Below are 57,671 nucleotides of genomic sequence, written 5' to 3' on the forward strand. Positions count from 1 at the left end.
GTTGCCGTGCTTCTTCGGAGGCAGGGATTCCCGCTTGGTGCGCAGCTGACGCAGGCCCCGGACGATGTGGGCGCGGGTCTCGGACGGCATGATCACCGCGTCGATGTAGCCGCGCTCCGCCGCGACGTACGGGTTGAGCAGGGTGTCCTCGTACTCCCGGATGAGCCGGGCGCGCACGACCTCGACGTCCTCGCCGCTCGCCGCCGCCTCGGCGATCGTGCGCCGGTGCAGGATGTTCACGGCGCCCTGGGCGCCCATGACGGCGATCTGGGCGGTCGGCCAGGCCAGGTTGATGTCCGCGCCCAGGTGCTTGGAGCCCATGACGTCGTACGCCCCGCCGAACGCCTTCCGCGTGATCACGGTGATCAGCGGGACCGTGGCCTCCGCGTAGGCGAAGATCAGCTTGGCGCCGCGCCGGATGATGCCCTCGTGCTCCTGGCCGACGCCCGGCAGGAAGCCCGGTACGTCCACGAAGGTCAGCACCGGGATGTTGAACGCGTCGCAGGTGCGCACGAACCGGGCGGCCTTCTCGGACGCGTCGATGTCCAGGCAGCCCGCGAACTGCATCGGCTGGTTGGCGACGATGCCGACCGGGAAGCCCTCGACCCGGCCGTAACCGGTGACGATGTTCGGCGCGAACAGGGCCTGCGTCTCGAAGAACTCCGCGTCGTCCAGGACGTGTTCGACCACCGTGCGGATGTCGTACGGCTGGTTCGCGGAGTCCGGGACCAGGGTGTCCAGCTCCCGGTCCTCGTCGCTGACGGCGAGGTCCGCCTCCTCCGGGAAGACCGGGGGCTCGGAGAGGTTGTTGGACGGCAGGTACGACAGCAGCTGCTTGACGTACTCGATGGCGTCCTTCTCGTCGGCCGCCATGTGGTGGGCCACACCGGAGACGGCGTTGTGGGTCCGGGCGCCGCCCAGCTCCTCGAAGCCGACGTCCTCACCGGTGACCGTCTTGATGACGTCCGGGCCGGTGATGAACATGTGCGAGGTCTGGTCGACCATGACCGTGAAGTCGGTGATCGCGGGGGAGTACACCGCGCCACCGGCACACGGGCCGACGACGAGGCTGATCTGCGGGATGACACCGGAGGCGTGCGTGTTGCGGCGGAAGATCTCGCCGTACGCGCCGAGGGACGCGACGCCCTCCTGGATGCGGGCGCCGCCGGAGTCGTTGATGCCGATCACCGGGCAGCCGGTCTTCAGCGCGAAGTCCATGACCTTGACGATCTTCTGGCCGTAGACCTCGCCCAGGGCTCCGCCGAAGACGGTGAAATCCTGCGAGAACACGGCGACCGGCCGGCCGTCGACGGTTCCGTACCCGGTGACCACGCCGTCGCCGTACGGACGGTTCTTCTCCAGTCCGAAGTTGGTCGAGCGGTGCCGCGCGAACTCGTCGAGTTCGACGAAGGAGTCCTCGTCGAGCAGCAGCTCGATCCGCTCACGTGCCGTCAACTTGCCCTTGGCGTGCTGCTTTTCGACGGCACGTTCCGAACCGGCGTGCGTCGCCTCGTGGATACGGCGCTGCAGATCCGCGAGCTTGCCCGCGGTCGTGTGGATGTCGATCTCTTCCGGCTCGGACATCGGGATGCGGCTCCCTGCCTGCTCAAAAGGGGGGACGATTACTCATCCGTAGCGTAGTGGCGTGGCTACGGATCAGCAGTGCGGCGTTTCCCACACCTAGGGTGACTTGCATGACGCCGCACAATGCATCAGACGACAGCCGCTGGTCCGACCTGGACCGCCCGCCCCTGAACGTCACGGCACTGCGCCGCGGGCTGATCCGTGAGGGCGGTCTGTGGTCCGCGATCGACGTGGTCCAGAGCACCGGCTCCACCAACTCCGACCTGGTCGCCCGCGCGTCGGGCGGCACGGTGGAGGAGGGCGCGGTGCTCGTCGCCGAGCAGCAGACGGCCGGGCGGGGGCGCCTCGACCGCCAGTGGTCGGCCCCGCCCCGCTCCGGCCTCTTCTTCTCCGTCCTCCTGCGCCCCGCCGAGGTTCCCGTGGCCCGCTGGGGCTGGCTCCCGCTGCTCACCGGCGTCGCGGTGGCCGCCGGCCTGTCCCGCGCGGCCGGCGTCGACACGGCGCTGAAGTGGCCGAACGACGTCCTGGTCACCGTCGGCGGCGAAGAACGCAAAGCCGGCGGCATCCTCGCCGAACGCGCCGGCGACGACGCCGTCGTCATCGGCGTCGGCATCAACGTCACCCTGCGCGCCGACGAACTCCCCGTCCCCCAGGCCGCCTCGCTGGCCCTGGCCGGAGCGGTGTCCACCGACCGGGACCCCCTGCTGCGGGCGATGCTCCGCTCCCTGGAGGACTGGTACGACCGCTGGCGCGCGGCGGGCGGCGACCCCGCCGCGGCCGGCCTCCAGGAGGCCTACGCGGTCGGCTGCGCCACCCTCGGCCGCACCGTCCGGGCCGAGCTTCCCGGCGACCGCGCCCTCGTCGGCGAGGCCGTCGCCGTCGACGGTGACGGCCGTCTCGTCATCGCCACGAAGGAGGGCGTCCAGGAGCCGGTGGGCGCGGGCGACATCGTGCATCTGCGCCCTGCGTGAGCGGATGCCGGGTGCCGGATGCCTGCGGCGCCTGTGCGGTCGGGTGGGGGTGCGCGTAGCGCCCACCGCGGTCGTGGACACGGTGCCGCGCCGGGGGGTGTCCGTCCTCGGAACGGCGCGCAACCGTCCCCCTGAAGAGACCCCGGCACCTGACGCGCCAACCCTGCGGGCAGACACCCCCCGCCCCGTCCCCTCCCCACCGCCCGCGCCCCCGCCTCCGCGGCTCCGCCCGTGTGTGCGGCTCCGCCCGTGTGTGTGCGCGGCGGTGGCGGTGGAGGCGGCGCTGCGATTGGGTCGGGCTAAGGCGGTTGCTCGGTGCGGGGGTCTGGGGGCGGCAGCCCCCTGAGGGGGCGCGGGGAACTGCGCGATCGGCCCCTGCCGGGCCGCAGGGGGCGTGCGACGGATGTCTGGTGCGGGGGTCTGGGGGCGGCAGCCCCCTGGAGGGGCGCGGGGAACTGCGCGATCGGCCCCTGCCGGGCCGCAGGGGGCGTGCGACGGATGTCGTGGGGCGGCAGCCCCCGGCCCAGGACACCATGCCTAACCAGCGGAGAGTCACCGCCCCGTCGGCCCAACCCAACGGAGTGAGCTGGCGCACACCTGCCGTAGAGTTGAGGCCGGTCGATACGTGACCGCGGCAGATCGGAAGGGCAGCAGGCGTGACCGTCGACGACACGGGCTCCGGCGCGGGCGCGGACGACCGGGTGGAACCCGACGCCGCGGAACCCGGCGAGGACCCGCTCGCCCTGCGCCTGGAACAGCTCATCCTGGGCGCCGAGCGCCGCTACACCCCGTTCCAGGCGGCCCGCAGCGCCGGCGTCTCCATGGAACTGGCGTCCCGGTTCTGGCGTGCCATGGGTTTCGCCGACATAGGCCAGGCGAAGGCCCTCACCGAGGCCGACGTCCTCGCCCTGCGCCGCCTCGCCGGCCTCGTCGAGGCGGGACTGCTCAGCGAGGCCATGGCCGTGCAGGTGGCCCGGTCGACCGGCCAGACCACCGCCCGTCTGGCGGAGTGGCAGTTCGACTCCTTTCTGGAGGGCCTGACCGAGCCCCCCGAGCCGGGCATGACCCGGACCGAGGTGACGTATCCGATCGTCGAGCTGCTCCTGCCCGAGCTGGAGGAGTTCCTCGTCTACGTCTGGCGCCGCCAGCTCGCCGCCTCGGCCGGCCGTGTCGTCCAGGCCGGCGACGACGAGGAGATGGTCGACCGGCGCCTGGCCGTCGGCTTCGCCGACCTCGTCGGCTTCACCCGGCTGACCCGCCGGATGGAGGAGGAGGAGCTGGGCGAGCTGGTCGAGGCGTTCGAGACGACCGCCGCCGACCTGGTCGCCGCCCGTGGCGGCCGGCTCATCAAGACCCTCGGCGACGAGGTCCTGTACGCCGCCGACGACGCCGGCACGGCCGCGGACATCGCCCTGCGCCTGGTCGAGACGATGCGCAACGACGAGACGATGCCCGAGCTGCGCGTCGGCATGGCGTTCGGCACGGTGACGACCCGCATGGGCGACGTCTTCGGTACGACGGTGAACCTCGCCTCCCGGCTGACCTCGATAGCCCCGCGCGACGGCGTGCTGGTGGACAGCGCGTTCGCGGAGGAGCTGATCCGCACCGGCGAGGCTCCCGTCTCGGAGGCGGAGGCCGCCGAGGCCGCGGCCGCCGCCGAGAAGGAGGGCGAGGAGCCGCCGACGTACCGCTACGGGCTCCAGCCGATGTGGCAGCGCCCGGTCCGGGGGCTCGGCGTGATCGAGCCATGGCAGCTCGTCCGCCGCGAAGACCAGACCTGATACGCGCCTTTGCTCCTAGTTCTCCGGCGCGTCCGCGAGGCCCACGCACAGACCGATCACCGGAACGCACAGATCGCCCGGCGTCGGCTTCGGCGTCGGCTTCGGCGTTGGCGTGCTCGTGCCGTGGCTCGGTGAGGGGGCGGGGGCCGTGGGCGCGGGCGTGGTGGGCGCCGGGGGGTGCGTGGGCTTGGTGCTCGGTGGGTCGTCGGGCGCCTGTGGGGGGGCCGGCCGGGAGGGCGGTCGACGCGGGCGCTGCCGGGGGGAGCGATGTGGGGGTGACGGACGGTGTTCGTCCGGTGGTCGCCGAGCTTGTCGGCGCGGCGCTCACTCCGCCCATGGCGGAGCTGGCCGAGGGCAGGGCCGTAGGGGCGGCGGCGATCGTGGCGGACGCGCGCTGCGAGTGATCGGCGCCGCCGCCGGCGCGGGGCTCGTGTCCGGGTTCGGCCTCCGCCGCCCCCGGCCTCCCGAGCCCCGGATCCGGCGCGACCCGTACGAGGCTCAGCACCCCGGCGGCCAGCGCCAGCCCCCCGGCGGCGAGCAACACCCTGCGCGGTCGGGGCCTGCGATGCCGCCCTCGACGGATGAAGAACCTGCCGGGTGCCGGTGACACCTGCTCCCCGGCGGACCGTTCGGGCTCCTCCGGGAACGGAAGCGGCGCACGTATCGGCGCTTTCGGACTTCCCGTCGTCTTCGTCGTCTGCGCTGTCATGAGGTCCCTCCCCGCCGTGCGCCCACCGTGCGCCGGGGCGCCTCGTGGCGGTGCGCACGCTATGCGTTCGTGTGGGCGGTGTGGGGTGAGACGGCCGGGTTGTCACTCGAACGGGCGTAGGGCGGCGGGCGGGGTACCTCTTTCCTGGGGCGGGGTCCGGCTGCGATGATCGGACGGCAATGAGTTAACCCGCGTTAACCGGAGGAAGTCATGAGCGAGGAGCGGTTCGGGGAGTTCGTGCTGGTGCGACGGCACGGGCATGTGGCGGAACTGGTGCTGGACCGGCCGAAGGCCATGAACGCCGTCTCGACGGACATGGCCGGCTCCATCGTGGGGGCGTGTACGGCGCTCGCGGGCGACAGGGATGCCCGGGTGGTCGTCCTGACGTCGTCGCACGAGCGGGCGTTCTGCGTCGGTGCGGACCTGAAGGAGCGGAACTCGTTCAGTGACGCGGACCTGATGCGGCAGCGGCCGGTGACGCGCGGGGCGTACACCGGGGTGCTGGAGCTGCCGATGCCGACGATCGCGGCGGTGCACGGGTTCGCGCTGGGCGGCGGGTTCGAGCTGGCGCTGTCCTGCGACCTGATCGTCGCCGACCGTACGGCCGTGGTGGGGCTGCCCGAGGTGTCCGTGGGCGTGATCCCGGGCGGCGGCGGTACGCAGCTGCTGCCCCGGCGGGTCGGCGCGGCGCGCGCGGCCGAGCTGATCTTCTCGGCGCGGCGCGTGGAGGCCGCGGAGGCCGCCGAGCTGGGCCTGGTGGACCAGCTGGTCGACGAGGGCCGCGACCGCGGCGAGGCGCTCGCGCTGGCCGCGCGCATCGCCGGCAACTCACCGGTCGGCCTGCGCTCGGCGAAGCGCGCCCTGCGCCTCGGCCAGGGCCTGGACCTGCGCGCCGGCCTGGAGATCGAGGACGCCGCCTGGCGCGCCACCGCCTTCTCCGGCGACCGCCCGGAAGGCGTCGCCGCCTTCAACGAAAAGCGCACCCCCAACTGGCCCGGCGAGTGACCCAGGGCCGCGGGCCCGTACCGATCCCCACCTCCACCACCATGCAACGAGCCGCAGGACAGTTCCCTAGGGCCGCGGGCCCGTACCGATCTGCGGCTCCACCACCATGCGACGAGCCGCGCCGCAGTTCCCTGGGGGCGGGGGCTCGTACCGATCCGCACCTCCACCACCATGCGACGAGCCGCACGGCAGTTCCCTGGGGGCGCGGGCTCGTACCGATCTGCGCCTCCGCCAATCATGCAATGAGCCGCACGGCAACTCCCTAGGGGCGCGGGGAACTGCGCGACCAGCCCCCACCTCCCCGCAGACGGCCACGCACCCCCGCCCCGGCCGGCCGCTCAGCGCGCCGCACGGCAACTCGCACCCCCGCCCCGCCAATGTCCCCATTCCCCCCTTTCCTCCCTAACCTGGGGGAATGGGTGACGACAACCGGCTCGCCGCCGTGGTGGGGCTGGCTCAGGGGATGGCGGCGGCGCACACGCCCCGCGAGTCGTGGCGCGCTGCCGCCCTCGGCGCATGCCGCGCGCTGGACGGCAGCTTCGCCGCACTGTCGGTGTGGGAGCGGGAGCTGGGCCGGCTCCGGGTCCTCGTGAACGTGGGGCAGCGCCGCCCGGACGAGGAGGAGTACCCGGAGATCGAGGCCTACCCGGTGCACCAGTTCCCGGAGATCACCGAGTTCCTGCACGAGCGCTGGGCCGGCGGACGCGGGGCGAACGCGTGGGTGGAGACCGCCGAGGGCACCGCCGCCGGCACCCCCGGCTACTTCCATCAGCGTGTCGCCGCCCTGCGCCGCAGGGGCCGGGGCTGCTGCGTCGTCGCCCCCGTCGTGCTGCACGGCCGTGCCTGGGGCGAGCTGTACGTGGCCCGCGCCACCGGCGCCCCCGTGTTCGACGGGGGCGACGCCGACTTCGCCACCGTCCTGGCCGCCGTCGTCGCGGCGGGTCTCGCGCAGACCGAGCGGCTGGAGGAGGCCCGCCGGCTCGCCTTCTCCGACTCCCTCACCGGCCTCGCCAACCGCCGCGCCGTGGACGTACGCCTGGAGGAGGCGGTGGAGCGGCACCGCGCGGAGGGGGTGGTCGTCAGCCTTGTCGTCTGCGATCTGAACGGGCTCAAGCGGGTCAACGACACGCACGGGCACGCCGTCGGCGACCGGCTGCTGGAACGGTTCGGGTCCGTGCTGTCGCTGTGCGGGGCGATGGTGCCGGGCGCGCTCGTCGCACGGCTCGGCGGGGACGAGTTCTGCCTCCTCGCGGTGGGGCCGCCGGCCGACGACGTGATCAAGGCGACGGAGGAACTGTGCCGCAGGGCAGGGGAGTTGGAGCTGGGGGAGGGGGTGGCGTGCGGGGTCGCCTCGACCGAGGAGCCGATCGGGGCGGTGCGCGACGCCCGGCGGCTGTTCCGGCTGGCCGACGCGGCGCAGTACCAGGCCAAGGCGCTGCGCGCCGACCGTCCCGTGGTGGCCGGCCGGGAGGGCCCGGACGACCCGGTCGTACGACTGGCCGACGAGCCCTCTCCCGCACGCCCCGAACGAACCGAACGCCGCACCTTCCGTGGCCGCCGTCCCCGAGCCGACACGTGACCCGGAATCCGGCACGGAATCCAGCACGGAACCCCAACCGGAATCCGGCACCGGATCCGACCGGGACTCCGGCACGGGATCTGACCCGGAGTCCGGCACGGAATCTGACCGGGAATCCGGTGCGGGATCCGTCCCGGCGCCTGTCCTGTCGCCGGCAGATCAGTGCGTACGCTCCCAAATATGGACATGCACACTGTGGTGGTGGGGACGTCCGGTGTCACGGCGTCCGACGTTCTCGCCGTCGCGCGCGGCGGCGCCCGGGTCGAGCTGTCGCCCGAGGCGGTCGCGGCCCTCGCGGCGGCCCGCGGGATCGTGGACGCGCTGGCCGCGAAGCCGGAGCCGGTCTACGGCGTCTCCACCGGCTTCGGCGCCCTCGCGACCCGGCACATCAGCCATGAACTGCGCGCCCAGTTGCAGCGCAACATCGTCCGCTCGCACGCCGCCGGCATGGGCCCGCGGGTGGAGCGGGAAGTCGTCCGCGCCCTGATGTTCCTCCGGCTCAAGACGGTCTGCTCCGGTCACACCGGCGTCCGGCCCGAGGTCGCGCGGACCATGGCCGACGTGCTGAACGCCGGCATCACCCCGGTCGTGCACGAGTACGGCTCCCTCGGCTGCTCCGGTGACCTCGCCCCGCTCTCGCACTGCGCCCTGACCCTCCTGGGCGAGGGCGACGCCGAGGGCCCCGACGGCGTCGTACGGCCGTCCGGCGAGCTGCTCGCCGAGCACGGGATCCAGCCGGTCGAGCTGCGCGAGAAGGAGGGTCTCGCCCTCCTCAACGGCACCGACGGCATGCTCGGCATGCTGCTCCTGGCGCTCGCCGACCTCGAGACCCTCTACAAGTCCGCCGACGTCACCGCCGCCCTCAGTCTGGAGGCGCTCCTCGGCACGGACAAGGTCCTCGCTCCCGAGCTGCACGCCATCCGCCCGCACCCGGGCCAGGGCGCCTCCGCCGCCAACATGCTCGCCGTGCTCCAGGGCTCCCAGCTCACCGGGCACCACCAGGACGACGCGCCCCGCGTCCAGGACGCCTACTCGGTGCGCTGCGCCCCACAGGTCGCCGGCGCCGGGCGGGACACCATGGCGCACGCCCGGCTCGTCGCCGAGCGCGAACTCGCCGCCGCCGTCGACAACCCGGTCGTCCTGCCCGGGGGCACCTCCCTGGCTCCCGGCTCCGCGGGAGGCCGCGTCGAGTCCAACGGCAACTTCCACGGCGCCCCGGTCGCCTACGTGCTGGACTTCCTGGCCATCGCCGCCGCCGACCTCGGCTCCATCGCCGAGCGCCGTACCGACCGGCTGCTGGACAAGAACCGCAGCCACGGCCTGCCGCCGTTCCTCGCGGACGACGCCGGTGTCGACTCCGGCCTGATGATCGCCCAGTACACGCAGGCCGCCCTGGTCGGCGAGATGAAGCGGCTCGCCGTACCGGCCTCCGCCGACTCCATCCCGTCCTCCGCGATGCAGGAGGACCACGTGTCCATGGGCTGGTCGGCCGCGCGCAAGCTGCGTACCGCCGTCGACGACCTGACCCGGATCCTCGCCGTCGAGCTGTACGCGGCCACCCGCGGCATCGAGCTGCGCGAGGGCCTTGCCCCGGCGCCCGCCTCGCGGGCGGTGATCGAGGCGCTGCGCGCCGCCGGTGTGCGGGGCGCGGGTCCGGACCGGTTCCTGGCGCCTGACCTGGCCGCCGCCGACGCCTTCGTGCGCGGGGGCCACCTCGTCGCCGCCGCGGAGAAGGTCACCGGGCCGCTGCGCTGACCCGGCACGCGAGAGGGGCACCGGCACGCGAGAGGGCACCAGCACGCGAGAGGGGCCCCGGCAGGCGAGAGAGGCCCGACCCCACCCGGGCAGGGCCCCTCTCGCGGCGTCACTTCAGCTTCGCTTCCTGCGCCTTCACGACCGGCGCGGACACCGTGTACGCCTTCTTGCTCATCATCGCGCCGATGTTGATGGTGGTGTACGAGGCGAGGGTGTTCCCGTGCCGCACGACCTCGGCGTGCAGCGGCAGGGCGCCGTCCTTGCCCGCGTCGTTGGTCGCCGTGAAGGCGAACGACTCGTCGCCGAGGCCCGAGGACTTCTCCTCGGCGACCTTGGTGAACGCGCCCTTCTCGCCGTCCTGCACGCCGGAGAAGCCACCGCCGCAGGTCTTCACCGCGCCGGAGACCTCCTGGAGGGCCTTCGCGGCGCCGTCGCCGTCGTACGAGGCCAGGGTGACGACGGTGACGTCCAGGTCCATGGACTTCTTGAGGGCGTCCTCGAACTTGCCGTCGGCCATGTCGTCCAGGGAGGTCGCGTCGTCCGTGGGGTCCTTCTTGTCCTGCGTGGCCTCACGGCTGGTGTGGGCCGCCGGGGAGCCGGGCGCGATGCCGGTCAGGACGTCCAGCAGGGGGTCGCACGCGGCGTTGTCCGCGGTGACCGCGTCGTCGGCGGGGACGCCGCCCTCGACCGGGCCGACGGTGAACCCGGGCACCTCACCCTTGGCGATGATCAGCTTCGTCAGCTCGGCGGCGCTCAGCGTCCTGGCGGCCTGCCGGGTCTCCTCGCCGCCCGCGCCGCCCTTGCCGTTCCCGGAGTCCTTGGACCCGCTGTCGGAGCAGCCCGTGATGAGGGCGAGCGACAGCGCGCTCACTGCGGCGGTGGCGCACAGCCGCACGCCCGATGATCTCTTCATGCGCGGACTATGCGATCTCTACCAAAGAACAGTCAAGTGATATTAAAAACCGAGCCGTTCCCGACGTACCGAATACACCACGAATCCGGCACCCAGGGCGAGGGACAGGCTGCCGCCGATCACGTACGGGGTGGTGTCGAAGCTGCCGGTGTCGGCGAGTTCGGTGTCGGCGAGCTGGGTATCGGTGAGCTTGGTGCCGGCGAGTTCGGTGTCCGCCCCGGTCTGCTGGGTGACCTGCGTCGTCGATGTCGCAGTCGCGGAGACCTCCTGCGCCGCTGTTCTCGCCGGTTCGCCCTGCGAGGCGTTGGCGGACGGGACGAACCACAGGGCGCACAGCAGGGTGCCGGCGGCGGTGGCGGTCAGCAGCGGGCGGCGAGCGGATGACACGGAATATCGATCCCCCTTGTGGCACTGGTGAATTGGCCGTGTGGAGCGATGTTAGTGAAAGTCGCGGGTCACGGGAAAGTCACGGGCGGTTTCGGCTCTACGCTCCGGGCATGAACGCAGAAGACACATCACGGTTTGTGCGACTTCGGGTGGAACTCGTCCTGGAGGTGGAGGACGCGGACCGGCTGACCAAGGCCGCGCTGCGCCGGATCGCCACCGATCCGGAGGTGCCGGAGGCCGAGCAGGCCCACGCCGAGGCCGCTGTGACGGAAGACACCGCCGAGGCGCTGGCCTATCTCGTGGACCCGTTCGACCTGGTCAGAGAGGTGCCCGGGATCGAGCTGCAGCAGGCCTCCTGGTCGAGCGAACGGATCGACTACGACCCGGACTCGCCCGACTGGGATCTCGACGAGGATGATGGGGGCGCCGACGAGGACGACGAGGACGAAGAGGACGGCATCGGCTGACGTCGCGGGGGATCCACGGCCCCGGACGGCAACCGCTGTCCGGGGTCTCGTCGTCCGGGGGAACGCTGCGACCGCTCTCCGCACCACCCGCCGTGCGCGGACGTGTTGTTGCCCACATGTTCACGATCTGTGGAACGGGAAGGGGCGTCCGTAGCGTTGAAGGTCGGCAACGGGGGCTTTCGAGGGTTTCACGATTTCGGCGACGATGGAGAAGCGTGTGATGACGGACAGTAAGCGGCGCAGAGGCCTGACGGTCGCGTCCGCACTGCTCGGCGGTGTGCTGGTGCTGACCGGCTGCTCCAGCGGCGGGGGCGCCAACGCCACAGGCAACGGCGACACCACGCAGGCCAAGGCCGACGAGGCCGCGGCCGAGAAGTCGTCCGAGGCCCTGATCGCGATCACGCCCAAGGACGGCACCGACAACGCCTCCATCAACAACTCGGCCGCCGTCAAGGTCGCCAAGGGCACCCTCACCGACGTGAGCATGATGACGGAGGGCGGCCAGGCCGTCGCGGGTGAGCTGTCCGCCGACAAGACCACCTGGAAGCCCACCGCCCAGTTGGAGCGCTCCACCACCTACAAGGTCTCCGCCGAGGCCAAGGACGCCAAGGGCCGCATAGCCCACGAGAACGCCTCCTTCACCACGGTCTCCCCGGCCAACAGCTTCATAGGCAACTTCACGCCGGAGGACGGTTCCACCGTCGGCGTGGGCATGCCCGTCTCGATCAACTTCGACAAGGCGATCACCGACAAGGCCGCCGTCCAGCGGGGCATCACGGTCACCTCCAGCAGCGGCCAGACCGTCGTCGGACACTGGTTCAACGCCAACCGCATCGACTTCCGCCCGGAGTCGTACTGGACCGAGAACTCCACCATCACCCTGAAGCTGGCGCTCGACGGCGTCCAGGGCGCGAGCGGCGTCTACGGCGTCCAGCAGAAGACGGTCACCTTCCACATCGGCCGCAACCAGGTCTCCTACGTCGACGCGCAGACCAAGCAGATGAAGGTCACGCAGGACGGCAAGGTCGTCAAGTCCATCCCGATCTCCGCCGGTTCGCCCGAGAACAAGACGTACCAGGGCATCATGGTCATGTCCCAGAAGTTCACGCAGACGCGCATGAACGGCGCGACGGTGGGCTTCACCGACGACGACGGCAAGGGCGAGTACGACATCAAGGACGTGCCGCACGCCATCCGTCTGACGAACTCCGGCACGTTCCTGCACGGCAACTACTGGGGTGCCAAGTCCATCTTCGGCAGCGTGAACACCAGCCACGGCTGTGTGGGCCTGTCCGACACCAAGGGCGCCAAGGACCCGAGCACGCCGGCCGCGTGGATGTACGACAACTCCATCATCGGTGACGTCGTGGTCGTCCGGAACACCGGTGACAAGACCGTCGCCCCGGACAACGGCCTCAACGGCTGGAACATGGACTGGGCGCAGTGGAAGGCCGGTTCGGCGATCTGACCGATCCCGTCCCGCAGCCCCGCGGTCCCGCAGCCCCGCCGGCCCCTCAACTCCATCTTCTCGAACGACCGATGCCGCCCCCTCCCGTGGGCGGCATCGCCGTTTCCCGGGGTTCTCATCCGTTCCTCATTGCCGCCTTAGCGAGTCATCACGGGCCGTTCCTACCGTGCGTCCATGTTCTTCACCTACCTGAGGCGCGAGCTGCGCCGCCGCAGAAAGGCGGCCCTCGTCGTCGCCTCCGGCCTCGCGCTGGGCATCGCGCTGGTCATCGTGGTCGACTCCGTGTCCAGCGGCATGGGCAGGGCCCAGGACAAGGTCCTGCAGTCGCTGTACGGGCTGGGGACGGACATGACCGTCACCAAGGCGCAGGCGCCGGCCACGAGCGGCTCCGACCGGCCCCGCTTCCGGTTCGACGCGCGGAAGAACGGCGACGACTCCCAGCAGAGCAGCGACCGGGTCATGGTGCGGGGGTTCACCACCCTGTCCTCCGCGACGGTCACCAAGGTCGCCGGCCAGCAGGGCGTCTCCTCCGCCGTCGGCGGGCTGAGCCTCAACGTGTTCAAGGTGAGTGGCCAGTTCACGCGCGGTCAGTTCCAGCAGAACGGGGGCGGCGGCTTCCGGCAAGGCGGCGGCACCGGCGCGCCGCAGGGTGAAGTCAAGGGAGGCGGCGCCGACTTCGACATCAACCAGTACACGGTCTTCGGCACCGACGTCACGAAGAGCGCGCTGGGCCCGCTGACCTCTTCCAGGATCACCAGTGGCCGCACCTTCAAGGCGACCGAGACGAACGCCAAGGTCGCCGTCGTCGACTCCGCGTACGCCAAGCAGAAGAAGTACAAGGTCGGTTCGACGGTCACCGTCAAGGGCACTACGTTCACGGTGATCGGCGTCGCCACCGCCGACAGCGGTGACGCGGCGGCGAACGTGTACGTCCCGCTGCAGCGGGCGCAGACCCTCGCGGACGAGAAGAACCAGGTCACCACGATCTACGTCAAGGCGACCGACTCCCAGAAGATCGACTCCGTCAAGAGCGCCATCCAGAAGAACGTCTCCGGTACGACGGTCACCACGTCCGCCGACCTCGCCAAGACGGTCTCCGGCTCCCTGTCCACCGCCTCCTCCCTCGCCACCAAGGTCGGCCGGTGGCTGTCCATCGCGGTGCTGATCGCCGCGTTCCTGGTCGCCGGTCTGCTCACCTCCTCCGCGGTCTCCCGGCGCGTGCGCGAGTTCGGCACCCTCAAGGCCCTCGGCTGGAAGTCGCGCCGGGTGACCGGGCAGGTGGTCGGCGAGGCCGTCGTCAACGGTCTGGTCGGCGGTGCGCTGGGCATCGCCCTCGGTCTGGCGGGCGCGTACGCCGTCACCGCCGTCAGCCCCACCCTGCAGGCCCAGTTGGGCGGGGGAGGCGGCAACGGCGGCGGAGGCTTCGGAGGCGGGGGCGGCTTCGGCGGGGGCGGTGGTTTCGGCGGCGGTCCCGGCCGGCAGGCGGCCACGTCCCTGGAGGTCGCCCTGACGGCACCGGTCAGCGTCACGACGATCGCCCTGGCGGTGGCTCTGGCGGTGGCGGGCGGCCTGATCGCGGGCGCGTTCGGCGGCTGGCGGGCGAGCCGGCTGCGCCCGGCGGACGCGCTGCGACGGGTGGAGTAACCGCCCCGACTCCGCCCCCGCCACGCCACCTTGCGGAACGCGCAACCACCCCGAACCTCTCCCCGGAGCGACCATGTACGAACTCAGAAACGTCACCAAGCGCTACGCGAAGGGCAAGGAGACCGTCCTCGCCCTCGACGGCGTCGACCTGACGATCAGCGACGGCGACCGACTCGTCATCCAGGGCCCCACCGGCGGCGGCAAGTCCACCCTCCTGCAGATGCTCGGCGGTCTTGACCGCCCCAGCTCCGGTGAAGTCGTCCTCGACGACACGGACCTGGCCAAGCTCTCCGAGGCCCGCCTCACCAAGGTCCGCAGCGAGAACATCGGCTTCGTCTTCCAGTCCTTCAACCTCATCCCCACCCTCACCGCCCAGGAGAACGTGGAGACCGCCCTCGTCCCTCTCGGCATCAAGGCGAAGGAGCGCCGTGAACTCGCCGCGGACGCACTGCGGTCCGTGGGCCTCGGGGAACGCCTGGGCCATCTGCCCGGCGAGATGTCCGGCGGTCAGCAGCAGCGCGTCGCCATCGCCCGCGCCCTCGTCAAGCGGCCCAAGGTCCTCCTCGCCGACGAGCCGACCGGCAATCTCGACGAGAGCATGCGCGACGAGATCATGGACGTCCTCGAACGCCTGTGGAAGGAAAACGGGTTGACCTTCATCATGGTCACCCACGACTCCGCCATCGCGAGGAAGGCCCCGCGCCTGGCCACCATCCGCAAGGGGAGGATCACGGTGAGGGAGAACGCGGGCGCGTGACGGCGCGCCCGGCAACTTCCCCTGTTGCATCAGGCACTTCGCGATCCTGTAACGGCGGCCCCTCCGCGGCGTAACAGTTTCCGCACCGTCTTCTCACCTTCCTCTCATCTCTTGAGGCGCGTGATCACCCCCCGGCATACTTCGTGATCCGGGGGGATGGCATACAGATGTACGAGACTCCCCCCGGCCGGGTGAACGGGGATTTCACCCGGCACACCATCTCCAGGGGGAGATCTTGCGCAGACAAGTCAAGAGTGCGGCCGCGGCCGGTGTAGCCACCGCCGCGGCCGTCGCCCTCGCAGCGGGAATGACCAGCCCCGCGTCGGCGAAGCCCGAGCAGCGCGCCACCGCCGCTGCCTCCTCGTTCACCGCGAAGCACCACGTCACCCTGATCACCGGCGACCGCGTCGCGCTCGACGCCAAGGGCCGGGTCGTCGGCCTGGAACGGGCCAAGGGGCGGGAGAACATACCCTTCCAGGTCCGCAAGGCCGCCGGCCACACCCTGGTCGTGCCCGCCGACGCGGCCCACCTGGTCGCCTCCGGGACGCTGGACCAGCGGCTGTTCGACGTCACCGAGCTGAACAAGGCCGCCACCCGCAAGGCCCAGAAGAACGGCCTGAAGGTCATCGTCGGCTACCGCGGTGCCGCGACGGCCACCAAGGCCGACGTCCGGGACGCGGGCACCCTGCGCCGCAGCCTCCACGCGCTCAACGCGGACGCCGTGCAGACCCCGGTCAAGGACACCGCCGAGCTGTGGCACGCCGTCACCGACGGCGACCGGTCCGCGTCCGGCATCGCGCACGTCTGGCTCGACGGCGTCCGCAAGGCCTCGCTCGACAAGTCCGTGCCGCAGATCGGCGCCCCGACCGCGTGGGCCGCCGGTTACACCGGCAAGGGCGTGAAGGTCGCCGTCCTGGACACCGGCGTCGACACCAGCCACCCGGACCTCAAGGACCAGGTGACCGCGTCCAAGAACTTCACCGCCGCGGCCGACGCCAAGGACCACTTCGGACACGGCACCCACGTCGCCTCCATCGTGGCGGGCACCGGCGCCAAGTCGGGCGGCAAGTACAAGGGCGTCGCTCCCGACGCCAAGATCCTCAACGGCAAGGTGCTGGACGACACCGGCTCCGGTGACGACTCCGGCATCCTCGCCGGCATGGAGTGGGCGGTCCAGCAGGGCGCCTCCGTCATCAACCTGAGCCTCGGCGGCTACGACACCCCCGAGATCGACCCGCTCGAGGCCGAGGTCAACAAGCTCTCCGCCGACAAGGGCGTGCTGTTCGCGATCGCCGCGGGCAACGACGGCCCCCAGTCGATCGGTTCGCCGGGCAGCGCGGACGCCGCGCTCACCGTCGGCGCCGTCGACGACAAGGACAAGCTGGCCGACTTCTCCTCGACCGGGCCGCGCACCGGCGACGGCGCCATCAAGCCGGACGTCACCGCGCCCGGCGTCGACATCACCGCCGCCGCGGCCAAGGGCAGCGTCATCGACCAGGAGGTCGGCGAGAAGCCCCCGGGCTACCTGACCATCTCCGGCACCTCGATGGCCACCCCGCACGTCGCGGGCGCCGCCGCGATCCTGAAGCAGGAGCACCCCGACTGGGGCTACGCCGAGCTGAAGGGCGCCCTGACCGGCTCCACCAAGGGCGGCAACTACACGGCGTTCCAGCAGGGTTCGGGCCGTATCCAGGTCGACAAGGCCATCGGGCAGAGCGTGATCGCCGAGCCGGTCTCGCTGAGCTTCGGCACCCAGCAGTGGCCGCACACCGACGACACCCCGGTCACCAGGAAGCTGACGTACCGCAACCTCGGCGACAAGGACGTCACGCTCACGCTGAGCAGCACCGCCACCGACCCCAAGGGCCGGCCGGCCCCGGCGGGCCTGTTCACGCTCGGCGCCGACGAGGTGACGGTCCCGGCGCACGGCACCGCCGCTGTCGACTACACGGCCGACACCAGGCTGGGCGGCACCGTCGACGGCGCCTACTCCGGATACGTCACGGCGACGGGCGACGGGCAGAGCGTCCGCACGGCCGCCGCGGTGCAGCGCGAGGTGGAGTCGTACGACGTCACGCTGAAGTTCGTCGGACGTGACGGCAAGCCGGCCCCGTACTACTCGGTCGACCTGACCGGTGTGTCGGGCCTGGCCAACGGGCAGTGGCTGAGCCCGTACGACAAGTCCGGCACGGTGAAGGTGCGCGCGCCCAAGGGCGGGTACATCCTCAACACCGGCGTCTTCGCCGACCCGCAGAACGCCGCCAAGGGCGTCGACTGGATCGCCCAGCCGAAGCTGACCGTCGCCGGCAAGCAGACGATCACCATCGACGCGCGCAAGGCCAAGCCGGTCAGCGTCACCGTTCCGGCCACCGGGGTCACCTCCCGGTTCGCCTCGCCCGAGTACGACGTCACGGTCGGCGACGGCGAGTACGGCTACGGCTGGTTCCTCGACTCCTACCGCAACTTCCGCACCGCCCACCTGGGCCCGGTGCTGCCCGCGGGCACGCTGTCCCAGCAGTGGGACGGCCACTGGACCAAGGGCGCGAGCGAGGAGTACGACACCACCGCCGGCGGTCCGGTCACCAAGCTCGCCACCGGCTACACCAAGCACTACAAGGCGAGCGACCTGGCCACCGTGAAGGCCCGGCTGGGCGCGTCCGCGACCGGCAAGACCGGCACGGTCACCGCGATGGGCTGGCTGCCCGGCAGCTCCGGCGCCTCCGGCATCGGCATCCCGCAGAAGCTGCCCGGCACCCGCACCCTGCACCTGTCCGCCAAGGGCGGCGTGACCTGGGACCTGGAGTTCGAGCAGGACGGCGGCGTCGACCAGGACGGCTTCCCGGTCTCCGACGCGTACTACACGCTCGGCAGCCAGGTCTTCACCGCGGGCAAGACGTACACGAAGACGGTCAACACCGCGGTCTTCGCACCGCTCGTCAACTCCTCCTACGGCGTCTTCCGCGAGGGCAACGAGATCTACGGCGCGCTGCCGCTGTTCGCCGACGGCTCCCTGCACGCCGGCTCGTCGACGTTCTCCTCGGTGACCACGACCCTGTACCGGGGTGGCGTCAAGGTCGGCTCCAACGACGACCCGCTGTTCGGCGAGAAGCCGTTCACGGTGCCGTCAGGTGACGCCGCCTACAAGCTGACCACCTCGGTCAAGCGCTCGGCGAGGGTCGCCGCGGCCTCCTCGCGGATCGACGCCACCTGGACGTTCCGCTCCAAGAGGCCGTCCGGCTCCGGTGTCGCCAAGCTCCCCGTCTCCGCCCTGCGCTTCAACGCCACGACCGGCCTCGACAGCCGCGTCACGGCCGGCCGCACGGTCACCTTCCCGGTCACCGTCGAGGGCGCGGCGGCGGGCAGCAACCTGAAGTCCCTGTCGGTGTACGTCGCCTACGACGGCAAGACCTTCAAGAAGGTCACCGTCCACAGCGGCAAGATCACCGTGAAGAACCCGGCGAAGAACAAGGGCATCTCGTTCCGCGCCAAGATCACCGACAAGAAGGGCAACACGTCGGTGATCACGATCTACAACGCGTACTACGGCAAGTGAGGGCCTGGGCAGCAGCTTGAACGCAGCCTGAGCAGCGGCCTGTACGGCAGCTTGAACAGCACGTGATGGACGGCCCGTCGGAAGAACACCTTCCGGCGGGCCGTTCGTGATCGCGCGTGCGCCGGGCCCTACCGGGAGCACCCGGGGGCGACATAGGGTCGGGCGCGTGACTGCTGCCATCACCGCGATGATCACCGCCGTCGTCGGCGTGCTCGGCACCCTGTTCGCCCCGGTACTCAGGCAGCGGCAGGCCGACCGACGCCGCGCCGAGGAAGCCGAACTGGCCGGACACAGGCGGTTGTTCGAGGAGCGGCGGGCCGCCTACACGGCCATGAACCGCGCCTCACGGCAGTTCCACACGCTGCTCAAGGACGCCCTGCACCGCATCCGCGACGGCGTCTACTCCGACCACGACCGCGAGCAGCTGGAGGAGGCGCGGCTCGACTACCGCGACCGGTACGCCGAGGCGCAGATGGTCGTACCCGAGCGGATCCTGGACGCCTCCCGTGACGTCAACCGCGTCCTCGCCGGCGTCGACGCCGCCGTCAAGCGCCTCGACCGGGGCCGTGCCGGGGACGGCGAGAGCGCCGACCGGTCCCTGCTGGACCTGAAGGACGCCGAGCCACTGCTGACCACGATGCGCCGGCTGATGCGCGCCGACCTCGGGGTCGAGGACTAGCCGACGTCGGAGCCGAGGACTGGTCGACCTCGGGGTCGAGGACTAGCCGACCTCGGGGTCACCGACTGGTCGGCGCCGTTCGCCGTGCGATTCATGCGGACGGCACCGCGCGGGTCGCGTCCGTGCCCCAACTGGCCAGGAGGCGCAGGGACTCGGCGGACGGGGAGCCCGGTTCGGCGTGGTAGGTCACCAGGGACAGGTCGGCGTCGCCGGCAACGCGGAAACCCTCGTAGCTGAGGGAGAGTTCGCCGACCAGCGGGTGGTGCAGCCGCTTGACGCCGTGGCTCTTCTCCTTGACGTCGTGCGTGGCCCACAATTGCCGGAACTCCCCGCTCTTGACGGACAGTTCACCCACCAGCGCGGACAACCGGGGATCGTCCGGATAGCAACCGGCGTCCATGCGCAGCGCGCAGACGATGTCGATCGCCTTCTGCTCCCAGTCGACGAACAGGTCCCGGTAGTCGGGGTGCAGGAACACCAGCCGCGCCCAGTTGCGCTCGGCGGCGGGCAGCTCGCCCCAGTCGCCGAAGACGGCGGCCGCCATCCGGTTCCAGGCGAGGATCTCCGAGCGCCGGCCGACGACGTACGCGGGCACCCCCTCCATCGCGTCCAGCAGCTGCCGCAGCGCCACCCGCACCTGGAGCTGCCGCGCCGCCGGCTTCTTCTTGTGCGCCTTCGGGTTGGCCAGGTGGGTGAGGTGCGCGTGCTCGGCGTCCGACAGACGCAGGGCGCGCGCGATCGAGCCCAGCACCTCCGCCGAGACGTTGCGCCCGTTGCCCTGTTCCAGACGCGTGTAGTACGCCACCGACACCCCGGCGAGCTGGGCCAGTTCCTCGCGGCGCAGCCCCGGCACCCGGCGGTGCCGGCCGAAGTCGGGCAGCCCCACGTCCTCGGGCTTCAGCCGGGCCCGCCGGCTGCGCAGGAACTCGCTCAGCTCGGCCCGCCGGTCCAGGGGCGCGCCGGTGCCGGCCGGGGCCTGCTGTTCGTCCATACCGCAAGTATCGGCCGTCCGCCTGGTCGTAGGCACAGGAAGCCTGACCCCGTCAGTGGTAGGCACGCCAGTCGTACGAAGAGGCGTGACCTGGGTGGCGGACGCCGAACTGCGGCAGGCTGGAGAGGCGCCCGGTGCCAAAGGGAACCGGGAACGCATACCCCCCGCTAGGAGACCCGGCATGTCCACTGTTGCTGCTTACGCCGCGCCCGCACCCAAGGCCCCGCTGGAGCGGACCACGATCGAGCGGCGCGCGGTCGGTGAGTTCGACGTCCTGATCGACATCAAGTTCACCGGAATCTGCCACTCCGACATCCATCAGGCCCGGGACGGCTGGCGCCCCGGCATCTTCCCCATGGTTCCCGGCCACGAGATCGCGGGCGTCGTCGCCGAGGTCGGCCCCGGCGTGACCCGGTTCGCCGTCGGCGACCGCGTGGGCGTCGGCTGCATGGTCGACTCCTGCCGGGAGTGCGACAACTGCCTGGCCGGCCTGGAGCAGTACTGCACCAAGGGCGGTCCCACCTGGACGTACAACGACATGGGCAAGGACGGCGAGCCCACCTACGGCGGCTACGCCCAGAACGTCGTCGTCGACGAGAACTACGTCGTCCGCATACCCGAGGCCCTCCCCCTGGACGTGGCCGCGCCGCTGCTCTGCGCCGGCATCACCACGTACTCGCCGCTGCGCCACTGGAACGCCGGTCCCGGCAAGAGGGTCGCCGTCGTCGGCCTCGGCGGCCTCGGCCACATGGCCGTCAAGATCGCGCACGCGATGGGTGCCGAGGTCACCGTCCTGTCGCAGTCCCTGCGCAAGAAGGACGACGGCCTGCGGCTCGGCGCCGACCACTACTACGCCACCGGCGACCCGAACACCTTCGAGGAGCTGGCGGGCACCTTCGACATCATCCTGAACACCGTCTCGGCCCCGCTCGACTTCGCCGCGTACCTGTCCCTGCTGCGCACGGACGGCACCATGGTCAACGTCGGCCTTCCCGAGGAGCCGGTGCAGGTCGTCCTGCAGTCCCTCTTCGGCCAGCGCCGCAGCATCAGCTCCTCCGGCATCGGCGGCATCGCCGAGACCCAGCAGATGCTGGACTTCTGCGCCGAGCACGAACTGGGCGCCGAGATCGAGCTGATCAGCGCATCCGAGATCAACGAGGCCTACGACCGCGTCGCCGCGAGCGACGTCCGCTACCGCTTCGTGATCGACATCGCGACGATCTGAGCACCCCGAGCGCTCTGAGCGTCCTGAGGGCCCTGAGCGCCCTGAGGGCCTTGAGCGCCCTGGCGCCCACCACGCCGTTCGTCGGTGTGGCGGGCGCCCGCGTGTGTCTCCCGTCCGGCCGTCAGGCCGTCGAGCCGTCGAGCCGTCGAGCCGTCGAGCCGTCCAGCCGTCCGGCCGCTGGTTCAGGCGCCCGCGGCCGTGACGACGGCGTCCGTGGCGAAGCCGAGCAGCAGGCCGAGCAGGATGCACCAGGTGGTGAGCGTTTTCAGCCCGGTCCTGCGGGCGACCGCCAGCAGCTCGATGACCACGTAGAGAATCGAGCCGGCGGCCAGGCCGAGGAAGGCGATGGAGAGGGTGTCGTTGACGAGGTGCTGGCCGACGAGCGTGCCGAGGAAGGTGGGGCCGCCGCCGATCAGGCCCAGCCACAGCAGCGTGAGCCAGGACGGGCGCTCGCCCTCCGCGGCGAGCGGGGCGACGATGCCGAAGCCCTCCGTGGCGTTGTGCAGCCCGAAGCCGATGATCAGCAGCACGGCGAGGGAGAGTTCGCCCTTGGCGGCGGAGTTGCCGATGGCCAGGCCCTCGGCGAAGTTGTGCAGGCCGATGCCGGTGGCGATCATCAGCGCGAGCGAGCCCGCCTGGCTGCGGGCCTTCGGCGCCGCCTGGGCGTCGCCGGCTCCCGCGGGGAGGGCGTTGGCGGCCCGGCGGCGGGCCAGCCAGCCGTCGTAGTGCACGAGCCCGGCCAGCCCGACGGCCAGCCCCACGGCGAGGGTGCCGCCCCCGGAGGCGACCGTGCCCCACGCGTGCCCACTGAGTGCCTCGTCGACCGGCTCCCAGGCGTGCGCCAGTACGTCCCACACGAGGAAGACCAGGATGCCGATGGCGACGGCGTTCAGGCCTGCCTTGAGGCGGGGCGTGGGAGTGCGCAGGCGGCCTATGGGGAGGCCGAGATAGATGGTGAAGCCTGCGATGGCGCCGAGCAGGGCGATGTTCGCGCTGGACATGGGGATTCTCCGGTCTGACGTGCGGGGACGCGCCAGAAGCTAGGTCAGGCGAGCCTTGCCTAACAAGTGGGAGACGGCCGACTTCGGGGAATCTTGGTCAAGCTATTACGTGCGTGCACGGAATGCCCCGATTCGCCTGAGAGAGGCGGCCAGGGCACGGAATCACGGGGAACCCCCGCATGTTGAGGACAGTGGGCAGGATGCCGGTGATGTGTGAGCCGAGCAGCCCGAGTGGCCGAGCTGACAGAAAGTGGAGGGTCGTAATGGCTGCGCAGACGCAGAGGGCCGTGCTGGCGGGCGGATGCTTCTGGGGGATGGAGGAGCTGGTCCGCCGACTCCCGGGCGTGACGGCTACCCGGGTCGGATACACCGGAGGTGACGTGCCCAACGCGACGTACCGCAACCACGGTACGCACGCGGAGGCCCTCGAGATCCTCTACGACCCCGAGAAGACCGACTACCGCGCGCTCCTGGAGTTCTTCTTCCAGATCCACGACCCGAGCACCAAGAACCGCCAGGGCAACGACATCGGTCTCAGCTACCGCTCGGCGATCTACTACGTGGACGACGAGCAGAAGCGGGTCGCCGAGGACACCATCGCGGACGTGGACGCCTCCGGACTGTGGCCCGGCAAGGTCGTCACCGAGGTGGAGCCGGTCGGCCCCTTCTGGGAGGCCGAGCCCGAGCACCAGGACTACCTGCAGCGTTACCCGAACGGCTACACCTGCCACTTCCCGCGCCCGGGATGGCGGCTGCCCGCTCGCGCGGAGGGCTGACCACGAGTGGTCCGCCAGTAGGCGGTGAGCAGCACGTAGTAGGCAGCAGGCAGCAGGCAGCAGGCAGCAGGCAGTCGGCGGAGGTCGCCGGTCGAGGGTCGGCCGGCGGCCTCCGCGTCTTCGTCCGCCGGTTCCGTCCGCCGGTTCCGTCCGGTTCCGTCCGGTTCCGGGCGCCGGGCCGGTGGCCGTGCCCTTGGGGTCCTCGGGGTTCGGGGTCCTCGGGCTCGTTGTGCGGGCTGTCAGCCGGGCAGGGTCGCGGGGCTGCCGCCGTTGGCCTCGTAGCCCGCCACCGCCACCGCGCGGTAGAGGGCGAACTCGGCGGCCGGGTCGCCGGACAGCGTCCACGGCAGCGCGCCGACATGACCGTCGATGTGTATCAGCTGCTCCATGGCCTCGGCCCAGCGTTCGGCCCGCACCAGGAAGAAGAGCAGCAGGTGGCGGACGTGCGCGAGCATCGGGTCCTCGGGGAGGGCCGTGTGCACGGCGTGCAGCGCGCCGTGGATCGCCTTGGTGACGACCTCGCTCTGGTAGAAGCTCGCGACCAGGTTCACTTCCGGCAGGTGCTCGAAGACCGCGAAGAGCGGCAGCGCGGCCAGCAGCGAGCCCTCGGGGGCGCGGGCCGCCGCGGCCTCGGCGAAGGCGTACGCCTGCTCGCGCGAGCCGTGCCACTTCTCGCACAGGTAGTGCAGCGCGGCCAGGTGCGCCCCCATGTGGTGGGGAGCGCGGTCGAGGATGTTCAGCCACAGCTTGTCGAACTCGGGCTGCGGATAGGCGAGGCCGCGTGCGACGGACAGCTCCACGATGTACGGCACCGGGTCGGCGGGGGCGAGCCGCGCCGCCTCCGCGCAGGCCGACTTCGCCTCGTCCATGATGATCCGGAAGTCCTCCGTGCCCGGCCGTGACGTCCGCCATGCCTGCTGCACCAGGAACTCGGCGTACACCGCCGCGGCGCCCGGGTCCTCAGGCTGCTCGGCCCGCCACACCCGCAGCCACTGTCCGCCCGGCGTCTCGTGTATCCCGCCCGGCCGCTCGCGCAGCTCCAGCGCCGCCGCACCGGCGCACGCCTGCACGCGCTGCCAGCGCTGCTCGCCCTCGGACTCGGTGCCGGCCAGCAACTGGGCGGCCGCACGGTAGTCCTGGGTGCGCTGCACCACGTCCAGGACGTCCAGCAGGTCCGGGTCGGGGCCGGGCATCCGCACGTCCAGCTCCTCCTGGCGCAGGAAGCCGTAGGCCGCCGGGTCCGCGGCGTCGGGGTGGCCCGGGGGGACCTGCCCGATCGCCCCGCGCCTGCGCCGCAGCAGCGGGAGCAGCACGAAGCTCAGCATGATCAGGGCCATGAGCAGCCAAAGAATTGCCATGCCTCAAGCGAACCAGACCGCGCCGACAATTGGCCAACCCCCTCCGCCGTACCTGTGGAAAACTCCGGATCCGGCGACCCGACCGCTCTGGTGACCTGGCAGTTCCGGCCCTCCGGCCATGCCGCGCCCCCGTGCGGACGTCAGCATCCGGTCAGGCGCACTACGCTCGGTGCACATGAGCGACAGGCACATCAGTCAGCACTTCGAGACTCTCGCGATCCACGCGGGCAACACCGCGGATCCCCTCACCGGCGCGGTCGTCCCGCCGATCTACCAGGTCTCGACCTACAAGCAGGACGGCGTCGGCGGCCTGCGCGGGGGCTACGAGTACAGCCGTAGCGCCAACCCGACCAGGACCGCCCTGGAGGAGAACCTCGCCGCGCTGGAGGGTGGCCGCCGCGGTCTGGCGTTCGCGTCCGGCCTCGCCGCCGAGGACACCCTGCTGCGTACGCTGCTCACCCCCGGCGACCACGTGGTGATCCCGAACGACGCCTACGGCGGCACCTTCCGCCTCTTCGCCAAGGTCGCCACCCGCTGGGGCGTGGAGTGGTCCGTCGCCGACACCAGCGACCCCGCCTCCGTGCGGGCCGCGATCACCCCGAAGACCAAGGCGGTCTGGGTGGAGACCCCCTCCAACCCGCTGCTCGGCATCACCGACATCGCCGCCGTCGCCCAGGTCGCGCACGACGCGGGCGCGCGGCTCGTCGTCGACAACACCTTCGCCACGCCCTACCTGCAGCAGCCGCTGTCGCTCGGGGCGGACGTCGTCGTGCACTCCCTGACCAAGTACATGGGCGGACACTCGGACGTGGTCGGCGGTGCGCTGATCGTCTCCGACCAGGGTCTGGGCGAGGAGCTGGCCTACCACCAGAACGCGATGGGCGCCGTCGCCGGCCCCTTCGACTCCTGGCTGGTGCTGCGCGGCGCGAAGACCCTCGCGGTGCGCATGGACCGGCACAGCGAGAACGCCACGAAGATCGCGGACATGCTGACCCGGCACCCGAAGGTGACCGGCGTGCTCTACCCTGGCCTGCCCGAGCACCCCGGCCACGAGGTGGCCGCCAAGCAGATGCGGGCGTTCGGCGGCATGGTGTCCTTCCGCGTCGCGGGCGGCGAGGAGGCGGCCGTCGAGGTGTGCAACCGCGCCAAGGTGTTCACGCTCGGCGAGTCCCTGGGCGGCGTCGAGTCGCTGATCGAGCACCCGGGCCGCATGACGCACGCCTCCGTGGCCGGTTCCGCGCTGGAGGTCCCGGCCGACCTGGTGCGTCTGTCGGTCGGCATCGAGAACGTCGAGGACCAGCTGGAGGACCTGGAGCAGGCCCTCGGCAAGTAGGCCGCAGAGCAGGCCGAGAGAGGCCGAGCGGGCCAAGTAGGCCAAGAGAGGCGGAACGGGCCAAGCAGCCACGGCCACCGGCCGGTGACGTGTCACCAGCTGGTGACGGGCGGGGTCGTCCCTGACGGCGGCTCCGCCCACGGCCGGGCCTGCACCGCCCAGACGGTGAACGCCACGGCCGCGGCGCACAGCAGCACCCACAGCAGGGCGCGGGCGAGCCGCCGCCGGCGCAGTATCCGGGTGCCGCGGCGGACGACCTCGCCGTAGAGGTCCGGCGGCACGGGCGCCGGAGTCCGTTCCATGAGCTGCCGCGCGGCGGCCTCCCGTTCGGGCCGGTTCACCGGGACCTCCCCGCACGCCGTCCGCCGCGCCCGCGGCTCATGACGGGGCCACCGTGGCGCCCACCGCGCGCGGGGCGGCCGTACGCGCCGGATGCAGCACGGTGGCCGTCGCGCGGTCGCACAGGGCGTGCACCCGCTCGGCGGGCAGGCCCAGCAGGGCCGCCGTCTGTTCCTCGGCGACCCCCTCGTACAGCCTGAACACCAGGATCAGCCGCTCCTGCGGTCTCAGGGCGGCGAGCGGACTGCGCGGATCGGGCCGGTGGGCGCGGCCGAGAAGCCCGTACTGGTGCCATGTGCCGTGCGCGAAGCGGGTGGCGAGGTCCTGGCGGGCGCGGTCGTAGGGGTCCTCGCCGCGCAGCCGGTCCCAGCAGGCGTACGTGTGGGCGAGTGCGAGGGTCAGCAGGCGCCGCGCGCGCGGGTTGGCGTCCGGTGCCTCGGCGGTGAGCAGGGTGGCGGTGTGCAGCAGGCGTCCCGCCGCGCCCGCGACGAACGCCTCGAACTCCCGCGCCCGGCGTGCAGCTCGCCGTGCCTGCCGCTCACGCACCGCTCCTCCCCCCTGAGGAGGCCCTGCCCGGTACGGCCCGGACGAGCCGTGTCCGACGGCGGCCCGGTCCCGGACGACGGCCGCTCCCGGATGAGGGCCCGGTTTTATATGAGGCCAGCGGCGGCCCGGGGTCAAGAGTCCGGACGGCACCGGAACGCTCACCCGGCGGCGGGACCGAAACGCTCATCCGACTACGGCACTGGAACGCTCACCCGGCGGCGGGACCGGGATGCTCACCCGACTGCGGCACCGGAACGCTCATACGACGACGGCGGAGCCGGGCCGTGCCTCAGGAGGTGGCCGGCGGCTCCGCCGAGGGCCCTCCCTGGACCGCGCGGGCGGACAGGGCGGTGTTGAAGCGCGTGAGGAGCGTGCAGAACTGCTCGCGTTCCTCCGGAGCCCAGTTCTGGGTCAGCTCGGCCATCAACTGGCGCCGCGAGGACCGCACTTCCGCCAGCCGGGACGCCCCGCGCGGGGACAGCTGGAGCACCACCGCACGGCCGTCCTCCGGGTGCGAGGTGCGCTTGACGAGCCCGGTGTCCACCAGGGGAGCCACCTGCCGGGTCACCGTGGAGGAGTCGATCCCCATGCTCGCGGCCAGCGCCTTGACCCCCATGGGGCCTTCCTTGTCGAGCCGGTTGAGCAGCAGGTACGCGGCGCGGTCCATGGAGTTGCGCACCTGCCCGACGCCGCCGAGCCGGGTCTGTTCGGCACGGCGGGCGAACACCGCCACCTCGTGCTGAAGGGTTTCGAGAAGACCGGGGTCACCGACGGTCGTCATGTCCATCGACATTTCAGGTGTAGTGGGCATGGCCGGAGGCTCGCTTCATGAAGGGTGCTGGGTTGGGGGACAGGGTACGCGGCCCGGGGGCGGGCCGTACCGGCGCTGCGCAAACCGGTCTCGCTGCTTGGTCGCTCCAGTCGTGTGCGACCGTGAACTGCGAGACTTGAGTCATGAGCTATGGCACGGCTGACTCCTTGCGCTCCGTCACTCTCGACGATGTGCGCGGAGCCCAGAAGATGCTTTCGGGCGTGGCACGGGTGACCGCGATGGAGGGCAGCCGGCACCTCTCCCAGCTGGTGGGCGCGCCGGTGCACCTCAAGTGCGAGAACCTCCAGCGGACCGGCTCCTTCAAGCTGCGCGGCGCCTACGTCCGCATCGCCGGACTGCTGCCGGAGGAGCGTGCCGCCGGGGTGGTGGCGGCGAGCGCCGGCAACCACGCGCAGGGCGTGGCACTGGCCTCCGCGCTGCTCGGGGTGCACGCCACTGTGTTCATGCCCAAGGGCGCCCCGCTGCCCAAGATCAGTGCGACGCGGGACTACGGCGCCGAGGTGCGGCTGCACGGCCAGGTCGTGGACGAGACGCTGGCCGCCGCCCAGGAGTACGCGGCCGAGACGGGCGCGGTGTTCATCCACCCCTTCGACCACCCGGACGTCATCGCGGGCCAGGGCACGGTCGGCCTGGAGATCCTGGAGCAGTGCCCGGAGGCGGGCACGATCGTCGTCGGTGTCGGGGGCGGCGGGCTCGCGGCCGGTATCGCGGTCGCCGTGAAGACGCTGCGGCCGGACGTCAGGATCGTCGGGGTGCAGGCGGAGGGTGCGGCGGCCTATCCGCCCTCGCTCGCCGCCGGGCACCCGGTGTCGGTGCGGAACCCGGCGACGATGGCCGACGGCATCAAGGTCGGGCGGCCCGGTGAGGTGCCGTTCGCGATCATCAACGAGCTGGTCGACGAGGTGCGCACGGTCAGCGAGGACCAGCTGTCGGCCGCGCTGCTGCTGTGCCTGGAGCGGGCCAAGCTGGTCGTGGAACCGGCGGGGGTGAGCCCGGTGGCCGCGCTGCTCGCGGAGCCCGGCTCCTTCCCCGGGCCGGTCGTCGCGGTGCTGTCCGGCGGGAACGTCGACCCGGTGCTGCTGCAGCGGGTGCTGCGGTACGGCATGGCCGCGCAGGGCCGCTACCTGGCGGTTTCGCTGCGGCTCACGGACCGTCCGGGCGCCCTCGCCACGCTCCTCGGGGTGTTGTCAGTGGTGGACGCTAATGTCCTCGACGTGAGCCACGTTCGAACCGATCCCCGGCTCGGGCTCGCGGAGGCGGAGGTGGAGCTGCACCTCGAGACGAAGGGTCCGGCGCACTGTGCCGAGGTCGGCCAGGCGCTGCGCGAGGCGGGCTACACGGTCATCGGCTGATTCATTCGTTCGAGCCATCTCGCATCAAGCCCATTGAGAGACGCGATACATCGCGTTATGGTGTGTCGTGTGGCCGGCGGTTCGACCGTTCCGTCCGCGCGTGGACGTCGTCCGCGCAGGGGTGGGACATGGCGCGTGGAAAACCACAGGCGCGCACCGGCGTGCAAAACCTAGCCTTTCCGAAGCAACCTCCGACTACGTGGAGACATATATGCCAGGCGCCATCTATGCCGAAGGCCTGGTCAAGACCTTCGGTGACGTAAAGGCACTGGACGGCGTCGACCTCGATGTCCCCGAGGGCACCGTCCTCGGCCTCCTCGGGCCGAACGGTGCCGGCAAGACGACGACCGTCCGCTGTCTGACGACCCTGCTGCGCCCCGACAGCGGCAAGGCGGTCGTCGCCGGCGTGGACGTCCTCAAGCACCCCGACGCCGTCCGCCGCTCCATAGGACTGTCCGGCCAGTTCGCGGCGGTCGACGAGTACCTGACCGGCCGGGAGAACCTCCAGATGGTCGGCCAGCTCTACCAGATGAAGGCCAAGGCCTCCAAGGAGCGCGCGGCCGAGCTGCTGGAGCAGTTCAACCTCGCGGACGCCGCCGACCGTCCCGCCAAGACCTACTCCGGAGGCATGCGCCGCCGGCTCGACCTCGCGGCCGCCCTCGTGGTCTCGCCGCCCGTGATGTTCATGGACGAGCCGACGACCGGTCTCGACCCGCGCAACCGCCAGCAGCTGTGGGGGGTCATCAAGGAGCTGGTCTCCAGCGGCACCACGTTGCTCCTGACCACCCAGTACCTCGAAGAGGCCGACCACCTGGCCCATGACATAGCCGTCGTCGACCAGGGCCGCGTCATCGCCAAGGGCACCTCCGACCAGCTCAAGGCCCGCACCGGCGGCGAGCGCGTCGAGGTCGTGGTGCACGAGCCCGAGGAGATTCCGGGCGCCGCCGAGGTCCTCGCCCGCTTCGGCAAGGGCGAGACCACGATCGAGGACCACACCCGCAAGCTCACCGTCCCCGTCACCGGCGGCGCCAAGCTGCTCGCCGAGGTCATCCGGGAGCTGGACACCCGCGGGATAGAGATAGACGACATCGGACTGCGCCGCCCCACCCTCGACGACGTCTTCCTGTCCCTGACCGGACACGTCGCCGAGGCCGAAAAGGGCGAGGCGAACGGCAAGGAGGCCGTGAAGTGAGTGCCGTCACCGACGCCGTACGCATCGAGGCGCCCGGCAACCCCATGATCCGCTCCGTGCGCGACTCGCTGGTCATCGCCCGCCGGAACCTGATCCGCATGAGCCGGATTCCCGAGATGCTCATCTTCGGGCTGATCCAGCCGATCATGTTCGTGGTGCTGTTCACCTACGTGTTCGGCGGCTCGATCAAGGTCGGCTCGTCCAACGCCACCCAGGCGTATCGCGAGTTCCTGATGGCCGGCATCTTCGCCCAGACCGTCACGTTCGCCACGGCGGGCGCGGGGGCGGGCATAGCCGACGACATGCACAAGGGCCTCATCGACCGCTTCCGCTCCCTGCCCATGGCGCGTGGCGCGGTCCTGACCGGGCGCACCCTCGCCGACCTGGTGCAGACGGCGCTCACCCTCGTCGTCCTGGCGGTCGTCGCCCTGATCGTCGGCTGGCGTACGCACGAGAACTTCGGCAAGGTGCTCGCCGGATTCGGTCTGCTCCTTGTGTTCGGGTACGCGTTCTCATGGATCGGCGCGCTCATCGGCCTCTCCGTGCGCACCCCGGAAGCGGCGACCTCGGGCGGCCTGATCTGGCTGTTTCCGCTGACGTTCATCTCGAACGCGTTCGTGGACGCGAACCAGATGCCGGCGTTCCTGCGGCACATAGCCGAGTGGAATCCGTTCAGCGCCACCGTGCAGGCCTCCCGCGAGCTGTTCGGCAACCTGCCCCCGGGCTTCCGGACGCCCGACGCCTGGCCCATGCAGCACCCCGTGCTGGCCTCGCTGATCTGGTCGGCCGTGATCATCCTGGTCTTCCGCACCCTGGCGGTCCGCAAGTACCGCTCGGCCACCGCGTGAGCACCGCATGACCGCCTGACGGCTTGACCGTATGACGGCATGACGAAGCCCCCGGTGTCCGTGGACGCCGGGGGCTTCGCTCCTGGAAAGGGGGCCGGGATCAGCCCGAGTACGGCTCGGCCTTCATGATCCGCACCGAGGCCTTCTTGCCGTTGGGCAGCTCGTACTCCGCGTCCTCGCCGACCTTGTGGCCGATGACGCCGGAGCCCAGCGGGGACTGCGGCGAGTACGTCTCGACGTCGGCGCTCGCGTACTCGCGGGAGGCGAGCAGGAACGTCATGGTGTCGTCCTCGTCCCCGTCGAAGGCGATCGTGACGACCATGCCGGGCGCGACGGCACCGTCGGCGGAGGCCGGAGCCTCGCCGACCTTGGCGTTCTCGAGCAGCTGGGTCAGCTGGCGCACACGCAGCTCCTGCTTGCCCTGCTCCTCCTTGGCCGCGTGGTACCCGCCGTTCTCGCGCAGGTCGCCCTCCTCGCGCGCGGCCGCGATCTTGGCGGCGATCTCCGTGCGCGCAGGACCAGTAAGGTACTCAAGCTCGTCCTTGAGCTTGTTGTACGCCTCCTGGGTCAGCCAGGTGACGTTCTCGCTGGTCTGGGTCACAGGGTGCTCCTCGTCGGTACTGGGAATACAAAGCATCGCCCTACCCAGAAGAATGTTCCCTCTTGGATGGGCGAAACCACGAGCCTAACAATTCAACGGCGAAAGGGGGAGGACATAAGCCATAAGAATCCCATCAATGCAGGTCAGAGCGTACGCATTGTGGGTGATTCAGTCGGCTCGGCCGTGTGGACCGCCCCGATCAGCCGGCGTGACAGCCCAGCAGTTCGGCCGTCGTGCCCCTGGCCGTCGTACGCAGCGTGACGACCTGGTCGATGCGTGTGGCCGAGCCGGTGAAGCGGAAGTCCGCCCGGCCCACCTCGGCGCCGTCGGCGGACTGGGACCGCAGCGTGCAGTAGCCGTCCACACCGGCGTCCTTGTGGACCTCCAGATGCACCTCGACCGCGTCGCCGGAGGCCTGGAAGGTGATCACCTGGCCGCTGATCTCGTTCTCCGCGACGTAGTGGTAGGCGAAGTAGCCGACCAGCGCGAGCAGGAGCGCGCCCAGCACCGCCCCCGCGACCTTGAGTTTCCGGTCGGCGCGCTCGTCCGAGGAACGGCCGTAGCGGCCCTCGGGCAGCCGCGTGCTCGCCGTACTCATGATCGTCCTCTCCGCGGAATTATTCGCCTTCCGATTCGGTCACTATAGAAGCCCGCGCGCGTACCGCAGGACGCGGGGCGCCGACACCTGAGGATTGAGTCTTGACTGACCAGCTGCGACTGATGGCCGTTCACGCGCACCCCGACGACGAGTCGAGCAAGGGCGCGGCCACGATGGCGAAGTACGTGTCCGAAGGGGTGGACGTGCTGGTGGTGACCTGCACCGGCGGAGAGCGCGGCTCCATCCTCAACCCCAAGCTCCAGGGCGACACGTACATCGAGGAGCACATCCACGAAGTACGCAAGAAGGAGATGGACGAGGCCCGCGAGATCCTCGGTGTCACGCAGGAGTGGCTCGGCTTCGTCGACTCCGGCCTGCCCGAGGGCGACCCGCTGCCCCCGCTGCCCGAGGGCTGCTTCGCCCTGGAGGACGTGGACAAGGCGGCCGGCGAGCTGGTGCGCAAGATCCGCGCCTTCCGCCCGCAGGCGATCACCACCTACGACGAGAACGGCGGCTACCCGCACCCCGACCACATCATGACCCACAAGATCTCCATGGTGGCGTTCGACGGCGCGGCGGACACCGAGAAGTACCCGGAGAGCGAGTTCGGGCCCGCCTGGCAGCCGCTCAAGCTCTACTACAACCAGGGCTTCAACCGCCCCCGCACCGAGGCCCTGCACCAGGCGATGCTGGACCGCGGCCTGGAGTCGCCCTACGGGGACTGGCTCAAGCGCTGGAACGAGTTCGAGCGCACCGAGCGCACGCTGACCACGCACATCCCGTGCGCGGACTTCTTCGAGATCCGTGACAAGGCGCTGATCGCGCACGCCACGCAGATCGACCCCGACGGCGGCTGGTTCAAGGTCCCGATGGACCTGCAGAAGGAGGTCTGGCCGACCGAGGAGTACGAGCTGGCGAAGTCGCTCGTGGACACCTCCCTCCCCGAGGACGACCTCTTCGCGGGCATCCGCGACAATGCCTGACATGAGCGCAAGCGTGAGCCTCGCAGTGACGCACCTCGTCCCCCTCGCCGCCAAGGAGGTCGACCAGAACAAGGTCACTCCCGGTGTCCTCGGCTTCATCGTCTTCGCGGTGCTGGCCCTGGCCGTGTGGGGCCTGATGAAGTCCATGAACAAGCACATGCAGAGGGTCGACTTCCAGGAGAGGCCGGCCGAGGTGGACACCAAGGCCGACTCCACGGCGCAGCAGAGCTGACCGCGCCGGTCAGCTCTTCAGGGCTGACCACCTCGGTCTGCACCTCAGGTCCGACCACCTACGGTCTGCACCTCAGGTCTGACCGCGCCGGTCAGCTCCTCGCCGGCACCGCCACCCCCATCACCTCGCGGGCGTGGCGGTCCGGCGTCATGCGCAGCCGCCAGGCCTCCCAGCCCGTCTCCAGCGTGATACCGCGCTCCAGGAGCAGGGCGTACGCCGGGGCGTACTCGGCCAGCTTCCCGTCCCGCAGCGGATGCGAGTCCCGGGTCAGCTGGGCCAGCTCCTCCTGCGCCACGGCCGTACCCACCTCCACCCCGCCCGCGGCCGCGTACGGCAGCAGGGTGCAGCGCAGGAAACGTGCCCAGTCCTCGCCGCGACGGTCGCCGTACGCCGTGAACAGGGTCAGCGCCTCGTCGCACAGGGCCAGCGCCTGCTGCGTACGAGCGTTGCCCGCGTCCACCACGGCCAGCTCCAGACAGGTCCAGGCCTCGCCGTGCGCGACCCCGATGCGCTGGAAGTCGGCACGCGCGTCCACCAGCAGCTGACGGGCGAAGCCGGAGTTGCGCAGCGAGCCCGTCTGCGCGGCCCGCTGGTCCCGGGTGACCCGCGCCGAATGGTGCCGGGCGCAGGCCAGCCCGTACACGTCGCGCATCCTCGAGAACATCGTGCGCGCCCGCTCCAGCTCACGGACCGCCCGGTCCAGCTCGCCGCTCTCCTCCAGCGCCTGGCCGAGGTAGTACAGCGTCCACGCCTCGCCGCGCACGTCCTCGTTCTCCCGGTGCCGGGCCGCCGCCCGGCTCAGCCCCTCCACGGCCGGGGCGGCATCGCCGTCCACCAGCCGTGCTCGGGCCAGCTGGGTCAAGGCCCAGGCCTCCCCGCGCGCGTCGTGCGTGCGGCCGTACCGCTCCTGGGCCGCCCGCAGCTCCGTCTCCGCGCCCGGCACGTCCCCCAGGCGCAGCGTCAGCTGGCCGAGCTGGAAGTGCGCCCACGCCTCCCCGTGCACCGAACCGCCCTCGCGGTGCAGGACCAGCGAGCGGGTCAGCAGGTCCAGCGCCTCCGACAGCCGGGCCCGGTCGCGCTGCACCGCCGCCAGCGCGTGCATCGTCCAGGCCCGGTCCGTCGCCAGCGTCGGCGCCGCCTGCAGATCCAGCGCCTCCTGCAGCTTGGCCGCGGCCTCCGTGAGATTGCCCTGGTGATGCAGGGTGATCCCGAGCGAGCACAGGGCCCGCGCCGCGCCCGCGTCCTGATGCGCCTCCCGGTACAGGTCGACCACCGAGGCCAGCGTGGTGCGCGCCTTGTCCAGCTCGCCCAGCTGCCGCGCCGCGATACCGGTACGCCACTGCACGGACTGCAGCAGCAGCCCCTCGTCCACGGTCTGCGCCAGCTCGCTGATCTCACCGAGCCGGTACAGGTCGCCCCGCAGCAGGCAGTAGTCGCACAGGGAGCCCAGCAGGTTCAGCACCGCCGCCCGTTCCACGCCCTCCGCGTGCCGCAGCGCCGACGTGATGAAGCTCGACTCGTCGTCCAGCCAGCGCAGCGCCTCGTCCAGCGAGGTGAAGCCGTGCGAACCGAACCGGTCCGAGCGCGTCGACATGTTGCCGTCGACCAGCCGCAGCACCGAGTCGGCCAGCTCCGCGTAGTTCACGATCAGCCGCTCCTGCGCCGCCGCACGCTCCGCCGGCTCCTCCTCGTCCGCCAGCCGCGCCTGCGCGAAACCACGGACCAGGTCGTGCAGCCGGTAACGGCTGCCGCGCACATGGTCCAGGAGCCCCGCCTCCGCCAGCGCCACCAGATGCCGGGTGGCCTCCTGCTCGTCCGTGGCGAGCAGCGCCGCGGCCGCCGCCGCACCCAGCGACGCCCGGCCCGCCAGCGCGAGCCTCCGCAGCAGCCGGCGCGTCGGCTCCGGCTGATCCGTGTAGCGCAGCCACAGCACCCGCTCCACCGGATCCACCGGGCCGTACGCCCCCAGATCCACCGCCAGCTGCCGAGGAGAACGCGGCCCCAGCGCGGAACCCGCGACACGCAGCGCCAGCGGAAGCCCCCCGCACAACTGCCGGATCCGGTCGGCGGACTCGGCGTCGTACGGGCCCGACGCGTCCTGCGCGGCCGCACTCAGCAATTCCTCCGCGCCCGCCGCGTCCAGCGCCCGCACCGGCAACCGGTGCACCCAGGCCGGCAGATCCGCGGGCAGCTCCAGCGCGGTGCGCGCCGTGACCAGCACCAGGCTGTCGGACCGCTCCGGCACCAGCGCACGCACCTGCTCCGGGTCCGAGGCGTCGTCCAGCACGATCGTCACCGGCAGGCCGGTCAGATGCTGGTGGTACAGCTCGCTCAGCCGCTTGACCTGCTGGTCGGGGGAGGAACGCTCCCGGAACAGCAACTGCTCGCGGGGCGCCCCGAGCCGGTTGAGCAGGTGCAGCAGCGCGTCCCGGGTGGACAGCGCCGGCTCCTCCCGGCCGCCGCGCAGATCCACGACGACCGCGCCGCGGAAGTGGTCCCGCAGCTCGTGCGCCGCACGCACCGCGAGCGTCGTACGCCCCGAACCGGGCTCGCCGTGCAGCACCACCACCGTCGGCCGGGTCTCCGTGGCCGCCCGCGCCGACTGCGTCCACTGCCTGATCCGCGTCATCTCCTGCCGGCGCCCCGCGAACGGCCCCTCCGGCTCGGGGAGTTGCCCGAACGACTGCTCCAGCACCGAGCGCCTGCGGGCCGCCGCGCTCTTGTCCGCGCCACGCAACGACGGGCCGCGCAGCGACGGGCCGGACGTCTTCTGCGGGGCCGCCGAGGCGCTGAGCACCCGCTGCTGGTCCAGGAACGGACGGATACCGCGCACCTCCAGCGCGGTCAGCCACTGCAGGCGCAGCTGCTGCGGACCGCCCGGCTGGCCGGCCGCGCCCGCACGATGGTGGGCGGCGGGCAGATGCGCACCGGCCACCTTCACCACGGTCGCCGTCGCGCCCACCACGCCCACGACGGCGCCCGCACCGACCGCCGTGCCGGTGCCGGTCCCCAGGGACATGTCCGCGACGGCGGCCGCGATCGCGCCGACGGCGGCCACCAGCAAGGCCGTTCCGGCGCCCTCGCGGGCATAGCGCTGACCGAAGGTGAGCCGTCCCGCGTCGGCCTCGTCCAGGGCGCGCGTGTAGGCCTCGTACTCCTCGGCCGCCGTGCGCGCCATCGCGTCCAGCGCGCCGCGCGCCCGCGACAGCAGCAACTGCCCGTCGGTCCGGCCGCCCGAGCGGCGCACCTCTTCCTCCACGGCCCGAACCAGCAGCCGTTCGGCCTCCGCACGATGGCCGTCGCGCATGTCCCGTCCCCCTCCGGCGCCAACTCCGTCACCTACGAGTGTCCTTGGGGCGAGGCGCGAGCGCGAGAGGGCGGCGATCAGGCGGAGGGTGAGGGTTTGGTGGGCAGGCCCTCACGGACACCCGGCACAGGCGGCTTCGCCAGCGCCGGCGCCACACACGCCCACGCCGGCCCCGCCACGGCGGCGGTCGCCGAGGCCGCGAGGCGGGCGCGAGGGACGGCGCGCAGGCCGAACACCACCATCCAAGGCGCCAGCAGCACGGCCCGCCCCCACCCCGAGCAGGACCAGCATCCACCTCTTCAGCGCCACAGCCGTCACCGACCTTCCCAGCGCCACCGACACCGCCGCCTTCCGCGCCCTTCCCGGCCCGCCCACAACCTCGAGATCGAGATCGGCAGGGGCACGCCCGGTGTCGGCGCGTCTCTCCGCGGTACCGGAGACCGTGGGAGAGTGGAACGGTGAACCGACTGGCCCATGAGACGTCCCCGTATCTGCTCCAGCACGCCGACAACCCCGTCGACTGGTGGCCCTGGTCGGCCTCCGCTTTCGACGAGGCCCGCAAGGCCGGTAAACCCGTCCTGCTGAGCGTCGGTTACAGCAGTTGCCACTGGTGCCATGTGATGGCTCACGAATCCTTCGAGGATCAGGTCACCGCCGACTACCTCAACGAGCACTTCATCAGTGTCAAGGTCGACCGTGAGGAACGTCCCGACGTCGATGCCGTGTACATGGAGGCCGTGCAGGCGGCCACCGGGCAGGGTGGGTGGCCGATGACGGTGTTTTTGACGCCGGAGGCCGAGCCGTTCTACTTCGGGACGTATTTTCCGCCCGAGCCCCGGCACGGGATGCCGTCGTTCCGGCAGGTGCTGGAAGGGGTGCGGCAGGCGTGGGAGGAGCGGCGGGAGGAGGTCGGGGAGGTCGCCGGGAAGATCGTGCGGGATCTCGCGCAGCGGGAGATCGGGCATCAGGGCGGCGAGGCGCCCGGGGAGCAGGAGCTCGCGCAGGCGCTGCTGGGGCTCACCCGTGAGTACGACCCGCAGCGCGGCGGATTCGGCGGGGCGCCGAAGTTCCCGCCGTCCATGGTGCTGGAGTTCCTGCTGCGGCATCACGCGCGGACCGGCGCCGAGGGCGCGTTGCAGATGGCGCAGGACACGTGCGAGCGGATGGCGCGCGGCGGGATCTACGACCAGCTGGGCGGTGGGTTCGCGCGGTATTCCGTCGACCGTGACTGGGTGGTGCCGCACTTCGAGAAGATGCTGTACGACAACGCCCTGCTGTGCCGGGTGTACGCGCATCTGTGGCGGGCCACGGGGTCGGATCTCGCGCGGCGGGTCGCGTTGGAGACCGCGGACTTCCTGGTGCGTGAACTGCGCACCGAGCAGGGCGGGTTCGCGTCCGCGCTCGATGCCGACAGCGACGATGGGAGCGGGCGGCACGTCGAGGGGGCGTACTACGTGTGGACGCCCGAGCGGTTGTGTGCCGTGCTCGGGGAGGCCGACGGTGACCTCGCCGCCCAGTACTTCGGCGTGACCGGCGAGGGCACGTTCGAGCACGGGCAGTCCGTGCTGCAACTCCCGCAGACCGAAGGCGTGTTCGACGCGGACAAGGTCGCGTCCGTCAAGGAGCGGCTGCTGGCGGAGAGGGCGAAGCGGCCCGCGCCGGGGCGGGACGACAAGGTGGTCGCCGCCTGGAACGGGCTCGCGATCGCCGCGCTCGCCGAGACCGGCGCCTACTTCGGCAGGCCCGACCTGGTCGAGGCCGCCGTCGGCGCCGCCGACCTGCTCGTACGGGTGCACCTGGACGAGCACGCGCACCTCGCCCGCACCAGCAAGGACGGCCGGGCCGGCGCCAACGCCGGTGTGCTGGAGGACTACGCCGACGTCGCCGAGGGCTTCCTGGCGCTGGCGTCCGTGACGGGGGAGGGGGTGTGGCTGGACTTCGCCGGGCTGCTCGTTGACCACGTGCTCGCGCGCTTCACCGACCCGGACAGCGGCGCCCTGTTCGACACCGCGTCCGATGCCGAGCAGTTGATCCGCCGGCCGCAGGACCCGACCGACAACGCCACTCCCTCGGGCTGGACCGCCGCGGCCGGCGCGCTGCTCGGCTATGCCGCGCACACCGGTTCCGAGCCCCATCGGACGGCCGCCGCACAGGCGTTGGGTGTCGTGCGGGCGCTCGGGCCGCGCGTGCCCCGGTTCATCGGCTGGGGGCTGGCCGTGGCCGAGGCGCTGCTCGACGGGCCCCGGGAGGTCGCGGTCGTCGGGCCGTCGCTCACCGACGAGGGGACGGCCGCGCTGCACCGGGCCGCTCTGCTCGGCACCGCGCCGGGCGCGGTCGTGGCCGCCGGTGCCGCGGACAGTGACGAGTTCCCGCTGCTCGCCGACCGCCCGCTCGTGGACGGGCGGCCTGCCGCGTACGTCTGCCGCCACTTCACCTGTGACGCCCCGACGACGGATCCGGAACGGCTGGAAGCGGCGCTGAAGGCCCGCTGAGCAGGGCGCGGGCGCACCGGAGCGAGGGGGAGTGAAGGGGACACGGAGGGGCGCGGAAGGGCACGGGAGAGGGGAACTGTCCTTATTTCGGCGTGTGTTGGGATAGATACCGCTTACCACACCACCGATACGAAACACGTTATTTATCGGATCGGCTCGCGCCCTTCATCGTTCCCACCTAATCTCTCCACAATGACGCGACGGCAGTGACTCGCCGTCGCGTCAGGGGGTATTTCAGGGGCGTATTTGGAGATCTGGGGGGATCTTTGCTGACGTCTGTCTTCGTGGCCGTCGTCTCGCTGGCCTTGTTCTGGATGGCGGCCTTCACCTTGTGGTGGCAGATGCACGCGTGGCGCACGCCCGAGGTGCTCGCCTCCACCCGGTTCAGCAGACCGGAGGGGGACGAGCACCTGTCGTTCTCGCTGCTCCTGCCGGCGCGGCACGAGCAGGCGGTGCTCGACCACACCGTCCAGCGGCTGCTGGAGTCCACACACACCGACTTCGAGATCATCGTGATCGTCGGGCACGACGACCCCGGCACCACGGCGGTGGCCGAACGCGCCGCCGCACGCGACCCGCGCGTCCGCGTCGTCGTCGACACCCACGAGAAGAAGAACAAGCCGAAGGCCATGAACACGGCGCTGCCGCACTGCCGCGGTGACGTCGTCGGGGTCTTCGACGCCGAGGACCAGGTCCACCCGGAGCTGCTCGCGCACGTCGACCACGCGTTCCGCACGACCGGCGCGGACGTCGTCCAGGGCGGCGTGCAGCTCATCAACTTCCACTCCAGCTGGTACAGCCTGCGCAACTGCCTGGAGTACTTCTTCTGGTTCCGCTCCCGGCTGCATCTGCATGCGCAGAAGGGGTTCATCCCGCTCGGCGGCAACACCGTCTTCGTGCGCACCGGCGTCCTCAGGGAAGCGGACGGCTGGGACCCGGACTGCCTGGCCGAGGACTGCGACCTGGGGGTCAGGCTCTCCAGCGTCGGCAAGAAGGTCGTCGTCGCCTACGACAGCGACATGGTGACCCGCGAGGAGGCGCCCGGAAGCCTGATGTCGCTGCTCAAGCAGCGCACCCGCTGGAACCAGGGCTTCCTTCAGGTGTACCGGAAGAAGGACTGGAAGCAACTGCCGGGATTCGGGCAGCGGTTGCTCGCCCAGCCGGCACCTCTGGCACCACTTAGGCGCCGGGGCGGCCGGTGTGCTCACCAAGGAGACGCTGCTCGTCGTCCTGCCCGCCCTGTTCGTCACCATGTGGCGGCACAGCCACCGCGACACCCGCAAGTTCGCCCTCACCGGAGCCGTCACCGCCTGCGCGCTGATCGGCTTCTCCTACCCGCTGTTCGCCCTCCTCAAGGGCGAGTTGCTCCCGGGCAGCGGGCACGTGTCGCTGCTGGACGGCATCAAGTACCAGATGTCCCGGCCCGGTTCGGGCTTCATCCTGGACAGCTCCGCCGGCTCCTACGGCGTCCTGCACTCGTGGCTGTACTACGACCGTGTCCTGCCCCTGGGCGGCCTGGCCGGGGCGCTGCTCCTGCTGGCCACCTGGCGCTGGTCGGTCACCGCCCGCGCGCTCGCCGGGCCCGCCCTGGCCGTGGCGGTCCTGGCCGCGGTCGCCCTGCGGCCGGGCGGCTACCTGCCCGCCATGTACGTCATCGGCGCCCTGCCGTTCCTCGCGCTGGTCCTGGCCGGCGCCGCCGCCTCCGTCGTCCACGCGGTGCTGCGCCGCAGGCGCGCGCAGGGCGAGCGGCGGTACGTCACCGCCGGCCGGTACGCGGTGGCCGCCGTGCTGGCGCTCGCGGCCGGCGCGTACGTCGTCCCGTATTGGTACGACGGTGACCGCACCGCCGTCACCGCCGACGCCAACAAGCCCTACCGGCAGGCGTCCCACTGGCTCGGCACCGAGGTCGCGGACCCCGGCCGCACCCGGGTCCTGGTCGACGACGCGCTCTGGCTGGACCTCGTGCACGCCGGGTACCGTCCCGGGCTCGGCGCGATCTGGTTCTACAAGGCCGACCTCGACCCGGCCGTCGCCCGGACCCTGCCGCACGGCTGGCGGGACCTCGACTACGTCGTCGCCTCGCCGACGGTCCGCCGTGACGCCGAGGACCTGCCCACCGTACGGGCCGCCATCCGGCACTCCGAGCCGGTCGCCACCTTCGGCACCGGCCCCGACCGCATCGAGATCCGGCAGATCGGCACGGCAGCCGCGGGAGGCGTGCGATGACCAGCCACGAGTACACGGTTCCCGCGGACGGCCTGGCCGCGGCGGAAGGTTCGGTTCCCGAACCGGGGGCCGTCACCATCGTCGTACCGACCTTCAACGAGTCCGCGAACATCCGGCACCTGCTCCGGCAGATCACCGCGTCGGTGCCGGCGCGGCTGCCCTGCGAGGTCGTCTTCGTGGACGACTCCACCGACGACACCCCCGAGGTGATCCGCGACGCCGCGAGGGACTGCGCGTTCCCGGTGGCCGTGCTGCACCGCGAGGAGCCGGCCGGCGGGCTCGGCGGCGCGGTGGTCGAGGGACTGCGGGCGGCGACCTCGGACTGGATCGTCGTCATGGACGGCGACTGCCAGCATCCTCCGTCCTTGGTAACGGAGTTGGTGGCCACGGGCGAACGCCGCGGTGCGGGCCTCGTGGTGACCTCCCGGTACATCGCGGGCGGCAGCAGGGCCGGGCTCGCCGGCGGCTACCGGGTGGCCGTGTCGCGGGGCGCGACCTGGCTCACCAAGGCCCTGTTCCCGCGCAGGCTGCGCGGTATCAGCGACCCGATGAGCGGCTTCTTCGCGATCCGGCGCAGCGCGGTCACCGCGGACGTGCTCCGGCCGCTCGGCTACAAGATCCTGCTGGAACTGGCCGTCCGCAACCGCCCCCGGCAGGTCGCCGAGGTGCCGTTCGTCTTCCAGGACCGGTACGCCGGGGAGTCCAAGTCGAGTGCGCGGGAGGGCTTTCGCTTCCTGCGTCATCTGGCCGGGCTGCGCACCGCCTCACCTGTCGCCCGTATGATCGGCTTCGGGCTGATCGGGGCGAGTGGCTTCGTGCCGAACCTGGTCGGACTGTGGGCGCTCATCGCGCTCGGTGTGCACTACGTTCCCGCGGAGATCCTCGCCAACCAGCTCGGCGTCGCATGGAACTTCCTGCTCATCGAGCACCTCCTGTTCCGTGACCGGCGCGGGCACCGCCGCTGGTGGGACCGCCTGGGCCGGTTCGCGCTGCTCGCCAACGCGGATCTGGTGCTGCGCATCCCGCTGATCGCCCTGTTCGTCGACCGGCTCGGCATGGGCGTGCTGGCCGCGACGGCGCTCGCGCTGGTGACGACGTTCCTGCTGCGCTTCGCCGGCACGGAGGCGCTGGTGTATCTCCCGCGCCGCAAACCCGCCCGGTGAAGCGCGGCCGTACAACGCGCGGCCGTACAACGCGCGGCCGTACAACGCGCAGTCGGACAACGTGCAGTCGGACAACGCACAGTCGTACAACGCGCGGCAGGACAACGCGCAGTCTTACCACCCGCAGTCGTACAACTCGCGGCCGCACAAGGCACAGTCGTACAGCCCGCAGCCGCGCAATGCGCAGCCGCAGCCGCATACAGCCGCACAACCGCAAGGAGAGCCGTGTGAACAAGCGACGCAGACGGACCGCGCTGGCCGGGGTGGGCGCCCTGACCGCCGGTCTGCTCCTGACCTCGCCACAGAGCGCCGAGGCCGCCAACCTCGTCAAGAACCCGGGCTTCGAGACCGCCGGTACGGACGGCATGCCGTACTGCTGGGAGAAGTCCGGGTGGGGCGACAACGACTTCAGCTTCGAGACGGTGGCGGACGCCCACTCCGGCGGCAAGGCCATGAAGGTCACGCTGACCCGGCGGGTCGACGGGGACCGCAAGGCGCTGGTCACCGAGTCCACCGACTGCGCGCCGGTGGTGAGCGTCGGCAAGCAGTACGACCTCGGGCTCTGGTACAAGTCGACGACGCCGGACACGAGCATCACGCTGTTCCGGCACGACACGACCGCCGGCTGGCAGTACTGGACGGACCTCAAGACCCTGGACATGGCGTCGAGTTGGACACAGGCCACGGTCCGCACCCCCGGCGTCCCTGCGGGCACCGACCGCATCACCTGGGGTGTGTCGGTGTACGGCACCGGTTCGGCGACCACCGACGACTACACGATGGAGCAGGTCCCGGACACGGTTCCGCCACCCGACTGCACGGCCACGGGGCAGATCTGCGCCAACGGCAGCTGGACGGTGCAGCCGACGCAGAACCCGGTGCGCTCGATGCACTCCGTCGTCCTCAGCAACGGCAAGGTCCTGCTGATCGCCGGCTCCGGCAACAACGAGGAGGACTTCGCCGCGGGCACGTTCACCAGCGCGGTGTACGACCCGGCCGACGGCAGCTACAAGGTCATCCCGACGCCCAAGGACATGTTCTGCGCGGGGCACGTCCAGCTCCAGGACGGGCGCGTGCTCGTCATCAGCGGCAACAAGGCGTACGCGGTCCCCGGCGGGCACGGCTACGAGGGCTTCAAGGACTCGTACATATTCGACCCGAAGACCGAGACGTACACGAAGACCAACGACCTGAACGACGGCCACTGGTATCCGTCGGCGACCGAGCTGGGCAACGGTGACGTCATCACCTTCGGCGGGCTGCGCGAGGACTCCACCGGCTCGGTGACCGCCGAGCGCTGGTCGGACAAGGACCAGCGGTGGCTGCCGCTGTCGCAGGTCAACCAGACCTGGTCGTTCTGGGGCCTGTACCCGTCGATGATCCTCATGCAGGACGGCCGCCTCTTCTACTCGGGCAGCCACGTCTTCGGCAACAACATCCCCGGCACCGGCTCGGCGGTCTACGACTACGACGCCAACACGATCACCCAGATCCCGGGGCTGCAGAACAAGGACGAGCGGGACCAGTCGGCGAGCGTGCTGCTGCCTCCGGCGCAGGACCAGAAGGTCCTCACCATCGGCGGCGGCAACATCGACTCCAACCCGGACGCGAACCGGCTCACCGACGTGATCGACCTCAAGCAGCCGAACCCGTCGTACGTCGCGGGTCCCCCGCTGCCGCAGGGCACGGTCGACCTGGGAGCCGGCAAGGTCGCCGAGACCGGCAACCAGGGCAAGATGTACGTCTCCACCGTGCTGCTGCCCGACGGCAAGGTGCTGGAGACGGGCGGCGCCCTGCACAACCGGGCCAACTCGGTGTACGAGACGTCGCTCTACGACCCGGTCGCGAACCGCTTCGATCCGGTGGCCGCCGACCCCGAGTCCCGCGGCTACCACTCCTCGGCGTTCCTGCTGCCCGACGGCCGCGTGATGGCCACCGGTGACAACCCGGGCAACGGCACCTGGAACCACAACGTGTCGATCTACTCCCCGCCCTACCTGTTCAAGGGCTACCGGCCGGCGATCACCTCGTTGATCAACCAGGAGTGGAAGTACGGCGACACCCAGCGGATCACCGTCGACCGGCCCATCGCCAAGGCCGAGCTGATCCGTCCGGCCGCGGTCACCCACTCCTCCGACCCGAACCAGCGCTTCGTCGACCTGCCGCTGTCGGTGAGCGGCAACAACGTCGACCTGAACGTGACGAGCAACCCCAATCTGGCTCCGCCCGGCTGGTACATGCTCTTCGCGGTGGACGCGGCGGGGGTGCCGTCGGTCGCCAAGTGGGTGCATCTGACGGGCCCGGCCGCGCTGAGCGCGTCCGAGCCGTCCGCCCACGTCCACTCCTTCGCCGACTCGCTCCGGGGCAAGGTCGCGGGCGCGGGCACCAAGCGGACCGCGCAGAAGGTCAGCACGACGATCTCCGGGTGCGACCGGCACTACGGATCGGCGAACGTGTGCGTGCCGACGGTCTTCCCGCCCCAGGTGAAGAAGACCGCCGCCGCCCGCTGCGCCTGGCTGAAGCAGAACCACTACGGACGCCTGAAGGTCAACGGCGGCGACGACCCGCTGGGCCTGAACCGGAACCGCAACGGCACCGCGTGCGACCGGGGCGACGTGAACAGCTAGCCACGTGAACAGCTAGCCACGTGAGCGGCTGGCTACGTGAGCAGTCGGCCGCGTGAGTGGCCGGCTGCTAGCCGTGTTCCGTCAGGGCGCGTTCCACGATCGCCTCCAGCTGGTCGTGGTGCGCGCCCTTCCAGTAGGCGCGGCCGCAGTCCGTGCACTGGGCGAAGACGTCGTACGTGCGGCGCGTGCCGTGTTCGAGGCGGTCGGCGACCTCGTCCTTGGTGGCTTCCCTCAGCAGGCCGTTGCAGGCGGTGCAGCGGGTCCAGGGGCGCAGTTCGGGGGCGAAGCGGTCGAGGATGTCGTGGAGCTGGTCGTCGGGGCGGGTGCTGTAGACGTAGGCGCCGGCGAACAGTTCGCGCCGGCGCAGCAGGCCCCGGTCGCGGCTGAGCATGACCCGCTTCTCGGCGGCCGAGCGGGCGGCGAGGGCCGGGTCGCCGATGTCGGTGGCCTCGTACGCCGTGTCGACGCCGAGCAGGCGCAGCCGGCGGGCGAGGGTGCCGAGGTGGACGTCGAGGAGGAAGCGGAGCGGGGCGCCGGTGACCTGCTGGGGGCGCTCGACGCGGCGGACCTCGACCGTGTCGCCCGCGACCGGGATGTAGGAGACCGGCACCTCGCGGCCGTCGACCCACAGCGCCCCGACCTCGGTCAGCGGGACACCGGCCGACTCGACGACATGGCCCAGGGTGGAGACGCCGTCGGTGGCGAGGACGGTGGCGCCCCGGCGCCGCCCGCTCGGCAGGAACACGGCCAGGCCGGGGGCGAACTCGACATGGATCTCGGGACCGTTCACCCGGTCAGGATGTCACGGCGGATGCCGCCGGGCTCAGGGGTTTTCGCCGGGCAGACCGTGTTCCAGGAGGTCCAGGCCCCGCGCGAGGAGGCCGGGGAGGTCGTCCTCGAAGCCGCGCTCGGCCCAGTACAGGTAGACCTCCATCAGGCCGCCGACCAGGGACGTCACATGGACGCGGACCTGGAGGCCGTCGGGGTCCAGGCCGGAGCGCTCGGCGAGGACGGTGCCCAGAAGGCGCCCGGTCCGCGTCGTGCTCCCGGCCATGCGGTCGCGGACGGCGGGTACCTGGAGCGCGAGGCGCGCGCGGACGCGGAGCGCCTCGGGGTCGTCCTCGGCCATCGCCTCGACGGCCCTGCCGAGCACGTGCCGCAGCGAGTGCGTCCACGACTCGCCGGCGGGCCGGGCGCGCAACTCCTCGGCCATCAGCGGGTCGTACTCCCACCGCAGGACGATGTCCTCCTTGGCCGGGAAGTAGCGGAAGACGGTCGACGGCGACACCTCGGCGCGCTCGGCGATCTGCTCGATCGTCGTGGCGTCGTACCCCTGCTCCCCGATCAGCGCGTAGGTCGCGGTGCGGATCGCCTCGCGGGTCTTGGTCTTCTTGCGTTCGCGCAGGCCCGGCCGGGGGGTGCCGGCGGGGGAGAGGGGGGAGTGTGCGGCCGTCATGGAGATCATTCTCGGGCACCCCGGGTGCGGGGTGCCGACCTGCGGGACGGACCTACGAGGCGGACCGGTGCGACGGGCCCGCCGACGGGCCTGCGCGACGGGCCTACGCGTGCTGGTACGCCACCAGGGAGATGCCGACGTAGTGGACGACGAAGGCGGCGAGGGTGAGGGAGTGGAAGACCTCGTGGAAGCCGAACCAGCGCGGTGAGGGGTTCGGGCGCTTGATGCCGTAGATCACGCCGCCGGCGCTGTAGAGCAGGCCGCCGACGACCACCAGGACCAGGACGGCGATGCCGCCGGTGCGCATGAAGTCGGGCAGGAAGAAGACCGCGGCCCAGCCCATCGCGATGTAGCAGGGGGTGTAGAGCCAGCGCGGGGCGCCGACCCAGAAGACCCGGAAGACGATGCCCGCGGCGGCAGCGGCCCAGATGCCCCACAGCAGCCACTGCCCCTTCGCGCCGGGCAGGAGCAGCAGGGTGAGCGGGGTGTAGGTGCCCGCGATGATCAGGAAGATGTTGGCGTGGTCGAGGCGGCGCAGGATGCCGTCCATCCGGGGGCTCCAGTCGCCCCGGTGGTACAGCGCGCTGACGCCGAACAGGAGGCAGGCCGTGAGGACGTAGATCCCGCAGGCGACGCGGCCTCTGGTGGAGTCGGCGAGCGCGGTGAGCACCAGGCCCGCGACGAGGACGGCCGGGAACATGGCGAGGTGCAGCCAGCCGCGGAGGCGGGGCTTGGCCGCGAGCGGCAGGGAGTGCGCGGTGGGGCCACGGCCGGCGGCCGGCGTGTCCGTGGGCGCGTCGGGGACGGGCGCAGTCATGGCCCGCATGGTACCTACGCCACCGTAAGTCACGCGTCAGCACGTCCTGGTGAACGGACGCAACGCAAAAAGTCCTTCCGTTGAACTTCATGTGCACGCAAAGAAGCCAGGAAACCGTGGGATTACTCACGTCGCTCACCTGTGATGCCCTCTGGACAGATGCGCACTAGAATCGGATGATCAAATGAGAGCAGTCGGCACCGGATGAGCGGCTACGAAGCGTCCGGGTCGCGGCCCCCACGGGGCGTTGTACACAAAAATCCCTCAATTAGGAGCAATCGTGGCGCGCGACATCGCGGCTCCCACCGGCATCCCCACCCAGCACCAGGACCTGATCTCGTGGGTGAACGAGATCGCCGAACTGACGCAGCCGGACAAGGTCGTCTGGTGTGACGGATCCGAGGCCGAGTACGAGCGACTGAGCGAGGAGCTCGTAGCGAAGGGCACCTTCAAGAAGCTCGACCCGATCAAGCGCCCCCACTCCTACTACGCGGCCTCCGACCCCAGCGACGTCGCCCGCGTCGAGGACCGGACGTTCATCTGCTCCGAGGAGGAGAAGGACGCCGGTCCCACCAACCACTGGATGGACCCCGCTCAGATGCGCGAGGTCTTCACCGGCGAGAAGGGCGTCTTCCGCGGCTCGATGCGCGGTCGCACGATGTACGTCGTCCCGTTCTGCATGGGCCCGCTCGGCTCGAAGCTCTCCGCGATCGGCGTGGAGATCACCGACTCCGCGTACGTGGCCGTCTCGATGCGCACCATGACGCGCATGGGCCAGGCCGTCCTCGACGAGCTGGGCACCGACGGCTTCTTCGTCAAGGCCGTGCACTCCGTCGGCGCCCCGCTGGAGGAGGGCGAGCAGGACGTGCCGTGGCCGTGCAACCAGACCAAGTACATCTCGCACTTCCCCGAGAGCCGCGAGATCTGGTCCTACGGCTCCGGCTACGGCGGCAACGCGCTGCTCGGCAAGAAGTGCTACGCGCTGCGTATCGCCTCCGTCATGGCCCGTGACGAGGGCTGGCTCGCCGAGCACATGCTGATCCTCAAGCTCACCCCGCCGCAGGGTGAGGCCAAGTACGTCGCCGCCGCCTTCCCGAGCGCCTGCGGCAAGACCAACCTCGCCATGCTGGAGCCCACGATCTCCGGCTGGACCGTGGAGACCATCGGCGACGACATCGCCTGGATGCGCTTCGGCGAGGACGGCCGCCTGTACGCGATCAACCCCGAGGCCGGCTTCTTCGGCGTCGCGCCCGGCACCGGTGAGCACACCAACGCCAACGCGATGAAGACCATGTGGGGCAACGCCGTCTTCACCAACGTCGCGCTCACCGACGACGGCGACGTGTGGTGGGAGGGCATGACCGAGGAGGCGCCCGCCCACCTCACCGACTGGAAGGGCAACGACTGGACGCCGGCGTCCGGGACGCCGGCCGCCCACCCCAACGCCCGCTTCACCGTCCCCGCCGCGCAGTGCCCGATCATCGCGCCCGAGTGGGAGGACCCGAAGGGCGTGCCGATCTCGGCGATCCTCTTCGGCGGACGCCGCGCCACCGCCGTCCCGCTGGTCACCGAGTCCTTCGACTGGAACCACGGTGTGTTCCTCGGCGCCAACGTGGCCTCCGAGAAGACCGCCGCCGCCGAGGGCAAGGTCGGCGAGCTGCGCCGCGACCCCTTCGCGATGCTGCCCTTCTGCGGCTACAACATGGGCGACTACATGGCCCACTGGGTCGACGTGGCCAAGGACAAGGACCAGTCCAAGCTGCCGAAGATCTACTACGTCAACTGGTTCCGCAAGAACGACGAGGGCAAGTTCGTCTGGCCCGGCTTCGGCGAGAACAGCCGCGTCCTGAAGTGGATCGTGGAGCGCCTGGGCGGCACCGCCGAGGGCGTCGAGACCCCCATCGGCATCCTGCCGGCCAAGGGCGCCCTGGACACCGAGGGCCTCGAACTGTCCGACTCCGACCTGGACTTCCTGCTCAAGGTCGACACCGAGGTCTGGCGCGAGGAGGCCGCCCTCGTCCCCGAGCACCTCAACACCTTCGGCGAGCACACCCCGAAGGAGCTGTGGGACCAGTACCGCGCGCTGGTGCAGCGCCTGGGCTGAGCCCCGCGCCCCCGAAGACTCCACGGCCGGTTGGGATGCCCTGACCAGTGATCGTCACGGCCGGCCGTGGTGGACAGTGGCGAGGCCCCGCACAACGGAGTGCGGAGCCCTGGGCCTGTCGCCGTCCGTTCCCGTCCGCCCCGACGGAAACGGAAGGCGGCAGGCCTTCGCCCATGTGAGCACCTCTGTATGCGTGAGTGCCCCTACGCGCTTGAGTATCTCTACGCGCTTGAGTAACTCCTGCACGCTTGAGCACCCCCACGCGCTTGAGCGTCCCTACACGCTGTTCCCGCCGCCCCCGCCCCGCTCCTCCAGATAGCGGGTGTGGGTCTCCTGGCGGCGGGCCTCGGTCTCCCGCAGGTCCGCGGCCAGCTGCCCGGCCTCGTCCCGCAGCAGCCCCAACTGGCGTTCCAGATGGCGTTCCGGGGCCTCCTGCCCCGGGGCCAGCCGGGTCCACCACCGGGTCCGCACGAACGCGTCGACCGCCTCCGGCAGGTCCTGCCGCACCACCCGGGAGAGCGTGTGCACGCCCTCCGGGTCCTGGGCGAGCAGCTCGGCGCCCCAGCCGGGATCGAGCAGGGCGGCCAGCAGCTCCGTCAGCTCGGTGAGCCGGTCCGCCGCGGCCGGCGGCAGCTCGACGTCCGCGAGATAACCGCCCAGCTTCTCGAAGTCGCCTCGCACCGCGTCCAGTTGGGCGGACGGGTCGGGGAAGTCGGGCAGCGCGGGCCGCTCCGGCGGGGCGATCAGCGCGCCCGCGCCGTACAGCCCGGCGACCACGACCGGCCAGTAGGGGCCCGCGACCCCGGTGAAGGTCAGCGCCAGGCCGACCAGCCCGCAGGCGGCGCCGGTGAGGTTCTTGCGGGACTCGAGATAGCCGAGCACCTTACTGGTAGCCACGGATCTCCTTGAAGGCGCCGTCCAGCGAGCCGTGCTGGGCGTCGAAGAGGCGGCCGCCGGTCAGGTCGGCGATGTGCGACAGCTCCGCGCGGTCGGAGTCGCCGAAGAGGATCGGGAAGACGGGGATGTCCCGCCGGGTGCCGGTCAGCCGGCGGTAGAAGCCGTCGAAGTCCCCGGCCTTCGCGCCGGTGGTGTTCTCGCCGTCGGTCATCAGCACGATCGAGGTGAACGTGTCGCGGTCGGCGCCCAGATGGTCGTAGGCCTTCTCCAGCGAGGTGTAGATCGCGGTGTTGCCGTCCGCCTCCAGGGCCGCGGTGTCCCGCCGGATGGCGTCGAGACCGGCCTTCGGGTCCCCGGGCTCCACGACGTGGGTGCGTACGCTCTTCACGTCCGAGCCGAACGGCATCAGCGTGACCTCCTCGCGGTCGCGGAAGTCGCCGGTGAGATCGGTCAGCGCCTTCTTCAGCGAGTCCAGCCGGTCGCCGTCCATCGAGCCGGAGGTGTCGAGGACGTACACCGTCCGCGAGGGGCGGCGCAGCTCGTTCTCGTACGAGTCGAGGAGCCCGTCGGCGACCGAACGGCTGCCCGGGAACGGCAGTTCGCGCCGGCGGCCGGTGTCCAGACCCGCCGCGGGCGGCACCGAGGCGACGACCGGCCGGCGGTGGGTGGTGCCGGTGATGAGCTTCTGCACCGCGGGCGTGCGCAGGTCGTCCACCACCCGGCGCACGTCCTCACGGGTGCGGGCACCGGTGGCGGCCAGCGAGGAGAGCGGGTAGTCGGCGGTGACGACGCCGTCGCGGGGGCGGATCACGGTCAGGCCCGGGATGCCCTTGAGCACGGACTCGTAGTTCAGCAGGGCGTCGACGGTGCCGCGCCGCTTGTACGCCGCCGCCAGCCAGCCCGACGAACCCGACGTCAGCTTCTGCCCCTTGAAGAACTCCTTCAGCCGGGGCGTCGCCTTCGCCACGTCCGCGTCCGTCAGCGCGGACTGCGCTCCGGACAGGGCCGAGGCGACCGAGACGAGCGTGGAGAAACCGGAGTTGGAGCGGGCCGGGTCGGTCATGCCGTACGTCAGCCGCCCGTCCTGCACGGCCTGCTCGATCTGCGACCAGGTGACCTGCTCGGGCTTCCAGCCGAGCGCTTGTACGGTGGCCGGCTTGACGCCGATGGCGACCGGGCTGGACATGACCGGTGTCTCCGAGACCACCTTCTTCGCCGCCTCGGGGCGCAGCCGCAGATAGTCGTCCGAGGACAGCCACAGCGCGTCGTACGCCCCGTCCGCCTTGCCCCTGGCGACCAGGTCGACGGCGTCCAGGGTGCCCATGTAGGTGGGCCGGACGGTGACGCCGGTGTCCTCGCGGACGCGGTCGAAGACGGCGCCCATGTCGCTGAGTTCGCTGGAGGCGAGGACCCGCAGGGTGCCGGGCTTCGGGGCCGCGGGGTCGTCCTTGTGGCCCTGGCCGCCGCTCGTGCAGCCGGTCAGCAGCGCCGCCGTCACGGTCAGCAGGGCGAGTGCGCGCCGTCTCATCCGAGGCCGCCTTCCAGCGCACCCTGCGAGCGGCTGCGCTCCAGGTACGCGCTCGCGTGCTGCAGTTCGTCCGTCAGCGACTGGACCGTGGACGCCATCACCTCGGTCGCCTGCACCTTGTAGGTGTCGATGGCGTCCAGGGTGCGGTAGATCTGCTGGAACGCCGAGCGCAGCGTCTCCGCGCCGACGGCCGGGTCGGCGGCGATGCGCTGGATCTCCCCGCTCTGCGTGGCGAGCATCTCCGAGTTGGCCCGGATCAGGTCCTCGGTGGTCCCGCGCAGGGCGTTGACCTGCTCGACCACCTTCTTCTGGTTGTCGAGCGCGGAGGCCAGCATCACCGAGATGCGCAGGGCCGAGACGGTCGTCGTGGCCGCCCGGTCGACGCCCTTGATCAGCTCGTCGTTGTTACGTCGTACGACGTCCATGGCGAGGTAGCCCTGCGCGCACACCGCGAGCTGGGTCAGCAGGTCCTGGTGCTTCTGCCGCACCGGGAAGAGGACGTCGGCGCGCAGGGTGTCGGCCTGCTCGGGGTCGAGGACCCCGGCGATGTGCCCCTCGACGGCCGTGTCCAGGGCCTCGGTGAGGACGACGTACTCCTGGAGCTTGCCCATGGTCTCCCACAGCCGGACCCGCTCGGTCTGCAACGCGGCGCTGTCACGCCGCAGTTCGTCCTGCCCGCCGCGCAGCGACCCCACGATCTTGTTCAACGTGCCCTGCGCGGAAGCGTACTTGGCGACGTGGTCGCGCAGCTTGTTCCCGCCGGGCAGCCGGGACAGGAACCTGCGTCCCTTGGTCGCCGGCAGGTCGCGCGGGTCCAGGTCCTCGACCACGCGCCGCAGTTCGACGAGCGAGCCCGCCACCTTGGCCTGGGCGTCGCCGCCCTTGTCGGGCAGGCTGCGCACGGCCCGCTCCAGCATCCGGTTGGACTGGGCGGCCGCGGTGCGCATGTCGCCGGCGCCGAGCGCGGTGATCTCCCCGACCTTGCCCGCGAACTCGGGCGAGCGGGCGTCGAGCGAGGCGAGCCCCTCGACGTAGGCGGCGGCCTTGCGCGCCATGTCCGAGCGCACGCCCTCCTCCACGGGTACCAGGCCGCCGGCCTTGTCCCGGGGCACGGCCGCGACGGCCTCGGGCGGGGTCAGCGTGAAGATGTCGTCGCCGCTGAGCGTGGGCGTGTGCTCACCGCCGCCCGGCGCCATCTTGTCGAAGTTGCTCACAGGGTCCCCCCGTCATCCGCGCGCCCGGCGGGCCATCTCGTGCAGCACCGCGGAGGTGGGCACGGGCGCCTGCCGGACGCCGGTCAGCTGCTGGTTGAGGTACGCGGCGTGGGCCGCGGTGGCCGAGACGAACTCGGCGGCGTCGCCCTGCGGCCGGAACCCGTGCCGGGCCGCGAGCTTGCGCAGGGTGGGGTCGGTGCTGAGCAGTTCCCCGAGCGCGCGGCCGTTCGCGTCGAGCGCGACGACCGTGTGGTCGCTGTTGACCGTGGTGTCCGGGTACAGGACCACGAGGTCGTCCGCGCCGGTGCCGTGCTGCTCGGTGAGCATCGAGGCGACCTGGGACTCGTACACCAGTACCAGGGGGTTCCCGGCGCCGCTGATGAAGTCCCGGAACACCGCGTCCGAGCTGGACTGCTGGGCGCCCTGCACACTGACGAGCTGGTGCAGCAGGGGAGCGGTGCGGTCGATGTCGGCGTTGTTCGCGACCACCTTGCCGCCGTTGGCGACGTAGGAGGCGTCGGCGAGGTAGAGGGCACCGGAGTTGGAGGACTCCGGGTCCGTGCTCGCGACATAGAGGGTGCCGGTCAACTCACCGTACTTGGAAGCGCCCTTGAGCTGCTGCCAGGTGCGGTCGTGCCGGGCGGCGTCCAGATAGGCGGCCATCTTCAGCGTGCCGCGGCCCTTCCCGTCCAGCGTGGCCAGATCGTTGCCCGCCAGCACCTCGGCGGCACTGCGGTGGGCCACCACCACGAGGGGCGAGTAGAAGGGCCGGGGCAGCGGCTCCTGCACGTGGTACTTGGCGGCCAGTTGGTCGGCGGGCGCCTGGCTGGAGGGGAACGCGAAGTCGTACCCCTTCAGGTCCAGGCCCTCCATGGCCCAGGACCCCGACGCCTCCGTCTTCACGGTGTAGCCCTTGGCGGCGAGGGCCTTCACCACGTCGGGATCGGCGAAGAAGTCCGACTTCTCCGAACCGATCACTCCTCGCACGGTCTTCGTTGCCGTGCCCTTGTCCTCCCCGTGCCGCCCCGCCACGACAGCAGCCACCACGCCGCCGATCAGCAGGACCGCGAGGACGATTCCCGCGATACGTCTCACGCGGTGGAGCGTGCTCCCGGAATTCCACATTCCCTGAGACGGGTGATGAACAGGGAGTGACATACCTGCTCCGGCACTGCAACGCCGCGAAGGGGCGCGGGCGGTGTCCATGTGCGGCTCCGCCGCGTGGCCGCGACAGGCCGCGGGCGGCCGGGAGTTGAGGGACGGCGATCGGGGGCCGGTAGCCGGGGGCGGCAGCCGGGGGACGCCCCTCGGGGGAGGGCAGCCGGGGGATGCCCCTCGGGGGAGGGCAGGCGACGGCCGGCAGGCGAGGGGCGCCCGTCGGGGGAGGGCAGTTGGGGGACGCCCCTCGGGGGAGGGCAGCCGGGGGACGCCCCTCGGGGGAGGGCAGGCGACGGCCGGCAGGCGAGGGGCGCCCGTCGGGGGAGGGCAGTTGGGGGACGCCCGATGGGGGACGGCAGTCGAGCGTCGGCATTCGGGGGCGGCCGAGAGACGGCCGTCGAGGGCCGGCCGTTGAGGGAAAGTTGTCGGGGGAGGGCAGTTGGGGGACGCCCGATGGGGGACGGTAGTCGAGCGTCGGCATTCGGGGGCGGCCGAGAGACGGCCGTCGAGGGCCGGCCGTTGAGGGAAAGTTGTCGGGGGAGGGCAGTTGGGGGACGCCCGATGGGGGACGGTAGTCGAGCGTCGGCATTCGGGGGCGGCCGAGAGACGGCCGTCGAGGGCCGGCCGTCGAGGGAAAGCCGTCAGGGGAAGGGCCGTTGGGGGACGGCAGTCGAGGGAGGCCGGTCGGGGGGCGCCCCGAACTCCTACGGCGTCAGTGGGCCGCGCTCAGTTCCTTCGGATCGGCGAGAGCCGCACCGTGCGCATCCGTCCGCTCGGCCGCCAGAATCGCCGCCGAGGTGTCCGCGCGCGAGGCCGCCACCACGAGCGCGCGCCCGGCGAGGGCATGGGCACGCCGGTGCAGGGCGGCGGGATCACCGCTCGCGGCCGGGGTCGCGCGCAGCGGCTCGCGTCCGCCCCGCAGCCGGCGGACCTCGCCGGCCAGGCGCTCCGCGGCGGTGTCCAGGCCGGGGCAGGGCGTCAGGGCGCGCAGGTCGTCGGTGACGGCGAGCAGCGCGGAGAGGTGGCCGGCCAGCTGGATGTCCAGCTCTTCCTCGCGCGAGCGGTGGGGGAAGTCCGAGTCGGTGCCGGCCGTCGTGCTGTGGACCGACTTGGTGCGGATCGGTTCGTACATGGGACGGCCTCCTGTGCGCTGACAGGAAACCATCCTAGCTTAGATCTCGTCTAAAGTTGAGCGCGGTCACGGAACGGGCCCCGGTGACTACGGCTGGCCGTACCCGTCCAGGAACGACCCGATCCGCGTCACCGCGTCCCGCAGATCCCCCGCCGTCGGCAGGGTCACGACCCGGAAGTGATCGGGTTCGGGCCAGTTGAAGCCCGTGCCGTGGACCACCATGATCTTTTCCCGGCGCAGCAGGTCAAGGACCATCCGCCGGTCGTCCTTGATCTTGAAGACCTGCGGATCGAGCCGCGGGAAGAGATACAGCGCGCCCTTGGGCCGTACGCAGGTCACTCCCGGGATCTGCGTCAGCAGCTCGTACGCCGTGTCCATCTGCTCCTTCAGGCGCCCGCCCGGCAGGACCAGGTCGTTGATCGACTGGCGCCCGCTGAGCGCGGCCATGACCCCGTGCTGGCCCGGCATGTTCGCGCACAGGCGCATGTTCGCCAGGATCGTCAGGCCCTCCAGGTAGGAGTCGGCGTGCGCGCGCGGCCCGGAGACGGACATCCAGCCGACGCGGTAACCGGCCACCCGGTACGCCTTCGACATGCCGTTGAAGGTCAGCGTCAGCAGGTCGGGGGCTACCTTGGCGGTCGGGGTGTGCGTCGCGCCGTCGTAGAGGATCTTGTCGTAGATCTCGTCGGAGCAGACCAGCAGGTTGTGCCGGCGGGCGATGTCGGTCAGGCCCTTCAGCACGGCCTCGTCGTACACCGCACCCGTCGGGTTGTTCGGGTTGATGATGACGATCGCCTTGGTGCGGTCGGTGACCTTGCGCTCGATGTCGGCGAGGTCGGGCATCCAGTCGGACTGCTCGTCGCAGCGGTAGTGCACCGCCGTACCGCCGGACAGGGAGACCGCGGCCGTCCACAGCGGGTAGTCCGGCGCCGGTACGAGCACCTCGTCGCCGTCGTCCAGCAGCCCCTGCATCGCCATCACGATCAGCTCGGAGACGCCGTTGCCGATGAAGACGTGCTCGACGTCGGTCTCGATGCCGATGGTCTGGTTGTGCATCACGACCGCGCGGCGGGCGGCCAGCAGGCCCTTGGCGTCGCCGTAGCCGTGCGCCGAGGAGACGTTGCGGAGGATGTCCTCCAGGATCTCCGGCGGGCACTCGAAGCCGAACGCGGCGGGGTTTCCGGTGTTGAGCTTCAGGATGCGGTGACCGGCCGCCTCCAGCCGCATCGCCTCCTCGAGCACCGGACCCCGGATCTCGTAACAGACGTTGGAGAGCTTGGTCGACTGGATCACCTGCATGTCCGTGAGCTTACGACCCCCCACTGCCCCGTGCTCCGTGTTTTCCGCCACGCGAGGCGATGGAAAGTTTGGACTGTTATCGCCGGTAACTGTCACACGCGTCACACGCGTCTCTACAATCCCCCCACATGACGACCGAACGCCCGCAGGGGGCGGGGGCGTACGGCGCGCACGGTGCGGGTGACGAGCCACCGGCCCTGCCCAGCGTGTACCACCCGCAGGAAGCCCCGGCTCCCTCGTACGAGGCATACGCCGACCCCGCCTCCGCCTACGGCTGGCAGAACGCGTACGACGAGACGTGCGAGCTGCCTGCGATATCCGAGGCGGCGGGGCTGTTTGGGGCGGAAGGGGCGTGCGAGGCGGCTGGGGCATATGAGGCGGCTGGCCCATATGAGGCGGCTGGGCCGCGTGATGCGTACGAGCCGCACGCGTCCCGTGCACCTCATGCGTCCCACGCGTCCCATGCACCGCAGGCCTCCGACGGCTCGTACGGCTCGTACGGCCTGGACACCCCGGACACCCCGGACACCCCGGACGTCCTCCGCGACACCGTCGCACTCGGCGTCCTCGCCGCGCCCGGCGCTCCCACCGCACCCCCTGCCCCCTCCACCTCGCACGGCCGGACCGCTCGGGCCGGTCGGACCGGCCGTGCCGGTCGGCGGAGGCAGCGGCAGCGGGAGCGCCTCGGGCGTCGGCGGCTGGCGATCGTCGCCGGGGTGGTCGGCGTCGCCGGTACCGTCGCCCTGATCACCGGCCTGGGCGGCTCGGGTTCCCCCGGCGGGGGCAAGAATC

At 71.3% G+C, this 57,671-nt stretch carries 46 protein-coding genes and 2 pseudogenes (2 of these 48 cut by a window edge); 27 read left to right on the forward strand and 21 right to left on the reverse strand.

Annotated elements, in window-relative coordinates:
- Window positions 1–1,584 carry the 5' portion of an acyl-CoA carboxylase subunit beta gene (locus ACGFYV_RS27740; RefSeq protein ID WP_393881207.1) on the reverse strand. Its footprint begins 12 nt before the window's first position, so only the first 1,584 of its 1,596 coding nucleotides appear in the window; its start codon is at window positions 1,582–1,584; its stop codon lies off the left edge, out of view.
- Window positions 1,585–1,694: 110 nt separating this feature from the next.
- Here ACGFYV_RS27740 and ACGFYV_RS27745 point away from each other — a divergent pair, with 110 nt between their 5' ends.
- From ACGFYV_RS27745 to hutH, 6 genes are all read left to right on the forward strand, one after another.
- A complete protein-coding gene (locus tag ACGFYV_RS27745; protein WP_393881208.1) occupies window positions 1,695–2,555 on the forward strand; it encodes a biotin--[acetyl-CoA-carboxylase] ligase in 861 nt (286 codons plus the stop codon).
- 656 nt (window positions 2,556–3,211) lie between these two features.
- Window positions 3,212–4,336 carry an adenylate/guanylate cyclase domain-containing protein gene (locus ACGFYV_RS27750; protein WP_393881209.1) on the forward strand — a complete coding sequence of 375 codons (1,125 nt, stop codon included), beginning with the start codon at window positions 3,212–3,214 and terminating at the stop codon, window positions 4,334–4,336.
- Between the two features lie 275 nt (window positions 4,337–4,611).
- The gene (locus ACGFYV_RS27755) at window positions 4,612–4,740 is read left to right on the forward strand and encodes a hypothetical protein (protein WP_393881210.1); all 129 of its coding nucleotides are present in this window, start codon (window positions 4,612–4,614) and stop codon (window positions 4,738–4,740) included.
- A gap of 515 nt (window positions 4,741–5,255) precedes the next feature.
- A complete protein-coding gene (locus ACGFYV_RS27760; protein WP_393881211.1) occupies window positions 5,256–6,050 on the forward strand; it encodes an enoyl-CoA hydratase/isomerase family protein in 795 nt (264 codons plus the stop codon).
- Between the two features lie 415 nt (window positions 6,051–6,465).
- Window positions 6,466–7,629: a diguanylate cyclase domain-containing protein gene (locus ACGFYV_RS27765; protein WP_393881212.1), complete on the forward strand. Its 1,164-nt coding sequence runs from the start codon at window positions 6,466–6,468 to the stop codon at window positions 7,627–7,629.
- Window positions 7,630–7,815: 186 nt separating this feature from the next.
- Window positions 7,816–9,384 (forward strand): histidine ammonia-lyase, encoded by a 1,569-nt coding sequence (gene hutH / locus ACGFYV_RS27770; protein WP_393881254.1) that lies wholly within the window; start codon window positions 7,816–7,818, stop codon window positions 9,382–9,384.
- Window positions 9,385–9,493: 109 nt separating this feature from the next.
- Here hutH and ACGFYV_RS27775 read toward each other — a convergent pair whose 3' ends face one another.
- Window positions 9,494–10,297, reverse strand: coding sequence for a hypothetical protein (locus ACGFYV_RS27775; RefSeq protein ID WP_393881213.1), 804 nt, complete (start codon window positions 10,295–10,297; stop codon window positions 9,494–9,496).
- Window positions 10,298–10,339: 42 nt separating this feature from the next.
- Complete coding sequence (locus tag ACGFYV_RS27780) at window positions 10,340–10,684, reverse strand: LPXTG cell wall anchor domain-containing protein (protein WP_393881214.1); 345 nt, start codon at window positions 10,682–10,684, stop codon at window positions 10,340–10,342.
- Window positions 10,685–10,794: 110 nt separating this feature from the next.
- Between ACGFYV_RS27780 and ACGFYV_RS27785 the strand changes: the two genes are divergently transcribed.
- The 6 genes from ACGFYV_RS27785 to ACGFYV_RS27810 all read left to right on the forward strand — a co-directional run bounded on the left by ACGFYV_RS27785 (window position 10,795) and on the right by ACGFYV_RS27810 (window position 19,252).
- A complete protein-coding gene (locus ACGFYV_RS27785; RefSeq protein ID WP_393881215.1) occupies window positions 10,795–11,151 on the forward strand; it encodes a hypothetical protein in 357 nt (118 codons plus the stop codon).
- A gap of 205 nt (window positions 11,152–11,356) precedes the next feature.
- Window positions 11,357–12,619 (forward strand): Ig-like domain-containing protein, encoded by a 1,263-nt coding sequence (locus tag ACGFYV_RS27790; RefSeq protein WP_393881216.1) that lies wholly within the window; start codon window positions 11,357–11,359, stop codon window positions 12,617–12,619.
- Between the two features lie 174 nt (window positions 12,620–12,793).
- A complete protein-coding gene (locus ACGFYV_RS27795) occupies window positions 12,794–14,263 on the forward strand; it encodes an ABC transporter permease (RefSeq protein ID WP_393881217.1) in 1,470 nt (489 codons plus the stop codon).
- Between the two features lie 73 nt (window positions 14,264–14,336).
- Window positions 14,337–15,020, forward strand: a complete 684-nt coding sequence (locus ACGFYV_RS27800) for an ABC transporter ATP-binding protein (protein ID WP_393881218.1) — start codon at window positions 14,337–14,339, stop codon at window positions 15,018–15,020.
- Window positions 15,021–15,327: 307 nt separating this feature from the next.
- Window positions 15,328–18,573 carry a S8 family serine peptidase gene (locus tag ACGFYV_RS27805; protein WP_393881255.1) on the forward strand — a complete coding sequence of 1,082 codons (3,246 nt, stop codon included), beginning with the start codon at window positions 15,328–15,330 and terminating at the stop codon, window positions 18,571–18,573.
- Window positions 18,574–18,739: 166 nt separating this feature from the next.
- Complete coding sequence (locus ACGFYV_RS27810; protein ID WP_393881219.1) at window positions 18,740–19,252, forward strand: hypothetical protein; 513 nt, start codon at window positions 18,740–18,742, stop codon at window positions 19,250–19,252.
- Window positions 19,253–19,343: 91 nt separating this feature from the next.
- On the opposite strand, the gene ACGFYV_RS27815 is transcribed toward ACGFYV_RS27810, so the two are convergent.
- Entirely contained in the window at window positions 19,344–20,243 is a 900-nt protein-coding gene (locus ACGFYV_RS27815; RefSeq protein WP_393881220.1) for a helix-turn-helix domain-containing protein, read from the reverse strand.
- Window positions 20,244–20,424: 181 nt separating this feature from the next.
- Between ACGFYV_RS27815 and ACGFYV_RS27820 the strand changes: the two genes are divergently transcribed.
- Complete coding sequence (locus ACGFYV_RS27820; protein WP_393881221.1) at window positions 20,425–21,468, forward strand: NAD(P)-dependent alcohol dehydrogenase; 1,044 nt, start codon at window positions 20,425–20,427, stop codon at window positions 21,466–21,468.
- Between the two features lie 182 nt (window positions 21,469–21,650).
- On the opposite strand, the gene ACGFYV_RS27825 is transcribed toward ACGFYV_RS27820, so the two are convergent.
- Window positions 21,651–22,469 (reverse strand): ZIP family metal transporter, encoded by an 819-nt coding sequence (locus ACGFYV_RS27825; protein WP_393881222.1) that lies wholly within the window; start codon window positions 22,467–22,469, stop codon window positions 21,651–21,653.
- Window positions 22,470–22,732: 263 nt separating this feature from the next.
- Between ACGFYV_RS27825 and msrA the strand changes: the two genes are divergently transcribed.
- On the forward strand, window positions 22,733–23,245 hold the full coding sequence (msrA, locus tag ACGFYV_RS27830; protein ID WP_393881223.1) for a peptide-methionine (S)-S-oxide reductase MsrA: 513 nt from the start codon (window positions 22,733–22,735) through the stop codon (window positions 23,243–23,245).
- A gap of 239 nt (window positions 23,246–23,484) precedes the next feature.
- On the opposite strand, the gene ACGFYV_RS27835 is transcribed toward msrA, so the two are convergent.
- Entirely contained in the window at window positions 23,485–24,603 is a 1,119-nt protein-coding gene (locus tag ACGFYV_RS27835) for a hypothetical protein (protein ID WP_393881224.1), read from the reverse strand.
- Between the two features lie 175 nt (window positions 24,604–24,778).
- On the opposite strand from ACGFYV_RS27835, the gene ACGFYV_RS27840 reads away from it, so the two are divergent.
- On the forward strand, window positions 24,779–25,936 hold the full coding sequence (locus ACGFYV_RS27840) for a cystathionine gamma-synthase (RefSeq protein WP_393881225.1): 1,158 nt from the start codon (window positions 24,779–24,781) through the stop codon (window positions 25,934–25,936).
- A gap of 92 nt (window positions 25,937–26,028) precedes the next feature.
- On the opposite strand, the gene ACGFYV_RS27845 is transcribed toward ACGFYV_RS27840, so the two are convergent.
- From ACGFYV_RS27845 to ACGFYV_RS27855, 3 genes are all read right to left on the reverse strand, one after another.
- Complete coding sequence (locus ACGFYV_RS27845; RefSeq protein WP_393881226.1) at window positions 26,029–26,277, reverse strand: hypothetical protein; 249 nt, start codon at window positions 26,275–26,277, stop codon at window positions 26,029–26,031.
- Between the two features lie 37 nt (window positions 26,278–26,314).
- Complete coding sequence (locus tag ACGFYV_RS27850; RefSeq protein ID WP_393881227.1) at window positions 26,315–26,821, reverse strand: sigma factor-like helix-turn-helix DNA-binding protein; 507 nt, start codon at window positions 26,819–26,821, stop codon at window positions 26,315–26,317.
- A gap of 289 nt (window positions 26,822–27,110) precedes the next feature.
- Complete coding sequence (locus tag ACGFYV_RS27855) at window positions 27,111–27,632, reverse strand: MarR family winged helix-turn-helix transcriptional regulator (RefSeq protein WP_393881228.1); 522 nt, start codon at window positions 27,630–27,632, stop codon at window positions 27,111–27,113.
- Between the two features lie 143 nt (window positions 27,633–27,775).
- On the opposite strand from ACGFYV_RS27855, the gene ilvA reads away from it, so the two are divergent.
- The 3 genes from ilvA to ACGFYV_RS27870 all read left to right on the forward strand — a co-directional run bounded on the left by ilvA (window position 27,776) and on the right by ACGFYV_RS27870 (window position 31,045).
- Entirely contained in the window at window positions 27,776–29,005 is a 1,230-nt protein-coding gene (gene ilvA / locus ACGFYV_RS27860; RefSeq protein WP_393881229.1) for a threonine ammonia-lyase, read from the forward strand.
- 211 nt (window positions 29,006–29,216) lie between these two features.
- Window positions 29,217–30,197: an ATP-binding cassette domain-containing protein gene (locus tag ACGFYV_RS27865; RefSeq protein WP_393881230.1), complete on the forward strand. Its 981-nt coding sequence runs from the start codon at window positions 29,217–29,219 to the stop codon at window positions 30,195–30,197.
- Between the two features lie 44 nt (window positions 30,198–30,241).
- On the forward strand, window positions 30,242–31,045 hold the full coding sequence (locus tag ACGFYV_RS27870; protein ID WP_393881256.1) for an ABC transporter permease: 804 nt from the start codon (window positions 30,242–30,244) through the stop codon (window positions 31,043–31,045).
- Between the two features lie 100 nt (window positions 31,046–31,145).
- Here ACGFYV_RS27870 and greA read toward each other — a convergent pair whose 3' ends face one another.
- On the reverse strand, window positions 31,146–31,646 hold the full coding sequence (gene greA, locus ACGFYV_RS27875; protein ID WP_393881231.1) for a transcription elongation factor GreA: 501 nt from the start codon (window positions 31,644–31,646) through the stop codon (window positions 31,146–31,148).
- Window positions 31,647–31,845: 199 nt separating this feature from the next.
- On the reverse strand, window positions 31,846–32,244 hold the full coding sequence (locus ACGFYV_RS27880; RefSeq protein ID WP_393881232.1) for a DUF4307 domain-containing protein: 399 nt from the start codon (window positions 32,242–32,244) through the stop codon (window positions 31,846–31,848).
- Window positions 32,245–32,345: 101 nt separating this feature from the next.
- Here ACGFYV_RS27880 and mca point away from each other — a divergent pair, with 101 nt between their 5' ends.
- Window positions 32,346–33,227, forward strand: a complete 882-nt coding sequence (gene mca / locus ACGFYV_RS27885; RefSeq protein ID WP_393881233.1) for a mycothiol conjugate amidase Mca — start codon at window positions 32,346–32,348, stop codon at window positions 33,225–33,227.
- Window positions 33,220–33,459: a hypothetical protein gene (locus tag ACGFYV_RS27890; RefSeq protein ID WP_393881234.1), complete on the forward strand. Its 240-nt coding sequence runs from the start codon at window positions 33,220–33,222 to the stop codon at window positions 33,457–33,459. Before mca ends, ACGFYV_RS27890 begins: the two co-directional genes overlap by 8 nt.
- 91 nt (window positions 33,460–33,550) lie before the next feature.
- On the opposite strand, the gene ACGFYV_RS27895 is transcribed toward ACGFYV_RS27890, so the two are convergent.
- Window positions 33,551–36,766, reverse strand: a complete 3,216-nt coding sequence (locus tag ACGFYV_RS27895; RefSeq protein ID WP_393881235.1) for a tetratricopeptide repeat protein — start codon at window positions 36,764–36,766, stop codon at window positions 33,551–33,553.
- Between the two features lie 458 nt (window positions 36,767–37,224).
- Between ACGFYV_RS27895 and ACGFYV_RS27900 the strand changes: the two genes are divergently transcribed.
- The 5 genes and pseudogenes from ACGFYV_RS27900 to ACGFYV_RS27920 all read left to right on the forward strand — a co-directional run bounded on the left by ACGFYV_RS27900 (window position 37,225) and on the right by ACGFYV_RS27920 (window position 45,274).
- Entirely contained in the window at window positions 37,225–39,258 is a 2,034-nt protein-coding gene (locus tag ACGFYV_RS27900; RefSeq protein WP_393881236.1) for a thioredoxin domain-containing protein, read from the forward strand.
- 266 nt (window positions 39,259–39,524) lie between these two features.
- Window positions 39,525–40,436, forward strand: a pseudogene (locus tag ACGFYV_RS27905) (glycosyltransferase); the annotation flags it as partial.
- Window positions 40,411–41,484 (forward strand): annotated as a pseudogene (locus tag ACGFYV_RS27910) (glycosyltransferase); the annotation flags it as partial. The pseudogenes ACGFYV_RS27905 and ACGFYV_RS27910, both read left to right, overlap by 26 nt.
- Window positions 41,481–42,647, forward strand: coding sequence for a glycosyltransferase (locus ACGFYV_RS27915; protein WP_393881237.1), 1,167 nt, complete (start codon window positions 41,481–41,483; stop codon window positions 42,645–42,647). The pseudogene ACGFYV_RS27910 and the gene ACGFYV_RS27915, both read left to right, overlap by 4 nt.
- Before the next feature lie 227 nt (window positions 42,648–42,874).
- Entirely contained in the window at window positions 42,875–45,274 is a 2,400-nt protein-coding gene (locus ACGFYV_RS27920; RefSeq protein ID WP_393881238.1) for a galactose oxidase-like domain-containing protein, read from the forward strand.
- Window positions 45,275–45,341: 67 nt separating this feature from the next.
- On the opposite strand, the gene ACGFYV_RS27925 is transcribed toward ACGFYV_RS27920, so the two are convergent.
- From ACGFYV_RS27925 to ACGFYV_RS27935, 3 genes are all read right to left on the reverse strand, one after another.
- Window positions 45,342–46,064 carry a Mut7-C RNAse domain-containing protein gene (locus ACGFYV_RS27925; protein WP_393881239.1) on the reverse strand — a complete coding sequence of 241 codons (723 nt, stop codon included), beginning with the start codon at window positions 46,062–46,064 and terminating at the stop codon, window positions 45,342–45,344.
- A 33-nt stretch (window positions 46,065–46,097) separates the two neighbouring features.
- Window positions 46,098–46,730, reverse strand: a complete 633-nt coding sequence (locus tag ACGFYV_RS27930) for a TetR/AcrR family transcriptional regulator (protein WP_393881240.1) — start codon at window positions 46,728–46,730, stop codon at window positions 46,098–46,100.
- Window positions 46,731–46,833: 103 nt separating this feature from the next.
- Window positions 46,834–47,547 (reverse strand): hemolysin III family protein, encoded by a 714-nt coding sequence (locus ACGFYV_RS27935; protein WP_393881241.1) that lies wholly within the window; start codon window positions 47,545–47,547, stop codon window positions 46,834–46,836.
- A gap of 280 nt (window positions 47,548–47,827) precedes the next feature.
- Between ACGFYV_RS27935 and ACGFYV_RS27940 the strand changes: the two genes are divergently transcribed.
- Window positions 47,828–49,651, forward strand: coding sequence for a phosphoenolpyruvate carboxykinase (GTP) (locus ACGFYV_RS27940; RefSeq protein ID WP_393881242.1), 1,824 nt, complete (start codon window positions 47,828–47,830; stop codon window positions 49,649–49,651).
- Window positions 49,652–49,927: 276 nt separating this feature from the next.
- Here ACGFYV_RS27940 and ACGFYV_RS27945 read toward each other — a convergent pair whose 3' ends face one another.
- The 6 genes from ACGFYV_RS27945 to ACGFYV_RS27970 form a co-directional block, all read right to left on the reverse strand.
- Window positions 49,928–50,548, reverse strand: coding sequence for a hypothetical protein (locus tag ACGFYV_RS27945; RefSeq protein WP_393881243.1), 621 nt, complete (start codon window positions 50,546–50,548; stop codon window positions 49,928–49,930).
- Window positions 50,535–52,076: a substrate-binding domain-containing protein gene (locus ACGFYV_RS27950; protein ID WP_393881244.1), complete on the reverse strand. Its 1,542-nt coding sequence runs from the start codon at window positions 52,074–52,076 to the stop codon at window positions 50,535–50,537. Before ACGFYV_RS27950 ends, ACGFYV_RS27945 begins: the two co-directional genes overlap by 14 nt.
- Window positions 52,073–53,272 (reverse strand): toxic anion resistance protein, encoded by a 1,200-nt coding sequence (locus tag ACGFYV_RS27955; RefSeq protein WP_393881257.1) that lies wholly within the window; start codon window positions 53,270–53,272, stop codon window positions 52,073–52,075. Before ACGFYV_RS27955 ends, ACGFYV_RS27950 begins: the two co-directional genes overlap by 4 nt.
- 30 nt (window positions 53,273–53,302) lie before the next feature.
- Window positions 53,303–54,385, reverse strand: a complete 1,083-nt coding sequence (locus ACGFYV_RS27960; RefSeq protein WP_393881245.1) for a hypothetical protein — start codon at window positions 54,383–54,385, stop codon at window positions 53,303–53,305.
- A gap of 775 nt (window positions 54,386–55,160) precedes the next feature.
- Window positions 55,161–55,580 (reverse strand): hypothetical protein, encoded by a 420-nt coding sequence (locus tag ACGFYV_RS27965; RefSeq protein WP_393881246.1) that lies wholly within the window; start codon window positions 55,578–55,580, stop codon window positions 55,161–55,163.
- A gap of 87 nt (window positions 55,581–55,667) precedes the next feature.
- Window positions 55,668–56,879, reverse strand: coding sequence for a pyridoxal phosphate-dependent aminotransferase (locus tag ACGFYV_RS27970; RefSeq protein WP_393881247.1), 1,212 nt, complete (start codon window positions 56,877–56,879; stop codon window positions 55,668–55,670).
- A gap of 128 nt (window positions 56,880–57,007) precedes the next feature.
- Between ACGFYV_RS27970 and ACGFYV_RS27975 the strand changes: the two genes are divergently transcribed.
- Window positions 57,008–57,671 carry the 5' portion of a hypothetical protein gene (locus tag ACGFYV_RS27975; protein WP_393881248.1) on the forward strand. Its footprint extends 311 nt past the window's final position, so the window shows 664 of its 975 coding nt (coding positions 1–664); it begins with the start codon at window positions 57,008–57,010; the stop codon falls past the right edge of the window.

Source organism: Streptomyces sp. NPDC048297 (genome assembly GCF_043201585.1).
Lineage (GTDB): Bacteria > Actinomycetota > Actinomycetes > Streptomycetales > Streptomycetaceae > Streptomyces.

Excerpts from the sequence above, each read along its gene's own strand:
- ACGFYV_RS27965 (WP_393881246.1), bottom strand. The coding sequence starts at position 55,580 with ATGTACGAACCGATCCGCACCAAGTCGGTCCACAGCACGACGGCCGGC.
- ACGFYV_RS27785 (WP_393881215.1), top strand. The coding sequence starts at position 10,795 with ATGAACGCAGAAGACACATCACGGTTTGTGCGACTTCGGGTGGAACTC.
- hutH (WP_393881254.1), top strand. The coding sequence starts at position 7,816 with ATGCACACTGTGGTGGTGGGGACGTCCGGTGTCACGGCGTCCGACGTT.
- ACGFYV_RS27800 (WP_393881218.1), top strand. The coding sequence starts at position 14,337 with ATGTACGAACTCAGAAACGTCACCAAGCGCTACGCGAAGGGCAAGGAG.
- ACGFYV_RS27895 (WP_393881235.1), bottom strand. The coding sequence starts at position 36,766 with ATGCGCGACGGCCATCGTGCGGAGGCCGAACGGCTGCTGGTTCGGGCC.
- ACGFYV_RS27765 (WP_393881212.1), top strand. The coding sequence starts at position 6,466 with ATGGGTGACGACAACCGGCTCGCCGCCGTGGTGGGGCTGGCTCAGGGG.
- ACGFYV_RS27775 (WP_393881213.1), bottom strand. The coding sequence starts at position 10,297 with ATGAAGAGATCATCGGGCGTGCGGCTGTGCGCCACCGCCGCAGTGAGC.
- ACGFYV_RS27865 (WP_393881230.1), top strand. The coding sequence starts at position 29,217 with ATGCCAGGCGCCATCTATGCCGAAGGCCTGGTCAAGACCTTCGGTGAC.
- ACGFYV_RS27880 (WP_393881232.1), bottom strand. The coding sequence starts at position 32,244 with ATGAGTACGGCGAGCACGCGGCTGCCCGAGGGCCGCTACGGCCGTTCC.
- ACGFYV_RS27815 (WP_393881220.1), bottom strand. The coding sequence starts at position 20,243 with ATGGACGAACAGCAGGCCCCGGCCGGCACCGGCGCGCCCCTGGACCGG.
- ACGFYV_RS27820 (WP_393881221.1), top strand. The coding sequence starts at position 20,425 with ATGTCCACTGTTGCTGCTTACGCCGCGCCCGCACCCAAGGCCCCGCTG.
- ACGFYV_RS27935 (WP_393881241.1), bottom strand. The coding sequence starts at position 47,547 with ATGACTGCGCCCGTCCCCGACGCGCCCACGGACACGCCGGCCGCCGGC.
- ACGFYV_RS27870 (WP_393881256.1), top strand. The coding sequence starts at position 30,242 with ATGATCCGCTCCGTGCGCGACTCGCTGGTCATCGCCCGCCGGAACCTG.
- ACGFYV_RS27955 (WP_393881257.1), bottom strand. The coding sequence starts at position 53,272 with ATGGCGCCGGGCGGCGGTGAGCACACGCCCACGCTCAGCGGCGACGAC.
- ACGFYV_RS27970 (WP_393881247.1), bottom strand. The coding sequence starts at position 56,879 with ATGCAGGTGATCCAGTCGACCAAGCTCTCCAACGTCTGTTACGAGATC.
- msrA (WP_393881223.1), top strand. The coding sequence starts at position 22,733 with ATGGCTGCGCAGACGCAGAGGGCCGTGCTGGCGGGCGGATGCTTCTGG.
- ACGFYV_RS27760 (WP_393881211.1), top strand. The coding sequence starts at position 5,256 with ATGAGCGAGGAGCGGTTCGGGGAGTTCGTGCTGGTGCGACGGCACGGG.
- ACGFYV_RS27855 (WP_393881228.1), bottom strand. The coding sequence starts at position 27,632 with ATGCCCACTACACCTGAAATGTCGATGGACATGACGACCGTCGGTGAC.
- ACGFYV_RS27915 (WP_393881237.1), top strand. The coding sequence starts at position 41,481 with ATGACCAGCCACGAGTACACGGTTCCCGCGGACGGCCTGGCCGCGGCG.
- ACGFYV_RS27790 (WP_393881216.1), top strand. The coding sequence starts at position 11,357 with ATGGAGAAGCGTGTGATGACGGACAGTAAGCGGCGCAGAGGCCTGACG.
- ACGFYV_RS27840 (WP_393881225.1), top strand. The coding sequence starts at position 24,779 with ATGAGCGACAGGCACATCAGTCAGCACTTCGAGACTCTCGCGATCCAC.
- ACGFYV_RS27805 (WP_393881255.1), top strand. The coding sequence starts at position 15,328 with ATGACCAGCCCCGCGTCGGCGAAGCCCGAGCAGCGCGCCACCGCCGCT.
- ACGFYV_RS27795 (WP_393881217.1), top strand. The coding sequence starts at position 12,794 with ATGTTCTTCACCTACCTGAGGCGCGAGCTGCGCCGCCGCAGAAAGGCG.
- ACGFYV_RS27890 (WP_393881234.1), top strand. The coding sequence starts at position 33,220 with ATGCCTGACATGAGCGCAAGCGTGAGCCTCGCAGTGACGCACCTCGTC.
- ACGFYV_RS27930 (WP_393881240.1), bottom strand. The coding sequence starts at position 46,730 with ATGACGGCCGCACACTCCCCCCTCTCCCCCGCCGGCACCCCCCGGCCG.
- ACGFYV_RS27745 (WP_393881208.1), top strand. The coding sequence starts at position 1,695 with ATGACGCCGCACAATGCATCAGACGACAGCCGCTGGTCCGACCTGGAC.
- ACGFYV_RS27825 (WP_393881222.1), bottom strand. The coding sequence starts at position 22,469 with ATGTCCAGCGCGAACATCGCCCTGCTCGGCGCCATCGCAGGCTTCACC.
- ilvA (WP_393881229.1), top strand. The coding sequence starts at position 27,776 with ATGAGCTATGGCACGGCTGACTCCTTGCGCTCCGTCACTCTCGACGAT.
- ACGFYV_RS27950 (WP_393881244.1), bottom strand. The coding sequence starts at position 52,076 with ATGAGACGGCGCGCACTCGCCCTGCTGACCGTGACGGCGGCGCTGCTG.
- ACGFYV_RS27835 (WP_393881224.1), bottom strand. The coding sequence starts at position 24,603 with ATGGCAATTCTTTGGCTGCTCATGGCCCTGATCATGCTGAGCTTCGTG.